General features: G+C 61.5%; 52 protein-coding genes, 1 tRNA gene and 1 other RNA gene (2 of these 54 only partly in view). 30 read left to right on the forward strand and 24 right to left on the reverse strand.

Annotated elements, in window-relative coordinates; genetic code table 11:
- Positions 1-568, forward strand: the 3' portion of a protein-coding gene (locus AADW22_RS06165; protein WP_407474483.1) for a hypothetical protein. 242 nt of this gene lie to the left of the window's left edge; only the last 568 of its 810 coding nucleotides appear in the window; its start codon lies beyond the left edge, outside the window; its stop codon occupies positions 566-568.
- Positions 565-2,865, forward strand: a complete 2,301-nt coding sequence (locus tag AADW22_RS06170; RefSeq protein ID WP_407474484.1) for a sulfatase-like hydrolase/transferase — start codon at positions 565-567, stop codon at positions 2,863-2,865. The genes AADW22_RS06165 and AADW22_RS06170 overlap by 4 nt, the downstream gene beginning before the upstream one ends.
- Positions 2,866-2,908: 43 nt before the next feature.
- On the opposite strand, the gene AADW22_RS06175 is transcribed toward AADW22_RS06170, so the two are convergent.
- From AADW22_RS06175 to pcaC, 4 genes are read right to left on the reverse strand one after another with little or no spacing between them, the layout of a single operon-like run.
- Entirely contained in the window at positions 2,909-3,748 is an 840-nt protein-coding gene (locus AADW22_RS06175; RefSeq protein ID WP_407474485.1) for a 3-keto-5-aminohexanoate cleavage protein, read from the reverse strand.
- On the reverse strand, positions 3,741-4,346 hold the full coding sequence (gene pcaG, locus AADW22_RS06180) for a protocatechuate 3,4-dioxygenase subunit alpha (protein ID WP_221227849.1): 606 nt from the start codon (positions 4,344-4,346) through the stop codon (positions 3,741-3,743). Before pcaG ends, AADW22_RS06175 begins: the two co-directional genes overlap by 8 nt.
- Entirely contained in the window at positions 4,346-5,077 is a 732-nt protein-coding gene (gene pcaH, locus AADW22_RS06185) for a protocatechuate 3,4-dioxygenase subunit beta (protein ID WP_037943727.1), read from the reverse strand. The genes pcaG and pcaH overlap by 1 nt, the downstream gene beginning before the upstream one ends.
- Positions 5,074-5,454 (reverse strand): 4-carboxymuconolactone decarboxylase, encoded by a 381-nt coding sequence (gene pcaC / locus AADW22_RS06190; RefSeq protein WP_039912245.1) that lies wholly within the window; start codon positions 5,452-5,454, stop codon positions 5,074-5,076. The genes pcaH and pcaC overlap by 4 nt, the downstream gene beginning before the upstream one ends.
- Before the next feature lie 234 nt (positions 5,455-5,688).
- Here pcaC and AADW22_RS06195 point away from each other — a divergent pair, with 234 nt between their 5' ends.
- From AADW22_RS06195 to AADW22_RS06210, 4 genes are all read left to right on the forward strand, one after another.
- A complete protein-coding gene (locus AADW22_RS06195; protein WP_005852224.1) occupies positions 5,689-6,801 on the forward strand; it encodes an S-(hydroxymethyl)glutathione dehydrogenase/class III alcohol dehydrogenase in 1,113 nt (370 codons plus the stop codon).
- Positions 6,802-6,977: 176 nt separating this feature from the next.
- Positions 6,978-7,436 (forward strand): (2Fe-2S)-binding protein, encoded by a 459-nt coding sequence (locus AADW22_RS06200; RefSeq protein WP_407474486.1) that lies wholly within the window; start codon positions 6,978-6,980, stop codon positions 7,434-7,436.
- 1 nt (position 7,437) lies between these two features.
- On the forward strand, positions 7,438-9,678 hold the full coding sequence (locus AADW22_RS06205) for a xanthine dehydrogenase family protein molybdopterin-binding subunit (protein ID WP_407474487.1): 2,241 nt from the start codon (positions 7,438-7,440) through the stop codon (positions 9,676-9,678).
- Positions 9,675-10,286 (forward strand): hypothetical protein, encoded by a 612-nt coding sequence (locus tag AADW22_RS06210; RefSeq protein ID WP_407474488.1) that lies wholly within the window; start codon positions 9,675-9,677, stop codon positions 10,284-10,286. The genes AADW22_RS06205 and AADW22_RS06210 overlap by 4 nt, the downstream gene beginning before the upstream one ends.
- On the opposite strand, the gene AADW22_RS06215 is transcribed toward AADW22_RS06210, so the two are convergent.
- Entirely contained in the window at positions 10,287-11,801 is a 1,515-nt protein-coding gene (locus AADW22_RS06215) for a malonate--CoA ligase (protein WP_407474489.1), read from the reverse strand.
- Between the two features lie 155 nt (positions 11,802-11,956).
- Here AADW22_RS06215 and AADW22_RS06220 point away from each other — a divergent pair.
- The 5 genes from AADW22_RS06220 to AADW22_RS06240 all read left to right on the forward strand — a co-directional run bounded on the left by AADW22_RS06220 (position 11,957) and on the right by AADW22_RS06240 (position 17,502).
- Positions 11,957-12,030: transfer RNA gene (locus AADW22_RS06220), tRNA-Gly, on the forward strand.
- Positions 12,031-12,166: 136 nt separating this feature from the next.
- Positions 12,167-13,966, forward strand: a complete 1,800-nt coding sequence (locus AADW22_RS06225; protein WP_407474490.1) for an ABC transporter transmembrane domain-containing protein — start codon at positions 12,167-12,169, stop codon at positions 13,964-13,966.
- A gap of 67 nt (positions 13,967-14,033) precedes the next feature.
- On the forward strand, positions 14,034-14,465 hold the full coding sequence (gene lysM / locus AADW22_RS06230) for a peptidoglycan-binding protein LysM (RefSeq protein WP_037943733.1): 432 nt from the start codon (positions 14,034-14,036) through the stop codon (positions 14,463-14,465).
- A gap of 218 nt (positions 14,466-14,683) precedes the next feature.
- Positions 14,684-16,561, forward strand: a complete 1,878-nt coding sequence (locus AADW22_RS06235) for an acyl-CoA synthetase (RefSeq protein ID WP_009826457.1) — start codon at positions 14,684-14,686, stop codon at positions 16,559-16,561.
- Positions 16,558-17,502: an alpha/beta hydrolase gene (locus AADW22_RS06240; protein ID WP_243251563.1), complete on the forward strand. Its 945-nt coding sequence runs from the start codon at positions 16,558-16,560 to the stop codon at positions 17,500-17,502. The genes AADW22_RS06235 and AADW22_RS06240 overlap by 4 nt, the downstream gene beginning before the upstream one ends.
- Before the next feature lie 27 nt (positions 17,503-17,529).
- Here the strand turns inward: AADW22_RS06240 and AADW22_RS06245 are convergent, their stop codons facing one another.
- The 6 genes from AADW22_RS06245 to AADW22_RS06270 all read right to left on the reverse strand — a co-directional run bounded on the left by AADW22_RS06245 (position 17,530) and on the right by AADW22_RS06270 (position 25,721).
- Positions 17,530-18,366, reverse strand: coding sequence for an alkaline phosphatase family protein (locus AADW22_RS06245; RefSeq protein WP_005852240.1), 837 nt, complete (start codon positions 18,364-18,366; stop codon positions 17,530-17,532).
- A 69-nt stretch (positions 18,367-18,435) separates the two neighbouring features.
- Positions 18,436-20,073: an ABC transporter ATP-binding protein gene (locus tag AADW22_RS06250; RefSeq protein WP_005852242.1), complete on the reverse strand. Its 1,638-nt coding sequence runs from the start codon at positions 20,071-20,073 to the stop codon at positions 18,436-18,438.
- Entirely contained in the window at positions 20,070-20,885 is an 816-nt protein-coding gene (locus AADW22_RS06255) for an ABC transporter permease (RefSeq protein WP_407474491.1), read from the reverse strand. Before AADW22_RS06255 ends, AADW22_RS06250 begins: the two co-directional genes overlap by 4 nt.
- A gap of 133 nt (positions 20,886-21,018) precedes the next feature.
- Positions 21,019-21,975 (reverse strand): ABC transporter permease, encoded by a 957-nt coding sequence (locus AADW22_RS06260; RefSeq protein ID WP_005852247.1) that lies wholly within the window; start codon positions 21,973-21,975, stop codon positions 21,019-21,021.
- Between the two features lie 14 nt (positions 21,976-21,989).
- Positions 21,990-23,594, reverse strand: coding sequence for an ABC transporter substrate-binding protein (locus tag AADW22_RS06265; RefSeq protein WP_037943738.1), 1,605 nt, complete (start codon positions 23,592-23,594; stop codon positions 21,990-21,992).
- A 132-nt stretch (positions 23,595-23,726) separates the two neighbouring features.
- Positions 23,727-25,721: a CocE/NonD family hydrolase gene (locus AADW22_RS06270; protein ID WP_407474492.1), complete on the reverse strand. Its 1,995-nt coding sequence runs from the start codon at positions 25,719-25,721 to the stop codon at positions 23,727-23,729.
- 367 nt (positions 25,722-26,088) lie between these two features.
- Between AADW22_RS06270 and AADW22_RS06275 the strand changes: the two genes are divergently transcribed.
- The 4 genes from AADW22_RS06275 to AADW22_RS06290 all read left to right on the forward strand — a co-directional run bounded on the left by AADW22_RS06275 (position 26,089) and on the right by AADW22_RS06290 (position 34,409).
- Positions 26,089-29,559, forward strand: coding sequence for an Ig-like domain-containing protein (locus tag AADW22_RS06275; protein WP_407474493.1), 3,471 nt, complete (start codon positions 26,089-26,091; stop codon positions 29,557-29,559).
- A 136-nt stretch (positions 29,560-29,695) separates the two neighbouring features.
- A complete protein-coding gene (locus AADW22_RS06280) occupies positions 29,696-31,003 on the forward strand; it encodes a TolC family protein (RefSeq protein ID WP_407474581.1) in 1,308 nt (435 codons plus the stop codon).
- Positions 31,000-33,222, forward strand: coding sequence for an ATP-binding cassette domain-containing protein (locus AADW22_RS06285; protein ID WP_407474494.1), 2,223 nt, complete (start codon positions 31,000-31,002; stop codon positions 33,220-33,222). Before AADW22_RS06280 ends, AADW22_RS06285 begins: the two co-directional genes overlap by 4 nt.
- Positions 33,219-34,409: an HlyD family type I secretion periplasmic adaptor subunit gene (locus tag AADW22_RS06290; RefSeq protein ID WP_005852257.1), complete on the forward strand. Its 1,191-nt coding sequence runs from the start codon at positions 33,219-33,221 to the stop codon at positions 34,407-34,409. Before AADW22_RS06285 ends, AADW22_RS06290 begins: the two co-directional genes overlap by 4 nt.
- Positions 34,410-34,469: 60 nt before the next feature.
- On the opposite strand, the gene dtd is transcribed toward AADW22_RS06290, so the two are convergent.
- The 10 genes from dtd to AADW22_RS06340 form a co-directional block, all read right to left on the reverse strand.
- Positions 34,470-34,916, reverse strand: a complete 447-nt coding sequence (dtd, locus tag AADW22_RS06295; RefSeq protein ID WP_407474495.1) for a D-aminoacyl-tRNA deacylase — start codon at positions 34,914-34,916, stop codon at positions 34,470-34,472.
- Position 34,917: 1 nt separating this feature from the next.
- The gene (locus AADW22_RS06300) at positions 34,918-35,592 is read right to left on the reverse strand and encodes a nitroreductase family protein (RefSeq protein ID WP_407474496.1); all 675 of its coding nucleotides are present in this window, start codon (positions 35,590-35,592) and stop codon (positions 34,918-34,920) included.
- Positions 35,589-36,719, reverse strand: coding sequence for a primosomal protein N' (replication factor Y) - superfamily II helicase (locus AADW22_RS06305; protein WP_407474497.1), 1,131 nt, complete (start codon positions 36,717-36,719; stop codon positions 35,589-35,591). Before AADW22_RS06305 ends, AADW22_RS06300 begins: the two co-directional genes overlap by 4 nt.
- 66 nt (positions 36,720-36,785) lie before the next feature.
- Complete coding sequence (locus AADW22_RS06310; RefSeq protein WP_407474498.1) at positions 36,786-37,340, reverse strand: cytochrome b/b6 domain-containing protein; 555 nt, start codon at positions 37,338-37,340, stop codon at positions 36,786-36,788.
- A 42-nt stretch (positions 37,341-37,382) separates the two neighbouring features.
- The gene (locus AADW22_RS06315; RefSeq protein WP_005852267.1) at positions 37,383-38,501 is read right to left on the reverse strand and encodes an SPFH domain-containing protein; all 1,119 of its coding nucleotides are present in this window, start codon (positions 38,499-38,501) and stop codon (positions 37,383-37,385) included.
- Positions 38,502-38,534: 33 nt separating this feature from the next.
- Complete coding sequence (locus tag AADW22_RS06320; RefSeq protein ID WP_340270498.1) at positions 38,535-39,494, reverse strand: DUF2927 domain-containing protein; 960 nt, start codon at positions 39,492-39,494, stop codon at positions 38,535-38,537.
- Positions 39,495-39,520: 26 nt separating this feature from the next.
- Positions 39,521-40,696 (reverse strand): toxic anion resistance protein, encoded by a 1,176-nt coding sequence (locus tag AADW22_RS06325; RefSeq protein WP_407474499.1) that lies wholly within the window; start codon positions 40,694-40,696, stop codon positions 39,521-39,523.
- Positions 40,697-40,732: 36 nt separating this feature from the next.
- Positions 40,733-41,620: a 5-bromo-4-chloroindolyl phosphate hydrolysis family protein gene (locus tag AADW22_RS06330; protein ID WP_407474500.1), complete on the reverse strand. Its 888-nt coding sequence runs from the start codon at positions 41,618-41,620 to the stop codon at positions 40,733-40,735.
- 3 nt (positions 41,621-41,623) lie between these two features.
- Positions 41,624-41,854: a hypothetical protein gene (locus tag AADW22_RS06335; protein WP_005852271.1), complete on the reverse strand. Its 231-nt coding sequence runs from the start codon at positions 41,852-41,854 to the stop codon at positions 41,624-41,626.
- Between the two features lie 97 nt (positions 41,855-41,951).
- Positions 41,952-42,959 carry a pseudouridine synthase gene (locus AADW22_RS06340; protein WP_407474501.1) on the reverse strand — a complete coding sequence of 336 codons (1,008 nt, stop codon included), beginning with the start codon at positions 42,957-42,959 and terminating at the stop codon, positions 41,952-41,954.
- A 64-nt stretch (positions 42,960-43,023) separates the two neighbouring features.
- Between AADW22_RS06340 and AADW22_RS06345 the strand changes: the two genes are divergently transcribed.
- From AADW22_RS06345 to AADW22_RS06355, 3 genes are read left to right on the forward strand one after another with little or no spacing between them, the layout of a single operon-like run.
- Positions 43,024-43,479 (forward strand): nucleoside deaminase, encoded by a 456-nt coding sequence (locus AADW22_RS06345; RefSeq protein ID WP_278375645.1) that lies wholly within the window; start codon positions 43,024-43,026, stop codon positions 43,477-43,479.
- 6 nt (positions 43,480-43,485) lie between these two features.
- Positions 43,486-44,106, forward strand: coding sequence for a DUF5671 domain-containing protein (locus tag AADW22_RS06350; RefSeq protein WP_407474502.1), 621 nt, complete (start codon positions 43,486-43,488; stop codon positions 44,104-44,106).
- Entirely contained in the window at positions 44,103-44,537 is a 435-nt protein-coding gene (locus AADW22_RS06355; RefSeq protein WP_407474503.1) for a hypothetical protein, read from the forward strand. Before AADW22_RS06350 ends, AADW22_RS06355 begins: the two co-directional genes overlap by 4 nt.
- 6 nt (positions 44,538-44,543) lie before the next feature.
- Here the strand turns inward: AADW22_RS06355 and AADW22_RS06360 are convergent, their stop codons facing one another.
- Positions 44,544-45,236 (reverse strand): metal-dependent hydrolase, encoded by a 693-nt coding sequence (locus tag AADW22_RS06360; RefSeq protein ID WP_289091240.1) that lies wholly within the window; start codon positions 45,234-45,236, stop codon positions 44,544-44,546.
- 188 nt (positions 45,237-45,424) lie between these two features.
- Between AADW22_RS06360 and gatC the strand changes: the two genes are divergently transcribed.
- From gatC to AADW22_RS06395, 7 genes are all read left to right on the forward strand, one after another.
- Complete coding sequence (gene gatC, locus AADW22_RS06365; protein ID WP_407474504.1) at positions 45,425-45,712, forward strand: Asp-tRNA(Asn)/Glu-tRNA(Gln) amidotransferase subunit GatC; 288 nt, start codon at positions 45,425-45,427, stop codon at positions 45,710-45,712.
- A complete protein-coding gene (gene gatA / locus AADW22_RS06370) occupies positions 45,712-47,199 on the forward strand; it encodes an Asp-tRNA(Asn)/Glu-tRNA(Gln) amidotransferase subunit GatA (RefSeq protein ID WP_407474505.1) in 1,488 nt (495 codons plus the stop codon). Before gatC ends, gatA begins: the two co-directional genes overlap by 1 nt.
- 38 nt (positions 47,200-47,237) lie before the next feature.
- Entirely contained in the window at positions 47,238-47,984 is a 747-nt protein-coding gene (locus AADW22_RS06375; protein WP_074635520.1) for a hypothetical protein, read from the forward strand.
- A 5-nt stretch (positions 47,985-47,989) separates the two neighbouring features.
- A complete protein-coding gene (locus AADW22_RS06380; RefSeq protein ID WP_407474506.1) occupies positions 47,990-48,658 on the forward strand; it encodes an N-acetylmuramoyl-L-alanine amidase in 669 nt (222 codons plus the stop codon).
- A gap of 100 nt (positions 48,659-48,758) precedes the next feature.
- Positions 48,759-49,170: RNase P RNA component class A (gene rnpB / locus AADW22_RS06385), an RNA gene on the forward strand.
- Positions 49,171-49,351: 181 nt separating this feature from the next.
- The gene (gene rpmG / locus AADW22_RS06390) at positions 49,352-49,519 is read left to right on the forward strand and encodes a 50S ribosomal protein L33 (protein WP_005852281.1); all 168 of its coding nucleotides are present in this window, start codon (positions 49,352-49,354) and stop codon (positions 49,517-49,519) included.
- A gap of 127 nt (positions 49,520-49,646) precedes the next feature.
- Positions 49,647-50,336, forward strand: a complete 690-nt coding sequence (locus AADW22_RS06395) for a VIT1/CCC1 transporter family protein (protein ID WP_009826483.1) — start codon at positions 49,647-49,649, stop codon at positions 50,334-50,336.
- 333 nt (positions 50,337-50,669) lie between these two features.
- On the opposite strand, the gene AADW22_RS06400 is transcribed toward AADW22_RS06395, so the two are convergent.
- Positions 50,670-51,446: a Bax inhibitor-1/YccA family protein gene (locus tag AADW22_RS06400; RefSeq protein WP_005852283.1), complete on the reverse strand. Its 777-nt coding sequence runs from the start codon at positions 51,444-51,446 to the stop codon at positions 50,670-50,672.
- An 859-nt stretch (positions 51,447-52,305) separates the two neighbouring features.
- Here AADW22_RS06400 and AADW22_RS06405 point away from each other — a divergent pair.
- The 4 genes from AADW22_RS06405 (at position 52,306) to AADW22_RS06420 (ending at position 55,383) form a co-directional block, all read left to right on the forward strand.
- Positions 52,306-52,680, forward strand: a complete 375-nt coding sequence (locus AADW22_RS06405; RefSeq protein WP_005852284.1) for a helix-turn-helix domain-containing protein — start codon at positions 52,306-52,308, stop codon at positions 52,678-52,680.
- Positions 52,681-52,749: 69 nt separating this feature from the next.
- A complete protein-coding gene (hisN, locus tag AADW22_RS06410) occupies positions 52,750-53,544 on the forward strand; it encodes a histidinol-phosphatase (RefSeq protein ID WP_407474507.1) in 795 nt (264 codons plus the stop codon).
- Positions 53,541-54,881, forward strand: coding sequence for an 8-oxoguanine deaminase (locus AADW22_RS06415; RefSeq protein ID WP_407474508.1), 1,341 nt, complete (start codon positions 53,541-53,543; stop codon positions 54,879-54,881). Before hisN ends, AADW22_RS06415 begins: the two co-directional genes overlap by 4 nt.
- A gap of 67 nt (positions 54,882-54,948) precedes the next feature.
- On the forward strand, positions 54,949-55,383 hold the full coding sequence (locus AADW22_RS06420) for a CAP domain-containing protein (protein WP_407474509.1): 435 nt from the start codon (positions 54,949-54,951) through the stop codon (positions 55,381-55,383).
- A gap of 81 nt (positions 55,384-55,464) precedes the next feature.
- Here the strand turns inward: AADW22_RS06420 and guaD are convergent, their stop codons facing one another.
- The gene (guaD, locus tag AADW22_RS06425) at positions 55,465-56,757 is read right to left on the reverse strand and encodes a guanine deaminase (RefSeq protein ID WP_407474510.1); all 1,293 of its coding nucleotides are present in this window, start codon (positions 56,755-56,757) and stop codon (positions 55,465-55,467) included.
- A gap of 117 nt (positions 56,758-56,874) precedes the next feature.
- Here guaD and mgtE point away from each other — a divergent pair, with 117 nt between their 5' ends.
- A protein-coding gene (gene mgtE, locus AADW22_RS06430; protein WP_005852296.1) for a magnesium transporter crosses the window boundary here: on the forward strand, positions 56,875-56,914 show its 5' portion. 1,364 nt of this gene lie beyond the right edge of the window; only the first 40 of its 1,404 coding nucleotides appear in the window; the start codon lies at positions 56,875-56,877; the stop codon falls past the right edge of the window.

Consider the following 56,914-nt stretch of genomic DNA (forward strand, 5'->3'; position numbering starts at 1 on the left):
GCTGCTGGAAGGGGACGGGGTGGCATTCACGCGCGGGGTGAATTGCGGCTTTGTCGTTGATGCGGCACTGGTCGAGCAGGACTGCTTCTGCCTTGCCATCCGCGTCACTTCGCCCGACGCAGAGGCGCGTAGCCTCCTGACGGTGAACCCCGACGCCAGCGACAACTACCTGTTTCTCAGCGAAAGCGAGGGCCGGCTGATCTGGCGGGATGATGCGGGTATGGTTGAGGTTTCCATCCCCGCACCGGGTAAGGACTATTGGGTGCTGGCAGGTTTTGACCAAGGGCAGTTGCACCTGACCGCCGCACCGGTCGGGGATGTGTTTCCAATCCCGCAGAAGAGCACCCGACCAAGCGCTGAACTGGCGGCAGAGTTGAACAGTGTGGCTGATCTGTTCATCGGCTGCCGGTCCCACCGCAAGGGGATCCTCAAGACCTTGGGCACATCGGTGGTGCATGACGTGCTGATCTGGCTTGATCACGGTGCCAGCACGCCCGCCGCCCTTGAACAGGTCGCGCGCGCTTGCCGCTATGCCGAAGCGCCCCGAAACACAGGGGAGCGCGCATGAGCTTTACCAGATCCGACACCGCTGGCGGCAATATCTGTGTCATCTGGATCGATGACATGATCGATATTTTCACGTGGCGAACGGCCTTCGGGCTGCAGATCAGCACGCCCAATATCGACCGCTTCATGTCCGAGGGGACGCGGTTTTCCAATGCCTATGCCACCGTGCCGCTTTGTGCGCCGTGCCGGGCGGAACTGGCGACGGGGTTGTCACCGTTTCGCACGGGGCTGGTCGATCTCAACCGGTTTTGGCGCGATATCTTGCCGCCAACGGCGGGCTGGCAATACGATCTGCGCCGCAACGGGTTCCGTACGTTCACGACGGGCAAGGTCGACAGCAACTACAAACCCATGCCCCATGAATATGCGCGTATCCTCTTTCATGAACAGCCTGAGGCAAAGGATGCGGGGCGGCGATCCAAGGTCAAGAAATACCTCGACAAGGGGCCGGGGATCGCGGGCGTGAACCATCCCGATGACGATGGCAGCCAGGATGACCGCTTCTACGACAATAGGGTGGCGCAGAACGCAATCGACTATCTGGATCGGGCCGACCCTGCGCGGCGGCACCTGATCCAGCTGGGCTTCAAGCACCCGCATTACAACCTGCAATGCCCCGACCGATTCTATCAGCAGTATGATCCCGACCGGATTGTCTGGCCCAATTCTGCCGCGCCGGAAGATTACTTTGGCCCGCAGGAGGGCATGGCCGTCTACGAGGCGGCCTATATCGCCAACGGTCCCTGGACCCCGGAGAAGGCGGGCGATCATGCGTGGCGACAGGTTGTACGCGCCTATTTCGCGGCCATCAGCCATGTGGATGCGGAAATCGGGCGCTTCATGGACGCCTTGCGCGGCTCGGAGCTGGCGGAAAATACCACCGTCCTGTTGCTGTCAGACAATGGGTTCAACCTTGGCACCCACGACAGTTTCCACAAGATGAGCCAGTGGGACAGCGCCGCCCATGTGCCGCTGGGGGTCTGGCACGCAGGCATGACGCAGGGCCGCGTGGTCGAGATGCCCGTGTCGCTGCATAATGTGCCCAAGACGATCATGGACTTGTCGGGGCTGCCATACCGTCCCGACTGGACGTCGGGCCAAAGCCTGCTCCCGCTGATCGATGACAGTTTCGGATCGTATGACGACAGCAAGTCTCCGGTGACGAGCGTTTTCGGCACGCTATCGGTGCGCGCCGCCGATCCCGATCTGAGCCAATACCGCTACTTCCGCTACCCCAACGGCGAAGAGCATATCTATGATCTGGTCGCCGACCCCGGCGAGACGACGAATATCGTGGAAACGGCCCCGCTCGACGTGTTGCGCCGGACGATGGTGGATAATGCGCTGGACCTCGGGCTTGACCTGCGCGGGTTCGAGAACCCGCAGCGCGGGGTCAATGCGATGATGGCGCTGGACGGCTCTGTGGTGCTGGCGGGGGGCACGGCGGATAATGATTATTGGGCCTATGGGGCCAATGCCGAAAAGATTTCGGAAGATGAAGACGGCGGCAATGATACGTTGTGGTATATGGCGGGGCCAGATGACTATGTGCTGCACATGCCCGCCTATATCGAGAATATCCGCATCGCCACTGTCGTCGCCCGGGAAGAGCAAGACCCATCGAAGGGCAAGCCCATTGCGGTTGTGGCGCATCCCGATACCCCGATGAACTTCGAAACCTCCGAAAGAGTCGCGGTGAATGTCCAGGGGAGCCGCGGGGCCGATGTGATGATCGGTGCAAAATACGCGGGCGCGACCTTCTATGGCGGTGCCGGCGACGATATGTTGATCGCCAAATCAGGGCGCGGCAAGGATGTGCACCTGTTCTACGGCGGCGCGGGCAATGACACGCTGATCGGCGGCAATGGGCGCGACATCCTCGACGGGGGCGCGGGCAACGACGTGATCCGTGGCGGGGCAGGGCGCAGCAAGATCTACGGCGGGCCGGGCAATGACGATATTTCCGATGGCGAAGGCGGGTCCGAAATCCACACTGGCCCCGGCCGTAACCGCGTGAAATCCGCAGGCGGGGATGATACGTTCTATATCGGCAGCGGGCACAACACGATTGAACCCGGCAAAGGGCGTGCGACCTTCCACGTGGCTTATGGCGGCGTGACGACACTTACCGGATGGGAGGACGACTATACGCTCGACCTATCCGACTGGCCGGCCGCACCGACCATCACAATCGACGAAGGCCGTGGTGCGGAACTGAGGCTCGGCGTCGCCGTCGTGCGGATCAACGCCGCCGTCAGCGCCAGTCAATTACAGTCGCAAATCCAGCAAAGCCGATGAAAGTGCTGTCGCCCGCCGAAAGCCCGGGGCGACAGCGGATGCCTTAGGCGCTGCGCAGCCCCAGAATGTCGCGCGCCTGCTGCCAGGTCGCCACGGGGCGTTCGTATTTCTCGCATAGATCCGCGGCGCGTTTGATCAGCGCCGCGTTGGATGGGGCGAGCGTGTTACGGTCCAGACGCACGTTGTCTTCCAGGCCGGCCCGCGTGTGACCGCCCGCTGCAATCGCCCATTCGTTCACGACGATCTGGTTCGGCCCGATCCCTGCGGCACACCACGCGGCCTCGGGCGCGCGGGCTTTCAACTGCGCGACGTAGAAGTCAAAAACCTCTTTATCCGCTTTATCCGCTGGCATGGCGTTTTTCACCCCCATGACGAATTGCACATAAAGCCGGCCGAACAGCTTGCCGTCCTTGTGATGCTGGATCGCCTGCAGGATGTGGCTCAGGTCGAAGGCCTCGATCTCGGGCACAACCTCATGGGCGCGCATTTCGGACGCCAGCCAATCCACCAGATCCGGCGGGTTCTCGTAGACGCGGGTGGGAAAGTTGTTCGACCCCACCGACAGCGAGGCCATATCGGGCCGCAGTGACAGCATGCCGCCGCGCGCCTTGCCCGCACCTGACCGCCCGCCGGTCGAGAACTGGATGATCATCCCGGGGCAGTGTTTCTCCAGCCCCTCTTTCAACCGCGCGAATTTCTCTGGGTCAGAGGAGGGCGTCTCGTCTTCATTGCGCACATGGGCGTGGCAGATGCTCGCCCCGGCTTCAAAGGCTTCGTGGGTGCTTTCAATCTGCTCGGTGATCGTGACGGGTACGGCGGGGTTGGCGGCTTTGGTCGGTACGCTGCCGGTGATGGCAACGCAAAGAATGCATGGATCAGACATCTAGGAACACTGTTTCTTTCTCGCCCTGAAGGTAAATATCAAACCGATAGACGCCATCGGTTTCTCTCTCCGCGATCAGGGTCGCAACGCGGTTTTGATGTTCAATACGGGTCAGCAGCGGGTCGGCGCTGTTATCGGCATCGGGAAAATACATGCGTGTATTCAAGCCGATATTGATCCCGCGCGCGACGATCCACAAGCTGATATGCGGGGCCATCATACGCCCGTCGGGAAAGGGCACGGCACCGGGGCGGATGGTGTCGAACTGCCATTCGCCGGTGTCATAATCGCCCGCCTTGCGGCCCCATCCGGTAAAGTTCGGATCGGCGGCCCCGCGGGGGTCATTGCCCGGATAAAGCCCCGCCGCATCGGCCTGCCAGATCTCGACCAGCGCGTCTTTCAGCGGCGTGCCGGTGCCATCATAGATCGTGCCCTTCACCGTGATCCGTTCGCCTTTGGTCTCGGCATTGACCATATGCGCGCCCAGATCCTCGGGGTAGACGCCGGTGATGTCGCAGAAATTCGGCACGCAGCCGATATGCACATAGGGCCCTGCGGTCTGCGACGGGCTTTCTTTCAACTGGGCCAGCTCTTGCATCAGTTCCCCTCCATCCGGTTTTCAAACATGGTGGACCGGCGGCCCCTGAGTACGATGTCGAATTTATAGGCCCGCGCATCCATAGGCACGGTATTGTCCATATCCAACGGCGCGATCAACTGCTCTACCGCGGCGCGCGACGGGATCGTCTGCACGATGGGGCATTTCCAGATCAGCGGGTCACCTTCAAAATACATCTGCGTGATCAAGCGCTGCGCAAAACCCTGTCCGAAAACGGAAAAATGGATATGCGCAGGGCGCCAGTCATTCACCCCATTGGGCCAGGGGTAGGCACCGGGTTTGACCGTGCGCAGGCTATAGCCGCCGTTCTCATCGGTCACAGTGCGGCCACATCCGCCAAAATTGGGGTCGAGCGGGGCAAGATATCCCTCTTTCTTGTGGCGATAGCGCCCCCCCGCATTGGCTTGCCAGAATTCGAGCAACACGCCAGGCACACCGCGCCCGTTCTGGTCGAGCACACGACCATGCACGATGATCCGCTGGCCAATCGCCATCTCGCCCTCGGCGGCGTAGTTGAGGATCAGGTCATTATCCAACGCCCCCAGCATGTTGTGGCCAAAGACCGGGCCGGTCTGCTCGCTCAGCGTGGTATTCATCGAGATCAGCGCCTTTTGCGGCGACCGCACCACCGATGTCTTATAGGCCGGTGCCAGCGCGGGCGGGTGCCAGCTGCGGTCACGGTGAAAGAACGCTCCGTTCTGATCGGTCATTCGACGGCTTCCATTTCCTGATAGGTCTGTTTGGCGAGTTTAAGCGCATGGTTCGCCTTTGGCACCCCCGCGTAAATGGCAACATGCTGGAACGCTTCGATCACATCGGATTTGCTGGCACCGGTATTGGCGGTGGCGCGGATGTGCATGGGGATTTCCTCGAAATTGCCGGTCGCCGCCAGCAGTGCCAGCGTCAGCATCGACCGTTCGCGGCGGCTGATCTTGTCGCTGGCCCAGACGGTGCCCCAGGCCGCTTCGGTGATCAGACTTTGGAACGGCGCGTCCAGCTCGGTCTTGGCGGCTTCAGCGCGGTCCACATGGGCATCGCCCAAAACGGCGCGGCGGGTGGTCATACCGATCTCGGTTCGGTCGGCCATGTTCTTCTCCTCGGTCACGGTGGGTGTTCATTGTCGCGCTGCCGATTGGACAGGAAAAACACGCGGCGCGCAAACGCATATCCGCCCTTCCAAATGGATGAAAATCCCGGGGGAGGGGCCGCAAAGCGGTGCCGGGGGCAGCGCCCCCTTATGCCTGTCCGGCATCCCCCTGACCTTGACATCGCAGCGCTTTTTCGTCCTTTTGGCCGAAACAGCAAAAGGACCCTTCCTATGATGAAAACACGCGCCGCCGTCGCCGTTGCCGCAGGTCAACCGCTTGAAGTGATGGACGTAAATCTCGAAGGCCCCAAGCGGGGTGAAGTCCTGATCGAAATCAAGGCCACCGGCCTGTGCCACACCGATGAATTCACCCGTTCGGGCGACGACCCCGAAGGGATTTTCCCGGCCATTCTGGGCCACGAGGGCGCAGGCGTCGTGCTTGAGGTCGGCGAGGGCGTCACCACGCTCGAGGTCGGCGATCACGTGATCCCGCTTTACACGCCCGAATGCCGCGAGTGTGAATATTGCCTATCGGGTAAAACCAACCTCTGTCAGGCGATCCGCGTGACCCAAGGTCAGGGGCTGCTGCCCGATGGCACCACGCGGTTCTCGATGATGGATGGCACGCCGATCCACCACTACATGGGCTGTTCGACCTTCGCCAATCACACGGTCATCCCTGAAATTGCCCTTGCCAAGGTCCGCAAGGACGCGCCCTTTGATAAAATCTGCTATATCGGCTGCGGTGTGACCACGGGTATCGGCGCGGTGATCAACACCGCCAAGGTAGAGATCGGCGCGCGCTGCGTGGTCTTTGGCTTGGGCGGCATCGGGCTGAACGTCATTCAGGGCCTGCGCATGGCGGGGGCCGACCAGATCGTCGGCGTCGATCTGAACGACGACAAGGAAGAGACAGGCCGCTACTTCGGCATGACCGACTTTGTGAACCCCACCAAGGTCGAGGGCGATATGGTCGCGCATCTGGTCGAGCTGACCAAAGGCGGCGCGGATTACACCTTTGATGCCACAGGCAATACCAAGGTCATGCGGCAGGCGCTTGAAGCCGCGCATAAGGGCTGGGGGGAGTCGATCATTATCGGCGTCGCACCGGCGGGGGCCGAAATCTCGACCCGTCCGTTCCAGCTGGTCACGGGGCGCGTCTGGAAAGGCACGGCATTCGGCGGGGCCAAGGGCCGCACCGATGTGCCCAAGATCGTGGATTGGTACATGAACGGCAAGATCGAGATCGACCCGATGATCACCCACAAGCTGACGCTGGACCAGATCAACGAAGGGTTCGAATTGATGCACAAAGGTGAATCCATTCGCGCCGTCGTTGAATTCTAAGCGCGCATTCGTAAAACTTGCGACAAACGCCGTCCTCACGGGGGCGGCGTTTTATGTTTTCTGAAACCCCTCGTGACACGATGTTTTGACGTGAGGGCACGAAGGGATGCGGGACAGATTGGGTTTACCACCCCGATCCCGCTGGTATTTATAGAGTGAACGTCGGGAGACAAGGCATGAAACTTACAGTAAATGGCGTGACCCATGATGTGGACGTCGAGGAAGACATGCCCATGCTCTGGGTCTTGCGCGACGTTCTGGGGATCACCGGCCCGAAATACGGCTGCGGGATCGCGCAATGCGGGGCCTGCACCGTGCATATGGACGGGATCGCGGTCCGGTCGTGCCAGTTGGCTGCGGGCGATGTCGAGGGCGAGATTACCACCATCGAAGGATTGGGCTCTCCGGCGGTGCGCCATGCGGTGCAGGAGGCCTGGATCGACCTGCAGGTCGCGCAATGCGGCTACTGCCAATCGGGGCAGATCATGCAGGCGGCCTCTGTTCTTGAGCTGAACCCGACCCCTACGGATGACCAGATTGACGCCGCGATGAGCGGGAACCTGTGTCGTTGCGGCACCTATCCCCGTATTCGCGAGGCGGTGAAATCCGCCGCGATCAAGCTGAAGGCGGTGTGATATGGGACGTGTGAAAACAATTGCCCGCCGCAGCTTCCTGATCGGCTCTGCCGCTGTCGCAGGCGGCGTCGTCTTTGGCACCTATCTTTACAAACGCGAGGGCGAGAACCCGCTGCTCGACGGGTTGAAACCCGGCGAAACCGCGATCACCCCCTACGTCAAGATCGACGCTCAAGGGATCACGCTGATCACGCCGCGCGCGGATGTGGGGCAGGGCGCGTGGTCGATGCAGGCGCATATGATCGCCGAAGAGCTCGACATTGACCCACGCAGCGCCAAGCTGTCGCCCGGTCCGGCGGATGCGATTTACTACAACGGCGTTGTCGGGGCAGAGGCGCTGCCGATTGCCGCGACCTCTGACACGATGCTGGCACGCGGCGGGCGCGGTGCGGTCGATGTCATGGGCAAGCTGATGGGGCTGCATATCACCGGCGGCTCGTCCACCGTGCCTGATATGTATGATCGCCTGCGCATGGCCGGTGCCGTCGCACGCGAGACGCTGATCAAGGCCGCGATGAAGCAGACCGGCCTGCCGCGCGACCAACTGGGGACAGAGAACGGCTGCATCGTGCTGCCCGATGGGTTGAAGATCGAATACATCGACCTTGCCAGCATCGCCGCCGAGATCGAGCCGGTACAGGATGTCACCCTGCGTGATCCGTCGGAATGGCGCTATCTGACCAAGCCGCAGAAGCGGACCGACATCGTGGCGAAATCCACCGGTCGGCAGATCTACGGCATCGACATGCAGATGGACGGTATGGTGATCGCCACGACCCGCACCAATCCGGCGATTGGCGGCGGGCTGAACGGGTTTGACGCCGAGGCCGCACGCCAGATGCGCGGGGTCAGCGCGGTCTTGCCTATCACCGGCGGCATCGCTGTGGTGGCGGATAACACATGGCGCGCGTTTCAGGCGGCTCAGGCAGTTGAATGTGACTGGGGCCCGTCGCCCTATATCGGTGACAGCGCCGACCAGTTTGCCGCTGTGGCGGCCTCTTTCACCGACGGTCACCGCGACAGCCGGTTCAAGGATGAAGGCGATGTAGAAGAGGCGTTGCAAGATGCCTCGGTCGTCGAGGCGGAATACCGCATCCCCTATCTGGCCCATGCGCCGATGGAACCGATGAGCGTCGTGGTCAAGCTGACCGAGGGGCGGCTGGACATCTGGACCGGCACGCAAATCCCCCGTTTCGTCAAGGCGAATATGGCGCGGCTGACGGGGTTGGACGGGGATGACATCCACGTGCATGTGCTGATGTCCGGTGGCAGCTTTGGCCGGCGCCTTGAGGATGATTATATCGCCCAAGCGGTCGAGATCGCGATGCAGATGCCTGACTCGCCGATCAAGATGATCTGGCAACGCGAGGAAGACTTCACCCATGATTTCCCCCGCCCGCTGGCCATTGCGCGCGGGCGCGGTGCTGTGGCGGATGCCGGTATCGCAGCGTTTGATCTGGCGATCGCGGCCCCCTCGGTCGCTGAATCCTCGCTCGCAAGGTTGAACCAGCCCGCCTTCGGCCCTGATGTGGCGATTGTCGCGGGGGCGTGGGACCAGCCGTTCCAGATCCCCAACTACCGCGTCACCGGCTACCGCACGCCTGCGATGGTGCCCATCAGCTCTTGGCGGTCGGTCGGGGCGTCGGGCAACGGGTTCATGCACGAAAGCTTCATGGATGAGATGTGCCACGCCGCGGGGGTCGACCCGTTGCAAGAGCGGCTGCGCCTGTGCTGGCACGACGCATCGCGCAAGGTGCTGGAGGCCGTGGGCGAGATGTCGGAATGGGGCAGCGATCTGGGGCCGAACCGGGGGCGGGGGCTGGCGTTTACGCTGGCCTTTGGCGTGCCCGTGGCCGAGGTGGTCGAGGTCACCAACACCCCCGACGGCATCCGTATCGACAAGGTGTTTGTCGCCGCCGATGTGGGCCGCGTGCTGGACCCCGTGAACTTTGAGGCGCAGTTGCAAGGCGGTGTGATCTTTGGCCTGGGCCACGCGATGAACTGCGAGCTGACCTATCGCGACGGCGTGGCAGAGCAGGATAACTACCACGCCTACGAAGGGATGCGCCTGCACCAGACGCCTTTGATCATGGTGCGCGGGCTTGAGAATGGCGACAAGATCAGGGGCATCGGTGAACCCGCCGTCCCCCCCGCCGCACCTGCTTTGGCCAATGCGATCTTTGCCGCAACGGGGCAGCGTATCCGCGAACTGCCGCTGTCCAAGTCGATCGACTTTGTATGATCTCCCTTCGCGGGGTGATCATCGGCGGGATCATAGCGCTGGTCTGCGCGGGCGGTGCTTTTGCGCAAGAAGCACCCGATCGCGCAGCGGCGCTGGCGGCGTGGGATGATATCCACACGGTCGTGTCGCATCCGCGCTGTACCAATTGCCACGTGGGCCCCGCTGGCGTGCCGCTCTGGGAAGGGTTGGGCCACGAGGAGGCTGCCGACCAAGCGCCCGTGCACGGCATGAACATCCTTGCCGATGAAAGCCGCATCGGGGCCGAGACGATGCCCTGCCGCACTTGTCACATCAGCGCCGCTTCAGAAAATACCGTCCCCCACGCGCCACCGATGATTGCGGACGCATGGCGGCTTCCCCCGATTGAAATGGCCTGGAAAGGCAAGACCAGCGCCGAGATATGCGCACAACTGCGTGACCCCGACAGCAACGGTGCCTTTGCGCCCGAAGACCTCTCCGATCACCTGCGAACGTCGGCCTTTGTGGCATGGGGCTTTGACCCCGGCGCAGGGCGCGCGGCGGCCCCCGGTAGCATCCCCGAGATGCAGGAGGCGCTGGCGATCTGGGTGGCAGGCGGCACGCCCTGTGTGGGCGACCCGCACCCGTAGTCAGCCCTTGAACAGATCAGCATAGGTTTCGCGCAGCAGGTTCTTTTGCACCTTGCCCATCGTATTGCGGGGCAGGGCATCAACCACCACCAGCTTGCGCGGACATTTGAACCGCGCCAGCGATTGCGCGACGGTCTGCGACAGCGCCTCCAGGTCCAGATCACGGCTGCCATCGGCGACCAGCACACCAACCGGTGCCTCGCCCAGATCCCCATGAGCCACGCCGATCACGGCGCTTTCCAGCACGCCGGGTTGATCGTCCAGCACCTGTTCGACCTCTTTGGGATAGATGTTATAGCCGCCGGATATGATCAGATCCTTGCCGCGCCCGACGATCTGCACATAGCCGTCTTCGTCAATCAGCCCCAGATCGCCGGTGATAAAGAACCCGTCCGCACGCAGTTCAGCGGCGGTTTTTTCGGGCATCTGCCAATAGCCTTGGAAAACATTCGGCCCGCGGACCTCGACGACGCCGATCTCTCCCTGTGGTAGGGTTTCGCCGGTATCGGGGTCGCAAATCTTGAGCTCGACCCCCGGCAGGGGTGTGCCGACAGTGCCGCCGCGCCGCGGCCCGTCATAGGGGTTCGAGGTGTTCATATTGGTTTCCGTCATCCCGTAGCGTTCCAGAATACGGTGGCCTGTGCGTTCCTCGAACTGCTTGTGCGTTTCGGCCAGCAAGGGGGCAGAGCCCGAGATGAACAGACGCATATGCGCCGTCAACCCGGCGGTGAAGTCATCAGAGCTCAGCAAACGGGTGTAGAAGGTCGGCACGCCCATCAACGCGGTGGCCTGCGGCATGAAACGGATCAGCTGATCGATATCGAGCTTGGGCAGGAACACCATCGCGCCACCGCTAAGCAGCATGATATTGGTCGCCACGAACAGCCCGTGTGTGTGGAAAATCGGCAGCGCATGGAGCAGCACATCGGCCTTGGTGAATTGCCAGACATCAACCAGCGTTTCGGCGTTGCTCAGCAGGTTGCGCTGGCTCAGCATCGCGCCTTTTGATCGGCCCGTGGTGCCCGAGGTATAGAGGAAGGCGGCCAGATCCTCGGCCCCGCGGTCGACGGTATCGAAGGTGTCGGGCAGGGTGGCTGCCAGATCGCGCAGCGTGCCACGGCCGGTGTTGTCCATCGTCTCTACCGCAGCACCGGCGGCGGCAGCGACCGGCGTGAGTTCGGGAACATCTGCAGGATCGCAAACCAGCAGCCGCGCGCCCGAGTTGCCGACGAAATAATCCACCTCGGATGCTGTGTAGCCGGGGTTGAGCGGTAAGAACACCAGCCCTGCCTGCACGCAAGCGGCATAAAGCGCCAGCGCATCCGGCGATTTGCCGACCTGCACCGCGACACGGTCGCCCGCTGTCAGCCCCTTGTCCGAAAACGCATTGGCATAGCGCGCGGCAGAGCGGATGAATTGGTCATGGGTGATGGTGCGCCCGTCCGGCAGGATCAGAAACGGCGTGTTTTGCCCGATGTGGCGACCGAATAAAGCGTCGTAAAGCGGGTTGGGCATCGTCGTCTCCTTCTGACCTTTGGTAGCGCGGAATTTGCGCCATCGGCAGGGCCAGGTAAAGGGCGGCAAATGGCGCATTTTGATCTTTGCTGCATTTCGCGCGTGCAGACGGCCTTGACGACCCGCAGCGTATGACTTACCCCTCCTCCCGTAGCGCGGGCGTTGTGTAATGGTAAGACCTCTGCCTTCCACGCAGAAGACGCGGGTTCGATTCCCGCCGCCCGCTCCACTCCTTACCGACATCCTTTTGATTTTGGCTATTTGCGCTGGATCAATGCGCTTTTGTCGCAAGCGCCCTAGGGGTGCAGCCCTTGACCCCGCGCGATGTGCGGGCGATGACACGGCAGCACTCCAAAGGATATCTCATGGCACGTACCCCGACGCCCGGCCCCGGCACCGAAGAACGCGAAAAATCGCGTGAGTTGGGGGCCCTGCGCGCGCTGCTGCCGTTTCTTGCGCCCTATCGCGGGCTGATGATCGCGGCCATTCTGGCGCTGGTGCTCACGGCGATGATCTCTTTGACGCTGCCGCTGGCCGTGCGCCGCGTGATCGATAACTTCGGCACCGGAGAGGCCGAACTGCTGGACCAGTACTTCGTTGCCGCCCTGATCATCGCGGCCCTTCTGGCTGTGGGCACGGGGCTGCGCTATGCGCTGGTGACGCGCTTTGGCGAACGGGTCGTTGCCGATATCCGCAAGGCGGTGTTCGATCGCGTGATCTCGATGAGCCCGGCGTTCTACGAGAACCTGATGACCGGCGAGGTGCTGAGCCGGATCACCACGGACACCACGTTGATCCTGTCGGTGATCGGGTCGTCCGTGTCTATCGCGCTGCGCAATATGCTGATCGTGACCGGTGGGTTGGTGCTGATGTTGTTCACCTCGGCCAAGCTGACGGCGATGGTGTTGTTGATCGTACCAGCGGTAATTGTGCCGATCCTTGTTCTGGGGCGGCGCTTGCGGGTGCTGAGCCGTGAAAATCAGGACTGGATCGCGGCAAGCTCGGGCAATGCGTCCGAGAGTTTGGGCGCGGTGCAGACCGTGCAGGCCTTTACCAACGAGGCCGCCAGCCAGTCGCAATTCGCACAGATGACCGAAGCGTCCTATGACGCGGCGCAGCGTCGGATCAAGACCCGCGCGCTGATGACGATTATTGTGATTTTTCTGGTATTTGCCGGCGTCGTGGGCGTTTTGTGGATGGGCGCGCGGGATGTGCGTGCCGACCAGATGACCCCCGGTGCCTTGGTGCAATTCGTGATCTATGCCGTGATGGTGGCAGGCGGGGTCGCGGCGCTGTCCGAGATCTGGGGTGAACTTCAACGCGCCGCCGGTGCCACCGAACGTCTGGTAGAGCTGTTGCGGACCGAAGACACCGTGCAAGACCCCGCTGCGGCCATCGCCTTGCCCAGCCCTGTCGCCGGTCGGATTGCCTTTGAAGACGTGCATTTCAGATACCCCGCACGACCCGATGTGCAGGCACTGGACGGGGTCAACCTGTCGATCAACCCCGGTGAAACGGTCGCGTTCGTCGGGCCCTCGGGTGCAGGCAAAACCACGATCATCCAGTTGATTCTGCGGTTCTATGATCCTGCTTCGGGGCGGATCACCCTTGACGGGGTCGATCTGCGGGATGTCTCGCGTGCGGCCTTCCGCCGGTCGGTCGCCTTGGTGCCGCAAGACCCGGTGATTTTCGCCGCCTCTGCCCGCGAGAACATCCGCTTTGGCCGCCCCGACGCCACAGACGCCGAGATTGACGCCGCGGCCGACGCCGCCGCCGCCCACGGGTTCATCAGCGCATTGCCCGACGGCTACGACAGCTATTTGGGTGAACGCGGGGTGATGCTGTCGGGCGGGCAAAAGCAGCGTATCGCCATCGCCCGCGCCATCCTGCGCGACGCGCCGGTGCTGCTGCTCGACGAAGCCACAAGCGCCTTGGATGCAGAAAGCGAACGCGCCGTGCAGGCCGCCGTGGATCGGTTGAGCGCGGACCGCACCACCCTGATCGTCGCGCACCGTCTGGCGACGGTGAAAAAGGCCGACCGCATTGTCGTGCTGGAAGCAGGGCGGATCGTCGATATGGGCACCCATGACGAGCTGGTCACCAAAGGGGGGCTCTATGCGCGCCTGGCGCGGCTGCAATTCACCGATGGTCTAGCGGACGTATAAAAAACCTTGTGAATTTTACGGTTAAATGGAAACAATCACACCCGAATGGATCCAGAAGGAGAACAACATGGGTTTGTGGAGTTTCGTAAAAGACGCCGGCAAGAAAGTGTTTGGCGGCGGTGATGATACCGAAGTCACCGGAGCCGCGCTTCAGGATGAATTGAAAGACCTCGGGCTTGACGCCGAAGGGCTCGATATTTCTGTCGAAGGCGACAAGGTCAAGGTTTCGGGCAAGGCGGCGAGCCAAGAGATGAAAGAAAAGGTCATTCTGGCCGTGGGGAACGTCGAAGGCGTTGCCGCGGTTGAAGAAGACATGGACGGCGGCGAGGGGGACGGCACCTTCCACACCGTTGAAAAGGGCGACACGCTTTGGGCTATCGCGGCCAAGACCCTTGGCAATGGCGCGCGCTATGAAGAAATCTTTGAAGCGAATAAACCCATGCTGACCCACCCCGATAAAATCTATCCCGGTCAGATGCTGCGTATTCCTGCCAAGTAAACGCACCACACATAAGGGGTGCGCCACGTGCTTTTACCCCATAAAAGAGAGCGGCAGGCAGCGTCTGCCGCTCTTTTTCGAGCCTTCCGTTGGGTCAGTGGGCTTGAACGCAGCGTTTGAGCGCCTGCAAATGCTTGCGAAAGCTGAAATTAGCAATCATCTTTGACAACAGGGAATAACGGGATGCGGGCAAACCGCACCACTAAGGGAGGAACATAATGTCATTTGCCGGTGTAGAAGACCGTAACGCAATCGAAGCAGAAATGCCGTGGGCTGACCGCGACGTGCCCAAAACACTTTGGAGCATGTTGAGCGAAACCGCCGGAAAGTTTCCAAGCCACGACGCGATCAGCTACCAGATTTTCTCTGGGCCGAAAGATCACGCGGAAACCCTAAGCTGGTCGCAGCTGCGGGGGCAGGTGGGCCGTGCGGCCAATCTGTTCCGGTCGCTGGGTGTGGGGCCGACCGATGTGGTCGCCTATGTCCTTCCAAACTGTAACGAGACGGTCATCACGCTTCTGGGCGGTGCCGTCGCAGGGATCGCAAACCCCATCAATCCGCTGCTCGAGGCAGAGCAGATCGGATCGATCCTGCGTGAAACCAATGCCAAGGTCGTTGTGACCCTGCGGCCTTTCCCCAAGACGGATGTGGCCGAGAAAACCGCCGAGGCGGTCAAGCTGGCACCGAATGTCACGACCGTGCTCGAAGTCGACCTGTGCCGCTATCTGACCGCGCCAAAGTCGTGGATCGTGCCGCTGATCCGTCCGAAGCTGAAGGTCACCAATCAAGCGACCTACAAGAACTTCAATTCCGAAATCGCAAAGCAACCGGCCGAGCTGACATTCGACGATCCGCAAGAGGATCGCGTCGCCTTCTACTTCCACACCGGCGGGACAACGGGCATGCCGAAAGTGGCGCAGCACAAGTATTCGGGCATGGTCTACAACGGCTGGCTTGGGCACACGCTGCTGTATACGGAAAACGACAACATCATGTGTCCGCTGCCGTTGTTCCACGTTTTCGCCTGCCACGTGATCCTTATGGCGGCGGTGAAATCCGGTGCGCATGTGGTCTTCCCGACGCCTCAGGGCTATCGCGGGGACGGGGTGTTCGACAACTTCTGGAAACTGGTCGAGCGCTGGAAAATCACTTTCATCATCACTGTCCCTACGGCGATTTCCGCCAAGATGCAGCGCCCGATCAACGCTGATATCTCGACCGTGAAAACCGCCTTCTCCGGCTCGGCACCCTTGCCGCTGGAACTGTTCCGGCGCTTTGAAAAGGCTACCGGCATCACGCTGATCGAAGGCTACGGCCTGACAGAGGCGACCTGCCTTGTGTCGTCGAACCCGACGGACGGGGTGCGCAAGGTAGGCAGTATCGGGATCACCTTCCCCTATACGGATGTGAAGATCGTCAAAAGCACCAGCGACGGGCTGGTCGAGGCAGAGGTCGACGAGATCGGCGAGATCTGTATCTCGAACCCCGGCGTCTATGCGGGCAACACCTATACCGAAGCCGACAAGAACAAGGATCTCTACTATCAGGGCACGCACCTGCGCACAGGGGATCTGGGCCGTATTGACAGCGACAAATACCTCTGGATCACAGGCCGCGCCAAAGACCTGATCATCCGTGGCGGTCACAACATCGACCCCGCCGAGATCGAAGAGGCGCTTCTGGGTCACGAGGCGGTCGCCTTTGCCGGTGCCATCGGCCAGCCCGATGCCCACGCGGGCGAGGTACCTTGCGCCTTTGTCGAACTGGTCGCAGGTGCGTCGATCACCGAAGCCGAACTGCTTGAGTTCTGCAAAGAGCACGTGCAGGAACGCGCGGCGCAGCCCAAGCATATGACCATCATGAGCGAGCTGCCCAAAACCGCCGTCGGCAAGATCTTCAAGCCCGACCTGCGCAAAAACGCGATCACGCGCGTCTATGACGAGACGTTGGAAGCCGCCGGTCTGCCCGCGCGTGTTGCCTCTGTCACCGATGACAAGAAACGCGGTCTGGTTGCGCAAATCGCCATGAATGGCGCAAGCGAGGCTGATGTCGGCGCATCGCTGGACGTCTTTACCTTCGGTTGGGAGGCCGCGTGATCCAACCCGACTACCGCGTTCTACTGGATGAGGAAATCTGGGCCTATATGGACCGCTCGGACAGTTTCTATCCACCGGACGCGGTGTCACTCACCATCGACCAGCAGCGCGCTGTCTATAACCGGATGTGCGCTGCTTTTCACCAACCCCACCCTGATGGGGTCCGCACATGGGACGTGGCCTTCGGCGGCGTCCCATGTCGCGTTTACGAGGCCGACACATCCGCGATCACGGTCGTCTACTATCACGGCGGCGGGTTTGTTGTTGGCGGGCTCGACAGTCACGATGATGTCTGCGCCGAAATTTGCGCCGCGACCGGCTACCGTGTGATCTCTGTCGACTACGCGCTCGCCCCCGAGGCCGTCTTTCCCGCTTGCTTCAACGACGCATGGGCAGCGTTTCAGGCGATTGCAGCCGCATATGACGGCGGGATTGTATTGGCGGGGGACAGTGCGGGCGGCAATCTTGCTGCCGCCGTCGCCCAAACCGCGCGAGGATCTCATGACGGGCGCATAGCGGGTCAGGTTCTGATCTATCCCGGACTGGGCGGAGATCGCAGCAAGGGCAGCTATATCACCCACGCCAACGCGCCGCAGTTGACGGTTGCGGATATGGAGTTTTACCAGCAGGTGCGATCCGGTGGGGTGCCGCCTGTGGACGATCCACGCTACGCCCCGCTGCACGATACCGACTTTACCGACCTGCCGCCCACGGTGATACTCACGGTCGCCTGTGACCCGCTGTCGAGCGACGGGGAAGCCTATGCCGCCGCGATCAACGGGGCAGGCGGGCAGGCCCATTGGCACGAGGCCGCGGGCCTTGTCCACGGCTGTCTGCGCGCGCGGGTGATGTCACGCAAGGCGGCGGCGTTCTTTGATCAAGTGACAGCGGCGATCGGCGCTGTCGGGGCAGGGCAGTGGCCTGCGATCAGCACGGCCTGAGAAACTAGCACGGCCTAAGAAACGGTATCATTTCAGGAAAGACTGCGCCTTCATCGTATCAGCAACAGGCGCACCCAGACGGCCAAGGATCGTCGGCGCGAGCTGCAGCTGGTCGATCACCGTATCTTCGGACGGCCCTTCGGCATCGCCAAAGTAATACAGCGCGGTTTCCTGCTGTAAGGCACTGCGTCCGCCGTGGTGCCCGCGCTCGTCCTGCCCGTGATCGGCTGTGACGATCACCTCATACCCCAAGGCGCGCCATTTCGGGATGAAGGGGGCCAGCATCTCGTCCATGACGGCGCAGGCGTGGTCCATTTCCTGACAATCGTGGAAAAACCGATGCCCCATGCTGTCCAGCGTGCAGGTGTGCAGCATTCCGTAGTTCAGCCCGAACCGCAGCGCCAGATTGGTGAGAGAGCCAAACAGATCCACATCCGACGGGGTCATCTGGTTTACCAGCCCGTAGCCGGTCATCGTGTGAAACCGGCCGTGGTTGATCGTGTCGCTCTCGGGCTCGTCGTATTCCACATCGCGCACATAGTCGAAGGGGTGGCGGTTGAAGAATTGCGACCAGAAAGAATGGGCCACGGCCCCTGTCACACCGCCCGCCGCACGGGTCTGGGCGAAGACGTCCTTGTGCTTTAGCCGGAACACATTGCCGTTGCCGGTACAGCCATGTTCAGCCGGTGCCACACCCGTGTGGATCGAGGCATAGCAGGAGGCAGAGATTGACGGCAGCACCGCACGCTGGGTCCAGACCCGCGCCTCGCCACTATCGACCCAGCCTTCCAGATTGCCGAACAGCCGACGGAAATTGCGGTAGGGCACACCGTCGAGGATGATCAAAAGCAGCTTGTTCTTCATGTCGATACCTCTTCGGCGGGCCACAGCGCTTGTATGTGTCCGATACAATCCGCCTCGTTGCCCACAGGCTTAATTGCCAGCACTTTCCATTTTGCGATGTGCGATGGTTTCTTCCAGCCAGCCGATCTTCATCTCGGGGACAGAGCTCAGCAGCAGGTCGGTATAATCGTCAAAGGGCGGTGACAGCACCTGACTTTTGGTGCCATACCGCACAACTTCGCCCTGATACATCACAGCGATACTGTCTGCGATGGCTTTTACCGTCGCCAGATCGTGGGTGATGAACAGATAGGCGACATCCTCGATCTTTTGCAGGTTCAACAGCAGCTTGAGGATGCCATCTGCCACCAGCGGGTCAAGCGCGCTTGTCACCTCGTCGCAGATGATCAGCTTGGGCTTGGCGGCCAGCGCACGGGCGATGCAGACACGTTGTTTCTGCCCGCCCGACAGCTCTGCCGGATAGCGGTCCTGAAACCCGTCGCCTAATTCGATCTCGTCCAGCAGTTCCTGAATGCGCTTCTGCTTTGCCTTGCCTTTCAGCCCGAAATAAAACTCGAGCGGGCGGCCGATGATGGTGCCCACGGTCTGGCGCGGGTTCATCGCGGTATCGGCCATCTGGTAGATCATCTGCATCTCGCGCAGGTCTTCGATGGGGCGTTGCGCCAGGGCGGGGGCAAGCTCGCGCCCGTCAAAGGTGATCGTCCCGTCGCTTGGGGGCAGCAGGCCGGTGATTACGCGGGCCAGCGTGGATTTGCCCGAGCCGGATTCCCCCACGACAGCCAATGTCTGGCCCGGATGAATATCGACGTTGATCTTCTTGAGCACATCAAAATCCGTGCCAGCATAGCGGGCGGTGACGTTTTCGACCCGTAGAACAGGGGTATCGGTCGGCGTTTTTTCCTCGTGGCGGATCGACCGGACCGACACAAGCGCTTTGGTGTAGTCTTCCTTGGGCGCGTTGATGATCTGGTCAACGGTACCGTATTCGACCATATCCCCTTGTTGCAGCACCATAATATGATCGCTGACCTGCGCCACAACCGCGAGGTCATGGGTGATGTAGAGCGCGGCAACGCCGGTGGCGGCGATGGCTTCTTTGATGGCGGCCAGCACGTCGATCTGCGTGGTCACATCCAGTGCCGTGGTGGGTTCGTCAAAGACCACCAGATCGGGCTGCGGACACAGTGCCAGCGCGGTCATGCAGCGTTGCAACTGCCCGCCAGACACCTGGTGCGGGTAGCGGTTACCGATGGTTTCAGGGTCCGGCAGACCAAGCTTGCGGAACAGATCAACCGCGCGTTCCTCGGCCTCGGCCTTGGTAAACTTGTTCTGATAGATCGCGGCTTCGGTCACCTGATCCATGATCTTTTTCGCGGGGTTGAAAGACGCTGCCGCGGATTGCGAGACATAGGTCACCTCGGCGCCGCGCAGGCGGCGCACGGCGCGTAGACGCTCCTTGAGGATGTCGCGCCCGTTGACCCAAACCTCGCCGCCGGTGATCTCTACCCCGCCGCGGCCATAGGCCATAGCGGCCAGCCCGATGGTGGATTTGCCCGCGCCGGATTCCCCGATCAGCCCCAGCACCTTGCCGGGTTGCAGATCAAAGTCGACACCGTGCACGATCTTGATATCAATCGGCTTTTCGCCGGGCGGATAGGCGGTCGCGCCGATTTTCAGGCCGCGTACCTTGAGAAGTGGCTCGGTCATCCGCGGCCCCCTTTCAGCGATGTGGTGCGGTTCAAAATCCAGTCCGCAACAAGGTTGATAGAGATGCAAAGCGTGGCGATGGCATAGGCCGGATAGAGCGCCGCCTGAATACCATAGTTGATGCCTTCCTTGTTCTCTTTCACGATGCCGCCCCAGTCAGCTTGAGGGGGCTGTACGCCCAGACCCAGAAACGACAGCGTCGACACAAAGAGCACCGCAAAGATAAACCGCAAGCCCATCTCGGCGATCAGCGGCGACAGCGCGTTCGGCAGGGTTTCACGGAAAATGATCCAGCCGATCTTCTCGCCGCGCAGGCGGGCGGCCTCGACATAGTCCATCACGGTGATGTCCACGGCCACAGCGCGCGCCAGACGGTAGACACGGGTGCTGTCCAACAGACCCATCAGGATAATCAGGATCGGCACGGTGGTCGGCATCACCGACAGCACGACAAGCGCAAAGATCAGCGACGGGATCGACATGATCAGATCGACAAAGCGCGAAATGGCTTGGTCGACCCAACCGCCCGAGACGGCTGCGAAAAAGCCCAGAATGGACCCCAGCGTAAAGCTGAGGGTGGTGGCTGCAGTGGCGATAAAGATCGTGGTGCGCCCACCGTAGATCATACGCGACAGCAGATCGCGCCCGATGCTGTCGGTGCCCAGCAGGAACTCCGACGATGAAGGCTCCCACACGTCGCCGACGATTTCAGCCATGCCATAGGGGGCGAGCCAAGGGGCAAAGACGGCCATGATGAAATAGACGCTGGTAAAGAACAGGCCGATCATGGCGGAGATTGGAATGTTTTTCATGGGTTCGCTCCCAAACAAATGAATGGGTCAACGTCAGGTGGCGATACGGGCATGCGGCAGGTGTTCGCGTTGATGCGAAGCTGAACTGCGGCCCCGTGCGTCGCGCATTGCCTCGGGGGGAGATGCGCGGCGCTCATTTGGGGTGCCTCAGGCGCGGGTTGGCAAGGATCGACACGATGTCGGCCACAAGGTTCAACCCGATATAGACGGCCGCAAAGATCAGACCGCAGGCTTGCACCACGGGCACGTCGCGTTTGCTGACGTGATCGACCAGATATTGCCCCATGCCGGGATAGGCAAAGACGACCTCTACCACCACGACGCCGACAACCAGATAGGCGAGGTTCAGCATCACAACATTGACGATCGGGGCGATGGCGTTGGGGAAGGCGTGCTTGCGGATAATCTTCAGCATGCCCAAGCCCTTAAGCTCGGCTGTTTCGATATAGGCCGATTGCATCACGTTCAGGATCGCGGCGCGGGTCATGCGCATCATATGCGCCAATACGACCAGCGTCAGCACCATCACCGGAATGGCAATCGCGTTCAGCTTGGCCCCGAGGCTCATGCTATCGTTGATGATCGCCACCGACGGAAACAGCCGCCATTTGATCGCCACCCAATAGATCAGCACATAGCCGATCATGAATTCCGGGATAGAGATCGTGGTCAGCGTGACGGCCGAAATCAGCTTGTCCGGCCAGCGGTCTTTGTAGCGCACGGCCAGCAGGCCCAGAAAGATCGCCAGCGGCACAGAGATTGCAGCAGCCCAGAAGGCAAGGAAAAGCGTGTTCTTCAGACGCCCGCCAAGGCTTTCTGCGATATCGCGGCCATTGGTCAGCGCGGTGCCCAAGTCTCCTTGAAGCACGCCGCCCAGCCAGGCGAAATAGCGGGTCATGGCGGGATCGTTCATGCCAAGCTCTCGGCGCAGGTTCGCAAGCGCTTCGGGCGTGGCGGATTGACCTAGGATGGATTGTGCCACGTCGCCGGGCAAAATCGAGGTGCCTACGAAGATCAGAATCGACGCGGCAAAAAGGAGAAGAAGGCCCAACGCTAAGCGTTGGGCGATCAGTTTGACGATGGGATGCATAAGCTGGGTTTACCTTATGCGTCTTTGACCCAGCATTTGATCCCGGCTTTGTTGTTGGACAGTTCCGCGTTGGGATCTTCGACCCAGCCGCCGACATTGTTGGCGACACCATCCACAAAGTCGTTGAACATCGGCAGGATCAACCCGCCTTCGTCGCGGATCATCTGACCCATCTTGGAGTAGGTCTCTTTGCGCTTGGCCTCGTCCAGTTCGGCGCGGGCCGACAGCAGCATCTCGTCGAACTCGGGGCGCTTCCAGCGGGTGTCGTTCCAGTCCGCGGTCGACAGATAGGCGGTCGAATACATCTGGTCCTGCACCGGACGGCCACCCCAGTAAGAGGCGCAGAACGGCTGTTTGTTCCAGACCTCGGACCAGTAGCCATCGTTCGGCTCGCGTTTGATCTCAAGCGGGATACCGGCGGCTTTGGCGGATTCCTGGAACAGCGATGCCGCATCGACCGCACCGGGGAAGGCACCGTCTGCAACGCGCAGGATGATCGGGCTGCCATCGTGACCGGAGGCGGCGTAATGCTCTTTCGCCTTCTCGATGGAATGTTCGCGCTGCGGGATCGATTCATCGAACAGCGGATAAGAGGCGTTGATCGGCATATCGTTCCCGATGGTGCCGTAGCCGCGCAGGATCTTGTCGACCATTTCCTCGCGGTTGATCGCATATTTCAGCGCCAGACGCAGGTCGTTGTTGTCGAACGGTGCGGTGTCGACATGGGCGATAAACACATAGTGGCCCCGACCGGCAACGGATTTCACCGTCAGGTTGGGCGCGCGGTCCAGTAGGGCGGCAACCTTGGGATCAACGCGGTTGATCATGTTGACCTGACCCGACTGCAGCGCCGCGGTCCGTGCGGTGGCATCGTTCAGTACCAGCACCTCGTTATAATCTGTAAAGCCGCGGTTGTCGGCGTCCCAGTAGTTTTCGTTACGCTTGAAGCCGTGGCGCACGCCGGGCTCGTCAACTTCCAGCGTGTAAGGGCCGGTGCCGATGCCCGCGCCGGGGTTGTCCATGCCGCCATCGGGCTGAATCATCAGATGGTAGTCGGCCAGCAGATAGGGAAGGTCAGCGTTGCCGACGCCCAGTTCAACGATGAAGTTGTCGCCATCGACCTTCATGTTCTCGATACCGCGCATGATGCCCAATGCACCGGATTGGCTGTTTTCATCCGAATGGCGCTGCATGGTTTTCAGCACGTCTTCGGGTGTCATTTCCTTGCCGTTGTGGAACTGGATGCCCTTGCGGATTTTGAACGCCCAGGTTTTCGCGTCGGCCGAGGCCTCGTAGCTTTCGGCCATGCGGTTTTCGATTTCCCCGTTGGGATCGACCTCGACAAGGCTTTCGTACAGGTGGCGCAGGTTGTTCAGCGGCACTTCGGAGGCGGTCAGCGCAGGATCGAGCGTATTGGTGGATTCACCGCCCGACGACCCGATTTTCAGTGTGCCACCGCGAATCGGTGCTTCGTGGGCTGCGGCCTGCGCGTGGTTCGCCAGCATCGAGTTGGCGACGGCGGCCGTTACGCCCAAAGCAGCGGCACGCCCGACGAATTCGCGGCGTGTCATAGTGCCCTTGGCCACTTGGCCGGTCATATGTTTCAGTTGATCATCCATGATGAGAACTCCCTGTTTTAGGTGATACTTCCACGCATTGGTGCGCAGGTTTTTTTATTGACTGGTGGCACAACGTTAAGCATTTCAGCCCGTGTCGCAAGTGGTAATACCGGCGGCCATGTGACGAGTTTGTTACATAAAGTGTCGCTTAATGTCTTCCGTCACGTCGCGTTCATAGATCAATTTGTCGTTTTCGTACGCTTCAAGACGGGCCGTCAGATGAAAATGGGTCGCGTCCGACCACATCTGCGACCGGGTTTCTGTGCGCAGGATGATGTCGTCCCGCTCCAGCTCTTCGGTCCAGTGACAGGTGCCTTTTGCGGACAGCGGATCGTCGGGGTGAATGCGCCACACCTCCCGCGCGACAGAGCCCGCGATCAGCCCGTGATCGGCATCGCGCAGTTTGCCGAAGTCATCCTCGATGATCAAAGAGACGATGCCCGTGACGCGGTCGATCTCTTGGCGGCGGATGTGGTTTTCGGGGCGCAGGGTCTCTGTCTCCCACGGGGCGGCAGAGGTGGGCGGGGCAAAGCTGTATTCGTCCCCGCCGCTGGTCGGGCGCTGCGGCAGGTCGATCTGGCCGGACGACAGCGTGACCTCTGCCGCTTCGGGCGCAGGCCAGAGCAGGGGCCAATAGGCGGTAGAGATCGACACCCGCAGCCGGTGCCCCTTGGGGATGCGATAGGCGATGTGGTCAAGGTCCAGCGTGATGTCGGTCATGGCACCGGGCGCCATCGCCTGCGGATTTTCGGCGCTGTCGCGATGGGACAGGTTCAGCACGCCATAGGTAATCCGGGCCGAGGCCCCATCAGGGTGGATATGGTTCAACCGCACCGCGATCTGGCCCTGTGGTTTGTCGCAGGCCAGACGCAAGTGCAGACGCGGCGCGCCAAGGATATCCATCTGCTGCGCTAAGGGTCCGCTGTCAAAACAGACCGATAACGCATCGTCTTGCCTTTGGTCGCCGGGCATTTCGGGGCCAAGCCAGATCGCACAATATTCCCCGCCATCCGCCCCGCAATGCGCGGGGGAGGCGACGCTGCGGTCCAGCGGGGCAGCGGTGTCGTGCAGGCCCTCATCCGTCAGATGCAACGTCTTGACGGGCAGATGCGATGTCGCGCCTGTGGGTTCGGTGATCCAGCGGCCGGGGCGTTCATGTGTCCACGTGGCGGGGCGCATGCCGTCCATCAGATAGGCCCGATAATCGGGGTCGTCCTCGACGCCCGTGTCGATCCCCTTGAGCCACCGGTCCCACCAGCGCAGCGCCTCTTGCAGAAAGCCGATACGGGGTTCGGGGATGGCGAAATGCGGGTATTTATGCACCCAAGGCCCAACGATCCCCTTCGCACCGGGCAACGCCTCGACCAGCTGTGGGACCGCGTTCTTGTAGGAATCGCCCCAGCCGCCAATCGCCAGCACTTTGGCCTTGAGCGCGCTATACTCCTCGAGCACCGACCCTTGCTTCCAATAGGCGTCGCGCGATTGGTGGCGCAGCCAAAGCGCGGGGAGAAACGGTTCTGCCTCCAGCCGCTCCAGCCACATTTCGCGCCAGTCGGGGCGCAGGGCAGGGTCGGGCGCGCGGCTGGAATAGGCCCACATCGTCGCGCCCCAGCCAAGGTTCTCATTCAACAGGCACCCGCCCTTATAGTGGATGTCATCGGCAAAGCGGTCGACGGTGGAACACAGCGTTATCACCGCCTTAAGCGGCTCTGGCGCATGGGCTGCGACCTGCAGCCCGTTAAAGCCGCCCCAGCTGATGCCCATCATGCCCACGGTCCCGCTGCACCAAGGTTGCGCGGCAAGCCAGTTGATCAGCTCTATACAGTCGGCCTGTTCTTGGGGGGTGTATTCATCCTCCATCACGCCATAGCTGTCGCCATTTCCGCGCATATCGACCCGCACGCAGGCATATCCGCGTTCGGCAAACCAAGGGTGGGTCAGCGCATCCCGTGCGGTGGTGCCGTCGCGTTTGCGGTAGGGGAGGTATTCCAGAATCACGGGCACAGGCGCGGTATCGGAATTTTCAGGCCGCCAGACTCGTGCGGAAAGCCGGCACCCATCCGAGAGGGTGATGCCCATGTCGGGGTCTTCGATCAGTGGTAGCGGGGTGTTCTGGGCGGTATCCATGCCGCAAAGGTCAGGGGGGAGCCCAATATTGTCAACCGTTTGCACGGGCTTGCGGTGTGGCACCCATGGGGATTTTTCCTGAGTGAAATGAAGTGGTTAATTATCTGGCAACGTTAACTATTATTAACGATTTCCCGCGGTGGTAGAAACTGTGGCCGTGTTGCACTGTTGAAATAAGGCAAGAATGTGGCGTTCCACTTTAACCTTGGCTTTTATGTGTCTAAGCGGCTACCTTCTGCCTCAATAATACGTTTCGTTTTTTACGACGGACATAATCAGGCGGCTGCACGATGCGATCAACGCGTTGGCGGTCATAAAATTTCTCAGGTGTCGCGCGCAGAATGCGCACCGAGGTGGAGCAGATATTATGAAGACGATAGATTTCGTCGTTCGCGATCAAGCGGGCGCATTGCAGCGTGGCACGGTTGCGGAAAACGCAAACTTCCATGTTATCCAAGCGACATCAGGTCAGGAAATCTCGCTGAACCTGCGTCAGACCGATTTTCAATCGCATCAGCGGTCGGGCAACGACCTTGTGCTCACGCTGAATGACGGGTCGGTCATCACCATCGAGAATTACTTTAACGAAACCGGTGCCGCGAACCGCCTGTTCATTTCGTCAGATGGCTATCTGAACGAAGTCGCATTCGTCGAGGCCGAAGGCGGCGGGCTTTATGCGCAATACGGCCCGACCGAGCAGTGGGGCAAATGGAGCCCCTCTGACGATCTGATCTATCTGGGCCGCAGCGATGTGGCGTCTGTGCCGGGCGGTGTCATGCCGGGCGCGGGTGACGACGAAGTGTCGATGTTGGCAGCGCCCTTGCTGGGCGGCGTCGTTGGCGGTGGTGGTGCCGCGGCAGCAGCCGGTGCGGCGGTTGTCGGTGGGGCAGCTGTCATCGGTGGCGGCGGCGGTGGCAATGGCGGCAGCCCTTCGGTCGCACCTCCGTTCGTGAATGAGCCCGACGCAACCGGCACGGTCGGCGGCGACGGCGCGGTAGAGCAGGTCGTTGTCACCGGCGGCGGCGAGCCCGGATCGGATGTCGTGGTCACCATCGGCGATAAAGAAGTCACAACAACAGTTGGCGACGACGGCACATTCGAAGCCGTGTTCGAAGGCGATAACTTCCCCGACGACGGCACCTATGAAGCCGAGGTCGTCGTGACCACGGACGGCAATGAGATCGTGCTTGACGGGCCGAGCTTTGTCATCGACACCACAGCCCCCACGGTCACCATGTCCGAAGGCACGCAGAGTGTCGGCGACTTCTTTAACGGTGAATCCTTTGCGAATGGCGTCACGCTGACCGGGAACGGTGAAGCAGGCGCAACCGTTGACGTGACCGTCGCGGATGTCACGCGCAGCACCACCGTCGGCGAAGACGGCACATGGTCCGTCACATTCGAACCCGGTACGCTGGAGGGGGGCGAATACGAGACAGATGTGCTGATCAAGACCACCGATCAATACGGCAATACCTCCACCACCACCGAAACGCTGGTGGTTGATACCATCGCACCGACTGTCGCTGTGACATCAGGCACGCAATCCGTGGGCGACAGCTATAATGCCGCATCGTTTGGCAACGGTGTCACCCTGAACGGCACGGGTGAGCCCGGTTCGACTGTGCAGCTGACCATCGGTGGCATCACCCGCACCGCAACTGTGGGCGACAACGGCACATGGTCCGCGACATGGCAGGCGGGCACCTTGCCCGAAGGCGAATACGTCAGCGATGTCACCATCGTGACCACCGACGCTTTCGGCAACAGCTCCACCTCGACCGAGCAGCTGGTCGTCGATACCGTCTCTGAAGTCGCGATTGCGGCGGATACTGTCGAAGTTGACGGCGTGATCAACGCGGCAGAGCGTGGCGACGGCGTGACGCTGACCGGCACATCGCAGCCCGGGTCGACCGTTCAGGTCACCTTTGGGGGTGTGACCCGTGACGCGGTGGTTGACGCAAACGGCAACTGGTCCGCGGATTTCGCGGCCTCCGAAATCCCGACGGGTGAGACGACGGCGACAGTGACCGCAGTCGCGACCGATGCGGCGGGCAACACGGCCACCGCAACCGGCCAAGTCGATGTCGATACTTTGGTCAACAATCTTGCCTTCACCGGCCAGACCGGCGGCAGCGACGGGGTCGTGAACGCGGCAGAGGCGGCGCAGGGCATCGTGATGACCGGCACGGTTGAACCCGGCTCGACTGTGATGGTCCAGCTTGGCCAGGTGTCCCGTGCGGCCACGGTTGCGGCGGACGGTACGTGGACCGTCAGCTTCGCCCCCAGCGACATCCCCGCAGGCACCTACACCAGCACAATGACCGCCACCGCCACCGACGCGGCAGGCAACGTTGATAGCGTATCGCAGTCTGTTTCAGTCGATACCGAAGCCGGTTCGCTGACCATCAGCCCGCTGCCCGTCGAGGGCGACGACGTGGTGAACGCGGCCGAGGCAAGCGACGGTGTGGCCATCTCGGGCACCGCCGATGCGGGTGCCGTTGTGCAGGTCACGCTGGCAGGTGTCACCCATACGGTTGTGGCAAATGGCAACGGTCAGTGGACCGCCTATTACGCCGCGGGCGAAGTTGCCCAAGGCGTCTATACCGCCGACATCACCGCAACCACGACCGACGCGGCGGGCAACAGCCGCAGCGCCTCTGACAGCGTGCGCGTGGACACGCGCGTCGACAACCTGTCGCTGAACACCGTCGAAGGCGATGACATCGTGAGCGGGGCAGAGCGTCTGGCGAATGGCGGCGTTCTGGTCACCGGCACCTCTGAAATCGGCTCGTCCGTGGTCGTGTCGCTTGGTGCGGCATCGGTGAACGGCGCGGTGGATGCGAATGGCAATTGGTCCGTCACCTTTGCGCCGGGTCAAGTGCCCGAGGGCACGATCAACACCACCGTTTCGGTCAAGGCGACGGATGCCGCGGGCAACTCTGCCACGGCAAGCCACGCGGTGCTGATCGACACGGTCGTGGATCCGCTCGACATGAACCAAGCGGGCGGCAGCGACGCTGTGGTCAGCGCACGCGAAGCCCAGACCGGCATTGATCTGAACGGTCAGGTCGAAGCGGGATCTAGCGTAGTGGTCAATTTTGACGGCACAAACTACACCGCGTTTGTAGACGGTGCGGGCAACTGGTCGGTCACGATCCCGCCTTCGGAAATCCGTCAGGGCACCTATGACGCCGACATCTCTGTCACCGCCACGGACCATGTGGGCAACGTCGCGTCGATCACCGACACGCTCGCAATCGATACCTATGCGCCCGAAGGCCCCGTCATCGCGTCCTATACCCGCGACGGCGACGGTATCCGTGGCATCTCGACCGAGATCAGCCCCGATACGCTTGAGGTGCATCAGGTGAACGCAGACCGCTCCATCTCGGAAGTGGAATCGACCAGCTTTGACATCGACGCCATCGGCGAGCGTAACTTCCAGTTCGAAAGCAATGTGCCAGACGGGTCCGACCTGATTGTCACAGCCACTGACGCTGCGGGAAACTTTTCCGGCACGTATCTGGCGCTGGATGATGAAGCGGCGAACACGCAGTTGAGCCTGACCAACCCGAACCTGGGAAACTACAACATCGAAACCGTTGATCTGCAGTTCGCCGAAGAGGCGCATCTGACGATCACGGAAACCGCGCTGGTCAACCTGTCGAGCAACACGAACGAGCTGATCATCGACGGGCATAACGACGACACCGTGACAATCACAGGCGCGGTACGTGGCGGTTCAGAGGTGCGTGGGGAGCAAACCTATGACATCTATACTCTGGGCGACGAAGCCACGCTGATGATCGATAACGACATCAACGTCATCGTCTAAAGATTGCACCGCGCCCTCTGTTCAAGGGGGCGCGGTTGGCACACGCAGGCGGCAACGACCGCAGGCGTTTCCAGAATAAAAAAACCGGCACGTTAAGGGCAGGATAATGAGGCAGAGTGTAAAACGGGCAGGGGGCATGTGCGCAGCAGCGCTGGCCCTATCCGGCTGCATGTCGGATTTCGGCAGCGGCATGATGCCCGGTGACCTGATGCAATCTGACATCGTTACCCGGTTCCGCACCCCCGATGCCTCGCAGGCGATCAAACCCACCTACGCCGAAAAAATCACCGCAGACAGCCAGATCATCCAGGGTCTGGCGCTGCGGTCTTCTGTTCTGCCCGATGACACCGTGTCGGATCAGGTGGCCTCTGCCGTGCTGGCCGCCAACAGCCGCACCGCCGAGGCAGAGCTGCGCGCCGCCACCCTCCGCTCGGAAGCGGCAAGCAAGAACTGGTTGCCCAAGATCGGGCCGCAGGTCAGCCTGACATCCTTGGGGTCGCTGGCGGCCAATCTGGTGGTGGATCAGGTGCTGTTTGACAACGGTCGCCGTGCGGGTGAACGCGCCTTTGCCGTGGCCGATGTCGAGGTCGCTGCGGTGTCGCTGGCGCAAGATACGAACGACCGCGTGGCGACTGCGCTGAAGCTCTACACCAATGCGATCGAGGCGCGCGATACCGCCGCGCTGAACCGTGTCGCGCTTAAAGATATGACGCATTTCGAATGGGTGATGCAGGAACGGGTCAAAGGCGGCGTGTCCGATGTGTCCGACCTGACGATCCTGCGCCAGAAGCTCCTTGAAATCCGCGCCACGCTTGATGCCTCCGTCGAACGCGAAGCCACGTCGATGTCCGAGCTGAACGCCATGTCGATCCGCCCGCTGGATACGCTGCACGGCTTGCCCGAAGTGCCCGTGAACAGCTTTGCCGGTGCGCCTTTGTCCGTGGTGCGTGCCGAGGCCGAAAAGACCCGCGCCATCGCCGCCGCCAAGGTGGAGCGCGCCGGATTGCTGCCGGGGCTGTCGGCGGGTGCGACCATCGGTGAAGGGGGCGGCGCAGGGCTGAGCCTTGAATCGGATCAGCTTCTGGGTCTGGGCACCAAAGCCTCGCTTGATGCATCGTCCATGGCCGAGGAAACCGCGACCCGCAAGGTCCGGCAATCGGTCGAGGATGCCAACCGCGCGCTGCGCCGTCTGGAGAAACAGCTGAGCGCCAAGACCCGTCAGGCCGCCGAAGCAGCGACCCTTGCGGCACAGGCCAAACGCAACCTTGACCTGTTTCAGGAACAATATGACGCCGGTCAGCGTCAGGTTATGGATGTCGTCGGCGTCTACGAGACCTATTCGCGTCAGCAGCAGTCGCAGATCAGCCTCAAGTACGAGGCCGTCCGTCTGAAGATCGAGATGGCACAGATACAGGGCGTGTTGGCGGACGGGAGCGCGATTTGACCCAGAAGCCGACCTTTACGCTGACAATCACCAACGGCAATCAGGGTCGGATGGCGGCGGCGGATACAGCCCGGCCCAAGGCAGAAAACGCCAACCGCCCCGAAGACCGTCTGATGGCGCGGGCCAAACTGGCCGCGACCTATGCCGGATTGCTGGGCGTCACCACCGCGCCACGCGACATCTTTGACATCGTCGCCACGGCCCCCTTGCAGGGCAATGATCCGCAGGTAGAAGCCGAAGCACTGGCCCGCGGGATGGAAAGCGCCGGACTGGTGACACAAGTTAGCCGGGCGCGGGGGATCTCTAAGGATATGTGGCCTGCGCTGGCCTATATGACCTCGGGGCAGGTCTTGCTTGTCATGGGGCAGCAGCGTGGCGATCTGATCCTGTATGACACGACGTGCACCGACAATCGCGCGATGGTGCCGATCAGCGATTTCAAACCCTTCTTTGCGGGGCTGATCCTGCGGGCCGAAGCCTCGCTGAAAACGGTGGCCGAAACCCATAAGACCGATGGCGCGCCTGCGCATTGGTTCTGGGGGCAGTTCCCGCGCTTTCGCCGCCAGCTGATAGAGGTTGCGACGGGGTCGTTTGTGGCGAACCTGCTAGCCGTCGCTGTGGCGCTGTTTTCCTTGCAGGTCTATGACCGCGTGATCCCGCATCAGTCCGAAGCGACGCTTTGGGTGCTCGCCGCCGGTGCGGGGCTCGCGTTGCTGATGGAAGCTTTCCTCAAGATGGCGCGGGCGCGTTTGATGGATGGGGCAGGGCGGCAGATCGAGCTGTCGGTGCAGGACATCCTGATGCGCCGGTTGCTGGGGATGCGGTCCGACACGCGCGGCCAAGCCCCGAACCAGCTGTTTTCCGCGATGCGCGAATTCGGGTCGGTGCGTGAATTCTTTACCGCGTCGACCATTGGCACGATCGCGGATATCCCCTTTATCTTCGTGTTCCTCTTCCTCGTGGCCAGCATTGCGGGGAATGTCGTCTGGGTGCTGGTGCTTGGCGGTATCCTGATGCTGGTGCCGGGGTTCTTTCTGCAAAAGAAAGCGATCCAACTGACGCAGGAGACCCAAGGCGCGTCGACCAAATCCTCGCGGCTGCTGCACGAGGCGATATTCGAGCTTGATACGGTCAAGACCCAAAGGGCAGAGGACCGCGTGCTGCGCCTGTGGACCGAGCTGAACACCCTGTCGTCCGTCAAATCGTCGGAGCAACGCAAGCTCGCGTCTTTCCTCACGTTCTGGAGCCAAGGGGTTCAGCAGGCCACCTATGTCGCGGCGGTCATCGTGGGCACCTATCTGGTGTTTGCGGGGGAATTTACCGTGGGGTCGATCATTGCAGTCGGTATCCTGACGGGCCGGACGCTGGGGCCGCTGACGCAACTGTCGGGTACCATGGCGCGGTGGGGCAATGTCAAAGGCGCGCTTGACGGGCTCGACGCGATTGTCGCCGCGCCGCAGGACACCGCAGAGGCGCGCACCTATCTGCGCCGTGAAAAGCTGAAAGGCCAGTTCGAACTGCGCGACGTGATCTTCCGCTACGAAGATGACGGCGCACCGACGGTGGACATCAAAGCCATGTTGATCCAGCCGGGGCAGCATGTCGCCGTGCTGGGGGCCAATGGATCGGGCAAATCGACACTGCTGAAGATGCTCAGCGGGCTTTATGCCCCGACCGAAGGGCGCATTCTGGTGGACGGCACAGAGCTGGGCCAGATTGAGCCGCGCGACCTGCGCCGGCTGATCGGCTATCTGGGACAGGACGTGCGTCTGTTCTCGGGCACGCTGCGCGACAACCTGAACCTCACCATGCTGGAACGCGACGACGACCGCCTCCACGCAGCCCTTGATTTCGCAGGGCTGGGGCCGTTCGTGCGCAACCACCACAAGGGGCTGGACCTAGAGATCAAGGACGCGGGCGCGGGCCTGTCCATTGGGCAGCGTCAATCCATCGGCTGGGCGCGCCTGTGGTTGCAGGATCCGGCGATCTGCCTTCTGGACGAACCCACAGCAGCGCTGGACCAAAGGTTGGAGGCAACGCTGGTCTCGCGGTTGCAAAGCTGGATGGCAGGGCGCACCGCGATCATCGCGACCCACCGCGCCCCGATCCTTGCGCTGACCGAACGCACGCTGGTGCTGCAGGATGGCCGCATAACCATCGACGGGCCTAAGGAAAAAGTGCTTGCCCATCTGGCCGGACAGAAGGGGCACGTCGCATGAGCAGTCTCAGCACCACGCCACTGGGCGCGCAGATGACGGGGCAGATGCGCGGGCCGTCCATGGTGATCTGGCTTTGCGGTGCATCCGTGCTGGTGTTCCTGCTGTGGGCTGCCTTTGCCTGGGTCGATGAAATCGTGCGTGCCGAAGGGTCGATGATTTCCAGCTCGCGACCCCAGATTATCCAGAACCTCGAAGGTGGTATTCTGGCAGAACTTGCCGTGGGCGAGGGCGATCATGTGGAGAAGGGCGACGTGTTGGCCCGTCTGCATGGTACCCAGTTCCAATCCGCCGTGGACGACCTGCGCGACCAGATCAGCGCCTTTGAAATCCGCCGTCTGCGTCTGGAGGCAGAGCTGGCCGGACAGTATGACTTTGACGTGCCCGACGCCTATGCCACGCGCACGCCCGATATCGTCGCCTCTGAGCGGGCATTGCTGAAAGCGCGGCAATCGGACTTTGTCTCGCGCTCTGAAGGGGCGGGGCGGGTACTGACCGAAGCGTTGAAAGAGCGTGAGCTGCTTGAGAATATGCTCAAGAAAAAGATCGTTTCGCTGATCGAGGTGACGCGCGCGCGCAAGACCCATGCGGATGCGCGGATCAAGCTGGACGAGATCGTCACCGGCACAGAGCTGGAGCGTGCGCAGGAATATTCCGATGTGCTTAAAGAGCTGGCGACGCTGAAACAGAACCTCAAGGCGAGCACGGACCAGTTGAACCGCACCGTCCTGGTCAGCCCCCTGCGCGGCATCGTCAACAACCTGAGCGTGACCACCATCGGCGGCGTCGTGCGCCCGGGCGAGGAGATTTTGCAGATCATCCCGCTGGACGAAGAGCTTTTCGTCGAGGCCCGGGTCAAGCCCGAAGACATCGCCGGCGTGCGCCCCGGCCAGGAGGCGACGGTCAAGCTGTCGGCCTATGACTATACGATCTATGGCACGTTGAAAGGCACGGTCAAATTGATCTCGGCCGATACGTTCAAGGACGAACGATCCCGCGCGCCGGATGGGGATCCGCACTATAAGGTCACGTTGCAGGTGGACACAGAACACCTCACCCCGCGGCAGGCGTCTTTGCAGATCCGACCCGGCATGCAGGCAAGCGTGGAGTTGCACACAGGGTCAAAGACGGTTTTGCAGTATCTGTTGAAGCCGCTTTACAAGTCGAAAGAGGCGTTTCGGGAGCCGTAGGCTTGGCAAGGGGGGCTGTCTGCCCCCCTGACCCCCCGAGGATTTTTTCCATTTGGAAGATCAGGGGTTTTCTGTGTCGAGCCAGAGGGTGACGGGGCCGTCGTTGGTGAGCGCGACGGACATATCGGCTCCGAATGAACCGGTTTGGACATGAATGCCGAGGGCGTCGACGCAGGCGACGAAATCTTCGTATAGCGTTTTGGCCTGATCGGGCTTGGCGGCGCGCGAGAAACCGGGGCGGGTCCCGCGGGAGGTATCGGCGGCAAGGGTGAACTGGCTGACAATCAGCGCGCTGCCGCCCGTATCCGGCAGGCTGCGGTTCATTTTGCCAGCATCATCCTTGAACAGACGCAGCTTGGCGATCTTCTGTGCCAGTCCTTGCGCGGTCGCATGTGTATCGTCGGGCATGGCGCAGACGAAGATCAGCAGCCCGTGTTCGATTTGACCGATGATCTGGCCCTCGACAGTGACGGAGGCGTTGCTGACGCGTTGTAGGAGTGCGCGCATATCAGGATTTCCAATCGATGATTTCTTCAGGGGTGGCCCGCTGCGTGCGGAACCGGTTGATCGGTGCCGCGTCATCCGCATAGCCAAAGGAAATCGCGCAAAGGATCAGGCGGTCTTGCGGCAGGTCGAAATGCTGTCGCACGGTGGGCGCATAGGCAGCGATAGCGGCCTGGGCGATGGTGGCCACCCCAAGCGCCGTTGCCGCCAGCGTAAAGGCGGTGACAAAGCCGCCGCTGTCCATTGCTCCGTAGGCCCCTAGCTCAGCCGGGGAGGTCACGATCGCCACATGGGGCGCGTCAAACAAGGCATAGTTCCGCATCATCTGCGCCATGCGGCCCGCATGGTCCGATTTCTCGATCCCGACGGCGTCATAAAGCTGGAACCCGCAGGTCCGCCGCCGGTCGCCGTAGACGCCGCTGTAAGAGGTCGGCCAGTCCAGATCGGGGGCGGGGGGCGTGCCCTTCGCAATCTCTAGCGCCAAGGCGTCGCGGAAGCGGTCGGTCGCGGCCCCTTTGGTGATGGTGAGCTGCCAAGGCTGCGCATTGCACCACGACGGCACGTGGCGCGCTGCGTCGACGATACGGGTGATGATCGCGTCGTCGACCGGATCGGGGCGAAAGGCGCGGCACGAAGAACGCGCGCGCAGGATGTCGGTGAATGTATCGATCTGGGTCATTTCTGGAGCGCCATAAAATAGCCAAAGACCCCGGCGACAATCAGGCCAAGGATCACGGCAAAGGTGATTTTCACAGCGGAATAGGGGCGTTCGCCCTGTACGCTGCCGGTGCGGCCGTTGACCACAAAACGATAGGTCTTGCCGCGGTACTTGTAAGCTGCCAGCCAGACCGGCAGCAGGATATGTTTGAACGTCACATCGCTGACCTGCGTCTGGATATTGTGGATGCGCTGACGGTCGCCGCCGATATCAAAACGCACATCGCGCTGGATCATCGCGTCCATCACCTCGCGTGCCTGTGCATAGCCTTCATCAAGCGTCACCGCATAGGCTTCGGCGCGAAACCCGGCGAGGTATTCCGGGGCATAGGGTTCAAGGGCCGCCAGATCCCACGGGGCCAGCGCATCGGTGAACCTTTTGGGAAGCGATTTCGACGCCAGCACCAGCACATCATCAAAGAACCGCGCCACCCGACCCGAAGTCGCCCGCCAGCGGATTCTCGGCACCTGCTGCTGCACGCGTTTGCCGTCGCGCATGACGGTCTGGGTGACGTAATAGACCGTGCCCCTTTCGCCCGAATAGCTAGAGCGCGTGTCGGCGTCATAGGTCCAGTAGGGCACATAGATGCCTTGCATCTTGCGGCCTTTGCGCGCGTATTCCTGCAGGCCATTGGGGGCAAACCACAGGCTGCCCAGCCAGTCGGTCATGGCATCGCGTGCTGTATCCTCGGTCAGGCCAAAGGGCAGCACGGCGCGGGGTTTGATATGGCGGTTCACCCCGGTATCGATCACAACAGGGGTGGCGCAGAACGGACATTCGGTGGCGTGTTTGCCGGGGTCGAACTCTACCTGTGCGGCGCAGTTGGGGCAGGTTGTGACCCGTGTATCCTCCATCTGCGATTGGGGGAGAGCGCTGGCCAGTGCGGCCTGGAAATCCAGCTCGGCGATCGGGTTATGCAGGCCGCGCGTGCCTGAAATCTCTTCGGTATTGCCGCAGTGGTCGCAGACCAGCAGATATCTTTCGGGATCAAACCGCAGATCGGACCCGCAGGTGTCACAGGGGAACCGGTGTTCCTCGGTCGGTGTGGGGGGCAGGTCGGGGTCGTCAAAGCCGGTGCTGGCGGGCATAGAGCTGTCCTTTGGTCAGGCCTGCCCCAGACATAGGGCAGTGCGCCCCCTGCCGCCAGAGCAGGGTCACAAAAAACGGTGCAGCACTTTAGGGGCCATGATGCGCAGGGCGTTGTCGCGCAGACGAAGGTGGCGCCAGATGTGAAATGCGGCATGGGCCAGCGCGATGCCTGCAAGAGCGTAGAATTCAATGCTGTGGATCAGCCCGACGAGGTCGTTGGCGCGCGGCATATCAAGGGGCACGGCAATCGGGACAATCCCACCGGCCCAAAGCTGCACGGTCGAGGTCACCCCGATCAGCAGCCCTGTGAGGGCGACGCCAAAGATACCCCAGATCAAGGTCTTATGCAGCACCGGATGCAGCCAACGGGCCCAGCCCCGAAGCTTGGGGCCGGGGCGCCCCAGCAGGCCGCGCCGCATGTAGGACACCCACCACAACAGGGCCGCGCTGACAAAGACCAAGCCCATGACCGAATGGAACCGCACCGCCGCAGGCCCGACCCGCGCCACATCCGCCGGCTGCACCAGCAGGAACCAGATAAACAGCGGCACCATGCCCCAATGCAAAAGCTTCATCAGGGTCCGACGGTGGGGCAGCAAGGGGCGACGGCGTGGGGTCATAGCCTAGACACGCGCGTTGCCCGTTCCAAGTTTCACAGAGCCTTACGCAGGCGGCGGCGGGGGCGGCAGCACGGTAAAGAGCTGCGCCAGCTCGGCCACATCGTCTGCTTTCAGCCAGCCATCCTGACCGGGGGTCCAGACATAGGTCTCGCGGGTCAACCCGCCATCCGTGGCCATGCGGCCCAATGCGGCCTTTGAAAACGGGCCCTTGGTCTGGCCGTTCTCTGCCAGATGCCAGACCTTTTCAGGTTGCGGCGGGGGCGGAGGCGTCTGTGCAGCGGGGGCCGCAGCCGCGGGGCGCGGGCCCCACGGGCCTGCCTGCGCGGCGGCAGCTTGGCCCATCTGCATGCCCAATCCGGCGCCCAGACCGGTCTGCATTGCTGCGCCCGCAGCGCCCTCGCGGCCCAATGCCTCTGCCGCCTGGAACTGCGTGAACTTGTTCAAATCCCCGATCACCCCCATCGACGACCGTTTGTCCATCACTTCCTCCACGGCGGGGGGGAGCGAGATGTTTTCGATATAAAGTTCGGGGATGGTCAGCCCGTATTCTGCAATGGTGGCCGAGATTTCGGTGCTCACCAGCTTGCCTAGTTCACGGGTGTTGGCGGCCATATCCATGACCGGAATATTAGACAGCGCGATGCTGCGCGAGAATTCCTGCACGATGATATTGCGGATCTGATAGCTGATCTCGTCCATGGTGAATTCACCATCGGTGCCCACGATTTCGGTCAGGAACCGCGCGGGGTCCGACACTTTGACAGAGTAGGTGCCATATGAACGCAGGCGCACGGGCCCGAACTCGGGGTCGCGCACGATGATCGGGTTCTTGGTGCCCCATTTCAGATCGTTGAAACGGGTGGTGTTGACGAAATAGATCTCGGATTTGAAGGGGCTTTTGAAGCCGTGATCCCAATGCTGCAGCGATGTCATGATCGGCATGTTGTTGGTTTCAAGCATATAAAGGCCGGGCGTGAACACATCCGCCAGCTGACCTTCGTGGACAAAGACCGCGGCTTGCCCTTCGCGGACCGTCAGCTTGGCCCCGTATTTGATCTCGTGGCCTTCGCGCTCGAACCGGGACACCATCGTGTCGCGGGTGTCGTCCGTCCAATGGATAACGTCGATGAATTGGCCAGAGAGAAAATCGAGAATACCCATGTCTTGGTCCTTTCGGGGGAGGTCAGTGGCGGGTTAAACGGGCCCGCCGATCAGTTCGAGCGCGATCTTGCGAGCCACGGGGGTCGCCTCTTCGGCGGTCATGCCGGCGTGCAAGCGCGGGTCATAGAGCATTTTCAGCAGCAGCTCGTCGTGACGGGTGAGCAGCGCGAACTCATCGTCATCGTTAAAGATCGACGGGCGCGCGGTGGGGCTGTCGTTGGCAAGGCCAAGGCCCTGCGCAAGTTCTTCATGGATACACGACAGCCGCATAAGCGAGGGGTTCTCGGCACGGATGACGGCGACGGCAGCGGTATAGGTGCTTGGGTCCGCGCCACCGGCATAGGCGGCGACGATGCAATAGGTATCGCGGCGCAGATCGCTGAGCGCGGCAAGGCTTTCGGCGGTCACACCGGGGATGCGTTCGGCGGCTTGGGCAAGGGCGGCGGGGCGGTCATCCTCGCCCGCGATGATCACCATAAAGTTCGGCTTGCCGCCCACGGTGATGGAATGCTGCGTCGTGGCGGCGAGGCGGGTGGCATAGTCGCGGATCGAGGCCGCATCGCGGTCACGTTCGGACGGCGGAACGCTGTCGCCAAAGACGACCTCCATCCGGACGGGGCGTTCCCAGCGGCGCATGGGGGTCTTGTCGCCCCGGCCGGTCAGGGTGGCGTTATATTCGTTGTAAAAAGCGATCTGTTCAAAGTTGCGCACCAGCATGTCGGCGGTAAAGGGCGTGTCCTGCCCGCCACCATCCCGGCGCAGCAATCCCTGGCTCAATTGGGCCTGCTGCACCTGGTTGAAATAGCTGCGCAGCTTGGCGCTTTTTTGCGACGTCGGCTTGGCCACCACGGGGGGCGGGGCCGGCGGCGTGTCGGGGCGCGCGATGGGTTTCAGCGTCGGTTCAACAGGGGGCTGCGGGGTGCAGGCGGCCAGCGCGACGACCACAGCCGCCGTGCCGATCCATCCTGTTCGCCCCAACCGTTGCCATACCATATCGCGCGCTCCAGGTTGTGATGGGGTTACGCCGCAGGGGACGCGGGCTTGGCCGCTTTGGCAGAGGCCAGCGTGTCGCGCAGATTGGCCTCCATCTCTTGCAGGTCTTTCTCGGCAGAGGCACGGCGCGCCTTGCCTTCGTCGGCGATCTGCAGCGATTCCTGAATGGTCCCGATCAGGTCGGCATTGGCTTGCTTGACGGCTTCGATGTCGAAGACGCCGCGTTCCGTCTCGGTCCGGATGACCTTGTTGCTTTCGCGCAGGTTCTGCGCGTTAGAGGTCAGCAGCTCGTTCGTCAGGTCATTGGCGTCACGCACGGCGGCGGCGGCTTCGACGCTGCGCTGGATGGTGACCGCCTGCGCCAGCTGGGTTTCCCACAGCGGCACGGTGTTCACGAGGGTCGAGTTGATCTTGGTCACCAGCGACTTGTCGTTCTCCTGCACCAAGCGGATCGAGGGGAGCGATTGCATCGTCACCTGACGGGTCAGTTTCAAGTCATGCACACGGCGTTCCAGATCGTCCCGTGCGGCGCGGATGTCGCGCAGTTCCTGTGCGACCATGACCTGATCCGCCTCTGGTGCGGCGTCGACCTCTGCCTGTTTGGCGGGGATTGTGGTCGCGTCCAACTCTGCCAGCTTGGCCTCGCCCGCGGCGATATAAAGCGCGAGCTCATCATAGAACTGCAGCGTCTTTTCGTACAGCATATCAAGGGATTTGATATCCTTGAGCAGGGTATGTTCATGAGTCAGCAGCTCGTCCGTGACGCGGTCGATCTGACCCTGTACCTTTTCGAACTTGGCGGTGAATTTGGCAAAGGGGGCCGCGCGGCCCAAAAGACGTTCCCACCAGCTGCGTTCACGGCGCACGTCCAGCTCGGACACGGAAAAACCGCGGATGGTTGTCACGATCGTGCGCAGGCTGTCACCGGCGGGGCCCACATCCTTGTTGCGCACGTCCTGCAACATCGCCTGACTGATCTCCTGCAGCTCGGCCTGTGCGCCGGACCCGAAACCGATGATCGACTGCGTGTCGCCCATGTCGATCTCTGCCATGCGGCTTTTTATCTCTGCCGATTGTGGCGCATCGGCTGTCTCAAGCGAGACGACGGCATCCGCAGGGGCGGGGTCGGGCAGGATCTGCGCGTTGACCTCTTCCACCAGCGCTACGGATTGGGTCGCTTTGTCACGAACGGTATCAGACATGTTTCAAGTATTCCTATGCTCTTGGGGCGGGGCGCGTCAGTCGATACGCACGCCTTCTCGGGAAAGCCGCTCGCGCAGCACGTCGATTTCGATGTTCAGGTCGGTCTTGTCTTCCAATAGCGATTTTTGGGTGCGCGCGGCAAAGTTTTTGTCCAGATCATCGAGCAAAGCCAGATAATCGGCGCGTGCCTGCGCATCGCCGGTGCTGGCGTAGATATCCGCAAACTTGATTGTCGCGTCACGCGCGCCCAGCAGATAGACCGACAGATATTTACGCGCACCGGTCAGATCACGCGGATCATCCTGCACGGTGCGGATCAGCGTGCGTGCGGTGTCCTGAAACTGCGCCAGCCGGTCGCGCGCCTTGCGATCGCCCGCGCGTGCAATGGCGGTGTTCATCGCGGCAAGGTGCTTTTCCGCCTCGTCCACGACACGGGCGACGCGGTCTTTCTGGAAGCTGTCCACGCCCTCCATCCCCTTGGATGTCAGCGGATCGATGCCAAAGGCCGACACATGCAGCCCCATCGCGGCCAGCGCATAAAGCACAGGGGCCGCCAGTCCGGGGTCATTCTTATAGGCTGCAAGCGCCACGCCGGCACCGGTCAGAAGGCTGGCGATGATCTTGCGCGGCAGGGCGGGACGTTCGGCAACCTTGCGCGCGGTATAAGCGGCTTCGGCTTTCAGCCCCTCGCGCAGCATCCATGCGGCACCGGTCAGCGTCGCCGCCGCCAGCAGCCCCAATGCAAGCCCCTGCGCCCCGTCGTTCAACGACATGAACACAAGCGGAATGGCGGGGATGAACAAGATTTTGGCCCGCCCGCTTGCGGGGTCGACCTCTATCCGTTTGGCACGGGTGCCCTGCGGGGGCGGCGTGCTGCCGTTCGTGTCATGATTGCTGTATTTACCGCCAAAGCGCTGCGCCATGGATCAAAGCCCCCCGAGCCAACCGGTAGAGACACCGAAGAGCAAGACGACAAGCGCGGCATAGGTGATTTTCTGAAACGGTGTCGGTGCCATGGGGCGATAAACCTCCTGTCCATGCGCTGGTGTCGATGCACGACGGCCCGCGTCCAGAATCCTTGCGATGATTGTCACCAAAACGGCGACAAACGCAACAATCAGCGCCAGCGTGGCGACAAAGACAAGCAATCGACCCATCGGACCTTCCTTTGCACGACATATAGTCGCAGTGCCCGCCACCCGCTAGGGTCACGCACGCAAAAGTAGCGGCCAAAGGGCCGTAAACCCACAGAAATCAGGGTTTACGGGTGGATTTTACGCGGGTGCCGAACTTGCGCGGCGCGGGGTCGGACGCGGGGCGTGCGGGCTTGGACTTGCCATAGCCGGGCTTGAGCTTGCCGGGGATGGTCTTGCCTGTCGCGGTCTTGTCACCGGGTTCCTTGGGCAGGCCGGGGCGACCGGGGCCCGGCTCTCCGGGTTTGCGGGGCTTGCGCTTGATGATGCGCGCGGGCTTTTTCTTGATCGCGGTGCCGGTGGTATCGGCAATCTCGAGGCCCAGCTGGTCACGGACCACCTTGCGCTTGAGTTCCTCGACCTCGCCGGTTTTCAGCTCGCCAAGCTGGAACGGGCCATAGCTGGTGCGGATCAGCCGGTTCACCGACAGGTTCACCGCTTCCATCGCGCGGCGGATCTCGCGGTTCTTGCCTTCGCGCAGCCCGACGGTCAGCCAGGCGTTCGCCCCTTGTTGCCGGTCCAGCGTGACCGTCATCGGCTGAAAATCCTCGCCATCCACGGTGATGCCCTTGCGCAGCGGTTCAAGCATATCGTCGGTGGGGCGGCCATTGACGCGCACGCGGTAGCGGCGCAGCCAGCCGTTCGAGGGCAGTTCGAGGCGGCGCTTGACCTCGCCATCATTGGTCAGCAGCAGCAACCCTTCGGAGTTGAGGTCAAGCCGACCGATGCTCATGACGCGGGGCATGTCTTCGGGCAGATCGTCAAAGATCGTGCCGCGGCCCTTTTCGTCGCGGTTGGTGGTGACCAGCCCCGTGGGCTTGTGGAACAGCCAGACGCGGGGTGGTTCGGGCTCGCCCACCGGTTTGCCGTCGACGGTGATCGCGTCCGAGGGCGTCACGTTCAACGCAGGCGAATCAATCTGCGCACCGTTGACGCGCACGCGACCGGCTTCGATCATGCGTTCGGCCTCGCGGCGGCTGGCGATGCCGGCACGGGACAGGACTTTGGCAATGCGGTCACCGGGAGGGGTGCCGGATTTCGGGGGCTGGGAGGGTGTATCTGCGCTCATACTTCAGCGCTTACCCTGTTTCCCGCGCTTGCGAAAGGGCGGCGTTTGCGGGCAAGAGAGGTGTATGAGCTTTACGTCCTATATGTCCCAAGCGCTGGAAGAGGCCCGCGCCGCCGCTGCCCGTGGTGAAGTGCCCGTGGGCGCGGTCATCGTGGCACCCGACGGACAGGTCGTCGCGCAGGCGGGCAACCGGACGCGCGAGCTGAACGATCCCACCGCTCATGCCGAGGTGCTGGCGATCCGCGCTGCCTGTGCGGCGGCGGGGTCCGAAAGGCTGGGCGGGCATGCGCTTTATGTGACGCTGGAACCCTGCGCCATGTGTGCCGCCGCGATCTCTGCCGCGCGGGTGGCACGCTTGTACTACGGCGCGTCAGACCCCAAGTCTGGCGGTGTGGCGCAGGGTGCGCGGGTGTTTTCCCACGCGCAATGTCACCACGCCCCCGACGTCTATGACGCCATCGCAGCGCCTGAAAGCGAAGATCTGCTAAAGGCGTTTTTTGCAGAGAAACGAAAAGGATAGACCCATATGGCCCAACGGGACGAGCTGAGCATTTTCGTGCGCGACGCCTTGGCCGCGGGCAAGTCACGGGCCGAGATCACATCCGCGCTGACCCATGCGGGCTGGCGCAGCGCCGAGGTGCAGGATGCGCTGAGCGGCTGGGACGAGATGCCGTTCTCTCCGCCCATTCCGCGGCCTGTGGCGACGGTGTCTGCGCGGGACTTCTTTACCTATGCGCTGACGTTCTGCGTCTTGATCCTTGGCGCGTTTAATCTGGTTGTCGTATTGCAGGCGCTGGTCGATGTGGTCTTTGCCACGGGCGACGGCGGCAGCGACCGGTCGATCCGCTGGGGTGTTGCGGTGTTGATCGTGACCGGACCGATGTATCTCTGGCTGACCTTGCGCGAGCGGCGGAAACTGGCGCGCGACCCTGCGCTGTACCGCTCTGCGATCCGCAAATGGATGATCTACATCGGCCTGCTTTTGGCGGCGCTGACGATGTTGGGGGATTCGATTGCCACCATCTATGCGCTGCTGACCGGTGACCTGACGGCGCAATTCGTGCTCAAGGCGCTGGTGGTGCTGGTCGTCGCCGGGGGCATCTTTGCCTATTATCTGCGCGATCTGCGCGAAGAAGCCCCGGCGTGAACAAGTTGCTGCTGATGTGCATGTCTGTGCTGGTTGGCGGTGCTATCATTGGCGGCCTGGTCGTGGTGGGTGGCCCGCAGCACGCACGGCTCGCCCAGCAGGACAGTCAGCGCCTCAGCGATCTGCGGACCTTGCACACGCATCTGATGTGCCTTGGTCACCCGCGCAAACCATTGCCGCAAGCGCTTGCGGATGACAGCTATTGTCCCGGAATGCGGCCCGGATTGCGCGATGTGCTGACCCAAGGCGACCCTGCAACGGGCGCGCCTTACGCCTATCACCGCGTCAGCGATACCGCGTTCGAGGTCTGCGCCACACTGGCGCTTGATCCGGCAGAGGCGCGCAAAGCTGCGTTTGATCAAGACACCATCGCCCTGCGCGCCAACGACACCCTTTGTTTCATCGGGGATCGCGCCGGTTTTGTGAACTAGGCCGTTCTACAGGCTGATAGGTTTAAGCACCTCGGGCTCGATCACATCCACGCCGGGCAAGCCGTCGATCAGTACCTGCGCCGATTGTTCAAGCGCGTCGAAGGTGCGGTAGTGGCAGGGGATGACGGTCTTGAAGTCAAAATACCGTTTCGCCGCATAGGCCGCACCGGCCATATCCATAGTGAAATGGCCGCCCGCGCTGAGGATGCCGATATCGGGTTTGTGGTAGTCGCCCATCCAATCCATATCCGCCATAATATCCGTATCGCCTGAGACATAGATCGTGCGGCCTTCGCCCTTGATCATAAAGCCGATCTCGGCCCCCATATAGACAGGCCCCGCGTCCCCATCGACGGAAGAGGAATGCGACGCAGGGACCATGGTTACATTGACCTTGCCGCAGCGGATGGTGCCGCCTTTGTTGAATCCGGTGGTGTTCTCCACGCCCTGCGCGCTGAAATAGCCCATCAGTTCGACCATGCCTGCAACCGGCGCTCCGGTTTTCTCGGCCACCATCTTGAGGTCCTGGGTGTGGTCGAAATGCCCGTGGGTCACCAGGATTTGCGTGACGCCTGCCAATGCGGCCTCGTGCTGCGCGTCGTCCAGCATCGGATTGCCGGTGAGCCAGGGGTCGATCAGCAGAATCTGATCCTCGATCTCGATGCGAAAGCTGCCGTGGCCTAGCCAGATGATATCCATTTGGGTCTCCCTTATTCCGTGTCTTTAGCGGACTGTAGCGCGTGATGCCGCTTTGGGGAGCCTCCGGCGGGAGTTTATTTGGCAAAATGAAGGATCAACCGGCGCGATTGCGGGTCAGAAGCGGCCCCCAGACTTGCGGGGGCGGGCAGGGGGCGATAAACGGCACCCAATCAGATGAAGGAGCGCCCATGTCCATTGACGAGTCCACAGCCGCGCGGGTGGCGAAACTGGCCCGCATCAAGGTCGAACCCGACGCCTTGCCCGCGCTGGCGCAAGAGTTCAACAATATCCTCGGCTTTGTCGAACAGTTGAACGAAGTCGATGTCGACGGGGTAGAGCCGATGACATCGGTCACGCCACAGGTGTTGAAAAAGCGCGAGGACGTGGTGCGCGATGGCGACCAACAGGCCAAGGTGCTGGCCAATGCGCCCGACGCGCGCGAAGGATTTTTTGCGGTTCCGAAGGTGGTTGAATAATGGCTGATCTGAATAAACTGGGCCTTGCCGATGCACGTGACGCGCTGCGCAAGGGGGATGTGACCTCGGCCGAGCTGACGGCGGCATGTCTGAGCGCGATCGAAGGCGCGGACGCGCTGAACGCTTTTGTGCACCACACCGGTGATCTGGCGATGGATCAGGCCAAGGCAGCCGATGCGCGGATCAAATCCGGCGATGCCCCTGCCATGTGTGGTCTGCCCATCGGCATCAAGGATCTTTTCTGTACCAAAGGGGTGCCGTCGCAAGCGGCGTCGCGCATTCTTGAAGGCTTCTTGCCCGAGTATGAAAGCACCGTATCGCAGAACCTGCTGGACAGCGGGGCCGTCATGTTGGGCAAGCTCAACATGGATGAATTCGCGATGGGATCGTCCAATGAAACCTCCGTGTATGGCAATGCCGTCAACCCGTGGCGGCGTTCGGGCGATGAGACAGCGCTGACACCCGGCGGATCTTCGGGTGGGTCGGCGGCGGCTGTGGCGGCGGATCTTTGTCTTGCGGCCACCGGCACCGATACCGGCGGCTCGATCCGCCAGCCTGCGGCCTTTACCGGCACCGTGGGGATCAAGCCGACCTACGGCCGCTGCTCCCGCTGGGGCGTCGTGGCCTTTGCCTCGTCGCTGGATCAGGCGGGCCCGATGACCAAGACCGTGCGCGATGCGGCGATTATGCTGGGAGCCATGGCGGGGTATGACCCCAAGGACAGCACCTCTGCCGAGCTGGCGGTTCCTGATTTCGAAGCCGCCTTGACCGGCGACATCCGTGGCAAAAAGATCGGCATCCCGCGGGAGTACCGCATCGACGGTATCCCTGCCGAGATCGACAAGCTGTGGCAGGACGGTATCGCCATGCTGCGCGACGCCGGGGCCGAGATCGTTGATATCTCTCTTCCGCATACGAAATACGCCTTGCCTGCCTATTACGTGATCGCACCGGCGGAAGCCTCGTCGAACCTCGCCCGCTATGACGGGGTGCGCTATGGTCACCGCGCCAAGCTGGACCACGGCGACGGCATCACCGAGATGTACGAAAAGACCCGCGCCGAAGGCTTCGGGGCCGAGGTGCAGCGCCGTGTCATGGTCGGTACCTATGTGCTAAGCGCGGGCTTCTACGACGCCTACTACAACCGGGCGCGCAAGGTCCGCACGTTGATCAAGAAAGACTTCGAAGACGCCTTTGCGGCCGGTATCGACAGCATCCTGACCCCGACCACGCCCTCGGCGGCCTTCGGTCTGGGCGAGATGACGGATACGGATCCTGTGGCGATGTATCTGAACGACGTCTTCACGGTTACCGTGAACCTCGCGGGGCTGCCCGGTATCGCATTGCCCACCGGCACCAGCGAGACCGGCCTACCGCTTGGCTTGCAGCTGATCGGCCGCCCATGGGAAGAGGCCGATCTGCTGTCTACCGCCTATGCGCTGGAGCAGGCGGCGGGCTTTGTAGCCAAGCCGCAGAAATGGTGGTAAACCCCCGCCTATAAACCAGAGCAGATAAAGCAGGTCCGATGATGATACGTTGTTCAATTGTTGCAGCCTTGGGGCTCGCCCTGGCGGCCTGCCAGCCCGCAATCCCCGACAGTGGACGGGGTGTCGGTTTTGACGGGTCGTTCGACGCCGCGCAATCCCAGCGGGATACAGCTTTGGCAGGCGGGGCGGTGGCAACGATGCCAGCACCCGCCACGGTGGACGCCACGCCGCTGGACGCTGTCGATGATGGCTCCGCTGCGGCGACGGCTGCGGAAACGGCACGCATCCTGGATGCCACGCGCCCCGGTGGGCTTGGCAATGATGCCGCGACCAATTCGGGTGTGGCCCCTGTGAACGCCAGCCCGTCCAACCCTGCGCCACCGGTGCTGGGGGCAGGGGGAATCTCGCAAGAGAACAACTTTGACGCCGTGGCTGATGAGCGCAGCATCGAAGGCGACGCGGCCCGCATCGCGGCCAACCGCGCGCAATACCGTGTGGTGCAACCCGAAGCCCTGCCGGACCGCGCCGATGCCGGGCCCAATATTGTGGCCTATGCTTTGCAGAACAATCACGCCGTCGGCACCCCGATCTACACCCGTCGGGGGTTCAACAAGCAGCGCAAATTCGCACGGGCCTGCGCCCAGTATTCGCACCCGGATCAGGCGCAGATCGCCTTCCTCAGTGCGGGCGGCCCTGAAAAGGACCGCTCCGGCATGGACCCTGACGGCGACGGATACGCCTGCAACTGGGACCCGAGCCCCTATCGCAAAGGCGTGCAGGGCTAGGCCCTATGGCAGACGCGCCTGACCGCTACCTTTCCCCGAACCATGGGCCGCGCCGCAACGGGCTGCGGCCCTCTTTGATCGTGCTCCACTATACCGCGATGGACAGTGCAGAAGCGGCCTGCGCGCGCCTTTGCGACCCTGCGGCCGAAGTCTCCGCCCATTATCTGATCACGGGCAAGGGCGAGACTGTACCACTTGTCCCGGAAGACCAGCGCGCCTGGCACGCCGGAGCGGGGGAGTGGCAGGGTCAGAATGACATCAACTCACGCTCTATCGGGATAGAGCTGGATAACCGCGGCAATCACCCCTTCTCCGAACCGCAGATGGTCACGCTCGAAACCCTGCTGCGCGGGATTATGGAGCGGTGGTCGATCCCGCCCGAAGGGATCATCGGCCATTCTGATATGGCCCCCGGACGCAAGATCGACCCCGGACCGCGATTCGACTGGCCACGTCTGGCGCGTCAGAACCTTGCCGGCAAAGGCCGTCAGTACGCGGAGAAAAACCGCGGATCCGACCCCACGCCGGCTGCCTTTATCGCGGCGGCACATGCGGCAGGCTACACCGCCACCGATGATATTGACCTCCTGCTGCACAGCACGCGTCTGCGGTATGCCCCCTGGCGCAAGGGGCCGCTCTGCGCCGCTGATATGACCCTCGGGCATGATCTCTAGCACCACACCGGTTTCCAAATGGTTAAAATCCTCGCCGAAGGCATCGCGGCGGGTGAAACTGATTGACCCCACCTGAAGTTAGGCGCTAGGCGTGCAGCGCGCGGAAGGCTGGATGGCCGCGGTCTTGGCAACAAGGTCGAGGAAAGTCCGGACTCCCAGAAGAAACGGTGCCGGGTAACGCCCGGGCGGGGTAACCCGACGGAAAGCGCCACAGAAAACAGACCGCCGCTTCGACGGGTCGGGCAACCGATACCACCGGGGAGGTAAGGGTGAAACGGTGCGGTAAGAGCGCACCGCGGAGGTGGTAACATCTCTGGCAAGGCAAGCCCCACCGGGAGCAATGCCAAATAGGGACCGCGCGCCGCGTCTGGCAACAGGCAAGGCGGGGCCACTTCTGCCCCAGCAGGTCCGGGTTGGCAGCTGTAGCTGTGCAGGCAACTGCATGGTCAGAGGAATGGTCATCCCCTGTCGCAAGGCGGGGACAAAATCCGGCTTATAGGCCTTCCGCGCATAATCATGGTCTTTATCCCTGTTCTTCGGGGGCTTGGTCCGGAAAACTTCAATTTTTCCGGTTCGTTTGGGCCATGGGCAGGAAATAGCGGTTGACTCAGGCGCAGGCGTGACTAGAACCCAAAACTCAGGATTTCACGAGCGGTCGATCAGCGGCCTGCTCGTCGTTGCAGGAGAACGACTATGGCGAAGCCAACCACGATCAAGATCCGTCTGAACTCGTCCGCGGGCACAGGCCATTTCTACGTAACCAAGAAAAACGCACGTACCATGACCGAGAAAATGGTCATCAAAAAGTACGACCCCGTTATTCGTAAGCACGTTGAATACAAAGAAGGCAAGATCAAGTAAGATCTTACCGTCGACGCGATATGAAGGCCGCGCCTCGTGCGCGGCCTTTTGCGTTTTTCTACCTCGGACATGGGAACAGCCCTGCTGTCGCGGCTAAGTACCGGATGTGATCGCAAGGAGACGGGCAATGCCCAAAGAAGGCCATTACATCAACCGGAGTAACTGGTTGCGCGCTGCTGTACTGGGGGCGAATGACGGGATTGTTTCCATCTCTAGCCTTCTGGTCGGCGTTACCTCGGCGGGGATGGCGACCGGAAATGTCGCCCTGACCGGTTTCGCCGGATTGACCGCTGGTGCGCTGTCCATGGCCGCGGGGGAGTATGTCTCTGTCTCGGCGCAGGCCGATGTGGAAGCCGCCGATCTGGAGCGTGAGCGTATCGCGCTGGAGGAAGACCCGGACTACGAGCTGGAAGAGCTTGCCGAAGGGTTGGAGAACCGCGGCGTCGATGCCGCGCTCGCCGTCAAGGTTGCCACCCAGATGACCGACCACGACGCTCTTGGTGCGCATGCGCGCGAAGAGCTCGGTATGTTTGGCCTGGCAGGGCAGGCGAATCCGCTGCAGGCCGCCGGGGCCTCAGCGCTCGCCTTCGCTCTGGGTGGGGCCTTTCCGTTGATTGCAGCACTTGTCGCCCCTGCCGGGTACGCTTTGATCGCGATTGCCGTGACCGCTGTGCTCGCTCTGGCGCTGCTTGGCGGGGGCGGTGCACGGCTTGGCGGTGCGCCCATGCGTTCGGCGATTATTCGTGCGGTGGTCTGGGGCGCGCTTGCGATGGCCGTGACCGCTGCGTTGGGGCAAGCCTTCCACGTTGCGGTTTAGCTTGGTCGGGGGTGAGCTGGTGCCTGAGCTGAGACCTTTGAAATCATCACTTCTGTGAGCATTTCGAGAGGAGGTTTGCTCCTCTGCGGGTGTGCTTTTCTGCGCGCCCGACTGGAAGACGTACAGTCGCAAGATCGTGTCGGCACGCTTGTTGAACCGAATGTTACTGAATGGACTGCTTAAGGGGGATCGCAGTTATACGGAAGCGTCGCGGGCAGATTAGGTAGTCGGGCCGACGGTCGTGATCCCGCCTAGGACAAAAGAAAGCGCCCACCGGACGGATGTCGATGGGCGCTCGATCTTAGGTATTTCCCCGCGTCGTGGGGCAGTCTGTTATTCGCGGTTGCCGAACAATTGCAGCAACATCATGAACATGTTGATGAAGTTCAGGTACAGGCTCAAAGCGCCCATGATACCGGACTTCTGCAGCCATTCTTGGTCACCGTGATGTGCATGTGCCAAGTAAGTGTTCTTGATGTTTTGCGTGTCATAGGCGGTGAGGCCAGCGAAAATCAGAACACCGATAGCCGATATCGCGAACACAAGGGCAGGGGAGGCGAGGAAGATGTTCACGATCGACGCAACAACCAAGCCAATGACGCCCATGATCAGGAAGCTACCCCAGCCAGAGATGTCCTTTTTCGTGGTGTAGCCCCACAGCGAGAGGCCCGCGAAAGCGATCGAGGTGATCAAGAAAATCTGGATGATGGAATAGCCCGTAAAGACCAGAAAGATCGAGCTGATCGAAACGCCCATGACGGCAGCGAAAACATAGAACAATGTCTGCGCAGTCGCGGCCGAGATTTTATTCATCGCGGCACCCAAGCCGAAGACAAACGCCAAAGGTGCAAACATCACAACCCATTTCAGCGGCGACATATACAGCGCAGAGCCGAAGGAAGTCAGGTACTTGTCCGTGCCAATCTGCGCAACCGCGCCGGAAGGATCGGTCGTCACGGCCAAGCCGGAAATGGCCCAAGCCGCTGCAAAGGTGATCAACATGCCAATCGACATGGTGCCATACACCTTATTCATATGGGTGCGCAGCCCTTCATCGATAGCGGCGGCGCGGGATCCGGCCGCAGACCGGATTGTGTTCACGTCGGCCATGAATATCCTCCAAATAATAGACGTGTTGCAAAGTCGGTTCTCCGACCTCGGTATTGGGTCAAATATCGGCACACACGTCTTTGTTTTCAAGAGCTTTCGCATCCAATTCTAGCGCAGTGGGCACTATTGGCGTTTTGCTTTGCCAAATGTGGCGCAACATAGGCATTTCTTCCGTCGGAACACGCAGCCTTTCGGTTGCTCATCTGCGTGTCCGTGATGAATGAGCTAAAGAACAGATATGAAGATTTGCCTAACGCGTTTGCGAATTTTGCGTCGCGGCGCTTTGCTGCGTCGTTCTCGCGGCTCTGAACGGTATTTTAAGGTTTAGACTGCAAGCCTTTTGCCCATGAAAAGGATGATTCTTCCCCGCGACGTGTACCATAGTGCCGTAACGTTTTTGTTATTTGCGCTAATTAGGCGGTATTTGGGTGCCGTGAGCAAAACATCGCGCACCCGCGCAGAATGTAGTGGCGAAGCTGAGGGACGGGGCTATCTTACTGACAAATATGGTATTATTGAGCGTGAGAGGAGCGGGTCTCAATGTGTTGGAAATGCTGACACACAGCATTGCGGCGAATTTATGGTGCTCGTCTCAGGTAAAAAGTTTTGCGAGTTCCCGAACGCTTGCTACGTTCAATTCGCGTATAAGGGGTATTTTTCTCGCAAAAACAACGCTTGATTAAGTGCTGGCGCTGATTGGAATGATAACTGAACGTATGTCCATTTTCATTTTATTTGCGCATAGTGAGTATATTTGCAAGTAGCACGTTTTGTCGGAAATGACCACGTGAATTGGTCACTTCCTCTCCACAAATACAAGCGTCGAAATTATGGGCGCTGAGTTAGAAAGAAGATCGTGATGCCTCATAAAGTAGATGTTCATGTTGGTCAGCGAATACGGCAGCGCCGTTGGCTGACAGGCATGACACAGCAGCGCTTAGCAGAACTTGTTGGCATAAAATTCCAGCAAATCCAAAAGTATGAAACCGGTGCAAACCGTGTCAGCGCGTCCAGACTTTGGGACATCGCCTTTGCCCTGAACGTGGACGTTTCGCATTTCTTTGAAGGTCTGGAAGCCGAAAAGCCGCAGCCCGAAAAGGCCTTGGACAATATCCCCGCCGATCTGAGCGGCGATAAAGAGGCGATGGATTTGATCCGCTCTTACTATGCGATCCCCGAAAACCAGCGTCGCCGCCTGTTCGAATTGGCGCGTGTCCTCAGTGATGTGGCTTAACCTTTAGCGGGAAGTGTTATCTTGCAAGGATCTGGCGAAAGTGTCAGATCGGTAGCTATGATACCAAATATGCACTCTGATCCCGATATGTTGCGTGTGGGCCATTTGCTGGCGGACGCCGCCCGTGCCGCGATACTTCCCCATTTTCGTCAAGCAGATCTGATTGCGGACAACAAATTCCAGTCCGGCTATGATCCCGTCACTGAAGCCGATCGTGCGGCCGAACGGGCCATGCGCGATATCTTGGCGCGCGAACGCCCCAACGACGCCATCCTGGGCGAAGAATATGGTATCGCGGAAGGGACCTCCGGGCTCACCTGGGTTTTGGACCCCATTGACGGCACGCGGGGTTTTGTCTCCGGCACGCCGACCTGGGGCGTGTTGATCGCGGTCAGCAATGCGGATGGGCCGTTTTTCGGGATCATCGACCAGCCCTATATTCGCGAGCGTTTTGTTGGGCACAGCGGCCAAGCAGAGGTGTCGGGCCCGTCTGGCGTTCATCCGCTGCGGACGCGTGGGGCGCGTGCACTGTCACAGGCGACCGTTTTCACTACTTTTCCAGAAGTCGGGACGACATCCGAAGGGGCCGCCTTTGCCGAGGTGGCGCGACACGCGCGTTTGGCGCGCTTTGGGATGGATTGCTATGCTTATGCTTTGGTGGCCTCGGGGCAGGTCGATCTGGTCATCGAAGCGGGCCTGCAACCCTATGATATTCAAGCACCAATCGCCCTTGTCCATGCCGCCGGTGGCATCGTTACCGACTGGGATGGCGGCCCCGCCCATCATGGGGGACGTGCCATCGCGGCGGCCAATGCCGATATTCACGCCGAAGCTTTAGAGTTTGTTAGGAATTGTCCGATATGACCGAACTGCTGATACGCAACGCTGATTATCTTTTGACGATGGATGAGACGCGGCGCGAATTGGTATCGGCTGATGTTTTGCTGCGCGATGGGGTTGTCGTGGCGGTGGGACAAAACCTGACAACTGAAGGGGAGGTGATAGAAGCATCAGGGTGCGTTGTGACGCCAGGGTTGGTGAACACCCATCACCACCTTTATCAAAGTCTGACGCGGGCGGTGCCGGGCGGGCAGGACGCGCTGCTGTTTGGCTGGCTTAAAACGCTTTATCCGATCTGGGCGCGGTTTACGCCGGATCACATGTATGTCTCGGCTCAGGTGGGGTTGGCAGAGCTTGCCTTGTCCGGCTGCACGTTAAGCTCGGACCACCTGTATATGTATCCGAACGGCAGCCGGTTGGAGGATACAATACACGCCGCGGCAGAGATCGGGATGCGGTTTCAGCCCACGCGCGGCGCGATGAGCATCGGGGAAAGCGACGGTGGGTTGCCACCTGATGCTTTGGTGGAACGCGAGGCTGCGATACTGGAAGATTGCATTCGTGTGATCGACGGTTGTCATGATCCATCGGCCTCTTCCATGTGTCGGGTTGGGATCGCGCCCTGTTCGCCCTTCTCGGTAAGTCGGGACCTGATGCGGGACGCAGCGCTGTTGGCGCGGGACAAAGGTGTGATGCTGCATACGCATCTTGCCGAGAACGACGAGGATATCGCCTATTCATTAGCGCAATTCGGCTGCCGTCCGGGTCAATATGCGCAGGATCTGGGCTGGGTCGGGCCCGATGTCTGGCATGCCCATTGCGTGAAGCTCGACCCGAGCGAGATCGCGTTATTCGCGCAGACCAAGACTGGCGTTGCACATTGCCCCTGTTCGAACTGCCGTTTGGGCTCGGGGATCGCGCCCCTTCGTGCGATGCGAGATGCCGGGGTTCCCGTAGGGCTTGGGGTCGATGGATCCGCAAGCAATGACGCCGGAAATCTTGTCGCAGAGGCACGGCAGGCGATGCTTTTGCAGCGCGTTGCTGGCGGGGCGGATGCGATGAGCGCACGCGAAGCGCTCGAGATTGCCACGCGCGGCGGTGCAGACATCCTGGGCCGCCCCGAATGCGGGCGGATCGAGGTGGGGGCGCGGGCAGACATCGCCGTCTGGGACGTGAGCGGGATTGAAAGCGCCGGGAGCTGGGATCCTGCGGCACTGTTGCTTGCGGGGCCGACAACAGTCCGCGATTTGCTTGTTGAAGGGCGCAGCGTCGTGCGGGATGGGCAGGTCGTGACCATAGATTTGCCCGCGCAGATCGCGCAACAAAACAAGCTCGCGCGGGCGCTGCGGGACGCGATATAAACACGCGTGCCTCGGTCTTGGGAGGAAGTAGAGACGCGGGTAGCGCGAAAGCGGGGGAGTTGACGGTATGAATATTCTACGCAGGCTGGCTTTGGCCGTGGCTCTGATGATTGCCGCGATATCGCCTCTGCGCGCCGACCCACAGGCGGTTCAGATGTTGAATGCCATGCGCGCGCAGCAGGGGGTGGCCCCGCTGTCCTATGCACCACGGCTAGAGGCCGCCGCACGGGCACATGCGCTGGATATGGCGCGGCACGGATATTTCGCGCACACGGGGCGCGATGGGGCTGGTGTCGGCGATCGGGTGCGGGCGCAGGGCTATCGCTGGTGCTATGTGGCCGAGAATCTTGCCAAGGGGCAGGGGGATCTGACGCAGGTCATGCGGGGATGGGCGCAATCGGCGCCGCATTACCGCAATATGATGAGCCGGAATGCCACGGGTTTTGGCCTGTTTCAGGGGCCGGACCGGATTTGGGCAATGGTTCTGGCCGCACCCTGTTAGGATGGGCCCGAAGCCGTCTCGCAAGGCGCGCCTGCGGGACGCGCCGCGGGGAGTTTAAAGGCAAAATGAAGGAGGCTGGCGTCAGCCTCGGCGCACCCCGTTGACCCAGACGTCGCTGATGGCGCGGTCGTCGCCCATCATGATTGTGGCGAAAAGCTGATCCCATATGCTGTGCGCATTGTCGCTGCGCTGCTTGATCGCGGGGGTGGAGGCGAGGTCGAGCACGGTGATGTCGGCCTCGAAGCCTTCGGCGAGTGTGCCGATCTTTTCGTGCAGATGCAGGCTGCGGGCAGAGCCGGCGGTGGCAAGCCACATCAACTGCGCCGCATGGGTGGGGGTGCCGCGCAACTGGCCGATCTCATAGGCCGCAGCCATTGTGCGCAGCATCGAGAAGGACGATCCGCCGCCGGTGTCCGTGGCCAAGCCAATCGGAATCTGGCGCGCGGCGATATGCGCCATGTCGAACAGTCCCGATCCGATGAAGGTGTTCGAGGTAGGACAATGCACCACCGATGCGCCGCTGTCGGCAAGGCGGTCGATCTCGCGCGGGGTTAGGTGGATGGCGTGGCCAAAGACGGCGCGATCGCGCACCAGCCCGTGTTCCTCGTAGGTGTCCAGATAATCGCGGGCGTGGGGTACAAGGTCTTGGACCCAAGCAATCTCGTCGATCTGCTCGCTCAGGTGCGTCTGCATCAGGCAGTCGGGGCGCTCCGTCCAGAGCGCACCCAGGGCCGCGAGTTGTTCCGGCGTCGAGGTCGGCGTGAAACGGGGCGTTATCGCATAGGTGGCGCGGCCTTTGCCGTGCCAGCGGTCGATCAGCATCTTGCTGTCGTCATAGGCCGATTGCGCCGTATCGCGCAGCCCGTCGGGGGCGTTGCGGTCCATACAGGTCTTGCCCGCCACGATCCGCTGACCACGCTCTGCTGCCGCGTCGAATATCGCGTCGACGCTGGTGGGGGCGATGGTGGCGAAAGAGCAGACGGTGGTTGTGCCGTTGGCCAGCGTCAGATCCAGATAGCGCCCGGCGATGTCGCGGGCATAGGCGGGGTCTGACAGGCGCATTTCCTCGGGGAAGGTATAGCTGTTGAGCCAGTCGATCAGCCGTTTGCCCCAGCTCGCGATGATGGCGGTCTGCGGATAATGCACATGGGCGTCCACAAACCCCGGGCAGATCAGCCGGTCGCCATAGTCCTGCACCCTTGCCTGCGGGTGCGCCTTGCGCAGGTCGTCGGCGCGGCCCACGGCCTTGATTTGCGCGCCTTCAATCAGCACGCCACCGTCGCTGTCGATATGAACCGTCTCCTCCCACGGGTCAGAGAGGGGATTGCCCGTAAACCGGAGCGTTTGGCCGAGGAGGAGTGTTTGTGTTTTCATGCCGCCTGTCTAACCGCAGCCCGCCGTGCCGACAATCCGATAGCGCAGGGTTCCGCGCCATTGTATCCGCGCTGTGGCACGCTTATGGTCTGCGCAAAATCGCAAGTGGGGGCAGCCATGGTTGACGACGCACAGGAACTTGAACTCTCCCCCGACG

Source organism: Sulfitobacter sp. PM12 (genome assembly GCF_045586035.1).
Taxonomy (GTDB): domain Bacteria; phylum Pseudomonadota; class Alphaproteobacteria; order Rhodobacterales; family Rhodobacteraceae; genus Sulfitobacter; species Sulfitobacter pontiacus.

Bases quoted from the DNA above. Each gene is read 5' to 3' on its own strand.
- AADW22_RS06170 (WP_407474484.1), top strand. From the start codon at position 565: ATGAGCTTTACCAGATCCGACACCGCTGGCGGCAATATCTGTGTCATC.
- AADW22_RS06175 (WP_407474485.1), bottom strand. From the start codon at position 3,748: ATGTCTGATCCATGCATTCTTTGCGTTGCCATCACCGGCAGCGTACCG.
- pcaG (WP_221227849.1), bottom strand. From the start codon at position 4,346: ATGCAAGAGCTGGCCCAGTTGAAAGAAAGCCCGTCGCAGACCGCAGGG.
- pcaH (WP_037943727.1), bottom strand. From the start codon at position 5,077: ATGACCGATCAGAACGGAGCGTTCTTTCACCGTGACCGCAGCTGGCAC.
- pcaC (WP_039912245.1), bottom strand. From the start codon at position 5,454: ATGGCCGACCGAACCGAGATCGGTATGACCACCCGCCGCGCCGTTTTG.
- AADW22_RS06195 (WP_005852224.1), top strand. From the start codon at position 5,689: ATGAAAACACGCGCCGCCGTCGCCGTTGCCGCAGGTCAACCGCTTGAA.
- AADW22_RS06200 (WP_407474486.1), top strand. From the start codon at position 6,978: ATGAAACTTACAGTAAATGGCGTGACCCATGATGTGGACGTCGAGGAA.
- AADW22_RS06205 (WP_407474487.1), top strand. From the start codon at position 7,438: ATGGGACGTGTGAAAACAATTGCCCGCCGCAGCTTCCTGATCGGCTCT.
- AADW22_RS06210 (WP_407474488.1), top strand. From the start codon at position 9,675: ATGATCTCCCTTCGCGGGGTGATCATCGGCGGGATCATAGCGCTGGTC.
- AADW22_RS06215 (WP_407474489.1), bottom strand. From the start codon at position 11,801: ATGCCCAACCCGCTTTACGACGCTTTATTCGGTCGCCACATCGGGCAA.
- AADW22_RS06225 (WP_407474490.1), top strand. From the start codon at position 12,167: ATGGCACGTACCCCGACGCCCGGCCCCGGCACCGAAGAACGCGAAAAA.
- lysM (WP_037943733.1), top strand. From the start codon at position 14,034: ATGGGTTTGTGGAGTTTCGTAAAAGACGCCGGCAAGAAAGTGTTTGGC.
- AADW22_RS06235 (WP_009826457.1), top strand. From the start codon at position 14,684: ATGTCATTTGCCGGTGTAGAAGACCGTAACGCAATCGAAGCAGAAATG.
- AADW22_RS06245 (WP_005852240.1), bottom strand. From the start codon at position 18,366: ATGAAGAACAAGCTGCTTTTGATCATCCTCGACGGTGTGCCCTACCGC.
- AADW22_RS06250 (WP_005852242.1), bottom strand. From the start codon at position 20,073: ATGACCGAGCCACTTCTCAAGGTACGCGGCCTGAAAATCGGCGCGACC.
- AADW22_RS06255 (WP_407474491.1), bottom strand. From the start codon at position 20,885: ATGAAAAACATTCCAATCTCCGCCATGATCGGCCTGTTCTTTACCAGC.
- AADW22_RS06260 (WP_005852247.1), bottom strand. From the start codon at position 21,975: ATGCATCCCATCGTCAAACTGATCGCCCAACGCTTAGCGTTGGGCCTT.
- AADW22_RS06265 (WP_037943738.1), bottom strand. From the start codon at position 23,594: ATGGATGATCAACTGAAACATATGACCGGCCAAGTGGCCAAGGGCACT.
- AADW22_RS06270 (WP_407474492.1), bottom strand. From the start codon at position 25,721: ATGGATACCGCCCAGAACACCCCGCTACCACTGATCGAAGACCCCGAC.
- AADW22_RS06275 (WP_407474493.1), top strand. From the start codon at position 26,089: ATGAAGACGATAGATTTCGTCGTTCGCGATCAAGCGGGCGCATTGCAG.
- AADW22_RS06280 (WP_407474581.1), top strand. From the start codon at position 29,696: ATGTGCGCAGCAGCGCTGGCCCTATCCGGCTGCATGTCGGATTTCGGC.
- AADW22_RS06290 (WP_005852257.1), top strand. From the start codon at position 33,219: ATGAGCAGTCTCAGCACCACGCCACTGGGCGCGCAGATGACGGGGCAG.
- dtd (WP_407474495.1), bottom strand. From the start codon at position 34,916: ATGCGCGCACTCCTACAACGCGTCAGCAACGCCTCCGTCACTGTCGAG.
- AADW22_RS06300 (WP_407474496.1), bottom strand. From the start codon at position 35,592: ATGACCCAGATCGATACATTCACCGACATCCTGCGCGCGCGTTCTTCG.
- AADW22_RS06305 (WP_407474497.1), bottom strand. From the start codon at position 36,719: ATGCCCGCCAGCACCGGCTTTGACGACCCCGACCTGCCCCCCACACCG.
- AADW22_RS06310 (WP_407474498.1), bottom strand. From the start codon at position 37,340: ATGACCCCACGCCGTCGCCCCTTGCTGCCCCACCGTCGGACCCTGATG.
- AADW22_RS06315 (WP_005852267.1), bottom strand. From the start codon at position 38,501: ATGGGTATTCTCGATTTTCTCTCTGGCCAATTCATCGACGTTATCCAT.
- AADW22_RS06320 (WP_340270498.1), bottom strand. From the start codon at position 39,494: ATGGTATGGCAACGGTTGGGGCGAACAGGATGGATCGGCACGGCGGCT.
- AADW22_RS06325 (WP_407474499.1), bottom strand. From the start codon at position 40,696: ATGTCTGATACCGTTCGTGACAAAGCGACCCAATCCGTAGCGCTGGTG.
- AADW22_RS06330 (WP_407474500.1), bottom strand. From the start codon at position 41,620: ATGGCGCAGCGCTTTGGCGGTAAATACAGCAATCATGACACGAACGGC.
- AADW22_RS06335 (WP_005852271.1), bottom strand. From the start codon at position 41,854: ATGGGTCGATTGCTTGTCTTTGTCGCCACGCTGGCGCTGATTGTTGCG.
- AADW22_RS06340 (WP_407474501.1), bottom strand. From the start codon at position 42,959: ATGAGCGCAGATACACCCTCCCAGCCCCCGAAATCCGGCACCCCTCCC.
- AADW22_RS06345 (WP_278375645.1), top strand. From the start codon at position 43,024: ATGAGCTTTACGTCCTATATGTCCCAAGCGCTGGAAGAGGCCCGCGCC.
- AADW22_RS06350 (WP_407474502.1), top strand. From the start codon at position 43,486: ATGGCCCAACGGGACGAGCTGAGCATTTTCGTGCGCGACGCCTTGGCC.
- AADW22_RS06360 (WP_289091240.1), bottom strand. From the start codon at position 45,236: ATGGATATCATCTGGCTAGGCCACGGCAGCTTTCGCATCGAGATCGAG.
- gatC (WP_407474504.1), top strand. From the start codon at position 45,425: ATGTCCATTGACGAGTCCACAGCCGCGCGGGTGGCGAAACTGGCCCGC.
- gatA (WP_407474505.1), top strand. From the start codon at position 45,712: ATGGCTGATCTGAATAAACTGGGCCTTGCCGATGCACGTGACGCGCTG.
- AADW22_RS06375 (WP_074635520.1), top strand. From the start codon at position 47,238: ATGATGATACGTTGTTCAATTGTTGCAGCCTTGGGGCTCGCCCTGGCG.
- AADW22_RS06380 (WP_407474506.1), top strand. From the start codon at position 47,990: ATGGCAGACGCGCCTGACCGCTACCTTTCCCCGAACCATGGGCCGCGC.
- rpmG (WP_005852281.1), top strand. From the start codon at position 49,352: ATGGCGAAGCCAACCACGATCAAGATCCGTCTGAACTCGTCCGCGGGC.
- AADW22_RS06395 (WP_009826483.1), top strand. From the start codon at position 49,647: ATGCCCAAAGAAGGCCATTACATCAACCGGAGTAACTGGTTGCGCGCT.
- AADW22_RS06400 (WP_005852283.1), bottom strand. From the start codon at position 51,446: ATGGCCGACGTGAACACAATCCGGTCTGCGGCCGGATCCCGCGCCGCC.
- AADW22_RS06405 (WP_005852284.1), top strand. From the start codon at position 52,306: ATGCCTCATAAAGTAGATGTTCATGTTGGTCAGCGAATACGGCAGCGC.
- hisN (WP_407474507.1), top strand. From the start codon at position 52,750: ATGCACTCTGATCCCGATATGTTGCGTGTGGGCCATTTGCTGGCGGAC.
- AADW22_RS06415 (WP_407474508.1), top strand. From the start codon at position 53,541: ATGACCGAACTGCTGATACGCAACGCTGATTATCTTTTGACGATGGAT.
- AADW22_RS06420 (WP_407474509.1), top strand. From the start codon at position 54,949: ATGAATATTCTACGCAGGCTGGCTTTGGCCGTGGCTCTGATGATTGCC.
- guaD (WP_407474510.1), bottom strand. From the start codon at position 56,757: ATGAAAACACAAACACTCCTCCTCGGCCAAACGCTCCGGTTTACGGGC.